At 46.5% G+C, this 57671-nt stretch carries 46 protein-coding genes (1 of these 46 running past the window's edge); 21 read left to right on the top strand and 25 right to left on the bottom strand.

The window, feature by feature from the left end; all coding sequences use genetic code 11:
• From IQ263_RS02455 to IQ263_RS02430, 6 genes are all read right to left on the bottom strand, one after another.
• Positions 1 to 1556, bottom strand: partial view of a peptidoglycan DD-metalloendopeptidase family protein gene (locus IQ263_RS02455; protein WP_194066015.1) — the 5' portion only. It extends 862 nt beyond the left edge of the window; the window shows 1556 of its 2418 coding nt (coding positions 1-1556); the start codon lies at positions 1554 to 1556; its stop codon lies beyond the left edge, outside the window.
• Between the two features lie 590 nt (positions 1557 to 2146).
• Positions 2147 to 2608, bottom strand: coding sequence for a tRNA (cytidine(34)-2'-O)-methyltransferase (locus IQ263_RS02450; protein WP_194010379.1), 462 nt, complete (start codon positions 2606 to 2608; stop codon positions 2147 to 2149).
• 246 nt (positions 2609 to 2854) lie between these two features.
• Positions 2855 to 4006 (bottom strand): glutamate--cysteine ligase, encoded by a 1152-nt coding sequence (gshA, locus tag IQ263_RS02445; protein WP_194066014.1) that lies wholly within the window; start codon positions 4004 to 4006, stop codon positions 2855 to 2857.
• Positions 4007 to 4015: 9 nt separating this feature from the next.
• Complete coding sequence (locus IQ263_RS02440) at positions 4016 to 4297, bottom strand: hypothetical protein (protein ID WP_194066013.1); 282 nt, start codon at positions 4295 to 4297, stop codon at positions 4016 to 4018.
• Positions 4298 to 4344: 47 nt separating this feature from the next.
• Positions 4345 to 4893, bottom strand: coding sequence for a DoxX family protein (locus IQ263_RS02435; RefSeq protein WP_194066012.1), 549 nt, complete (start codon positions 4891 to 4893; stop codon positions 4345 to 4347).
• Positions 4894 to 5041: 148 nt separating this feature from the next.
• A complete protein-coding gene (locus IQ263_RS02430) occupies positions 5042 to 5944 on the bottom strand; it encodes an SMP-30/gluconolactonase/LRE family protein (RefSeq protein ID WP_194066011.1) in 903 nt (300 codons plus the stop codon).
• Between the two features lie 510 nt (positions 5945 to 6454).
• On the opposite strand from IQ263_RS02430, the gene IQ263_RS02425 reads away from it, so the two are divergent.
• The 4 genes from IQ263_RS02425 (at position 6455) to IQ263_RS02410 (ending at position 10159) form a co-directional block, all read left to right on the top strand.
• The gene (locus tag IQ263_RS02425) at positions 6455 to 7603 is read left to right on the top strand and encodes an L-dopachrome tautomerase-related protein (protein ID WP_228049742.1); all 1149 of its coding nucleotides are present in this window, start codon (positions 6455 to 6457) and stop codon (positions 7601 to 7603) included.
• 75 nt (positions 7604 to 7678) lie between these two features.
• Positions 7679 to 8101 (top strand): fasciclin domain-containing protein, encoded by a 423-nt coding sequence (locus tag IQ263_RS02420; protein ID WP_228049741.1) that lies wholly within the window; start codon positions 7679 to 7681, stop codon positions 8099 to 8101.
• Between the two features lie 45 nt (positions 8102 to 8146).
• Entirely contained in the window at positions 8147 to 9721 is a 1575-nt protein-coding gene (locus IQ263_RS02415; RefSeq protein ID WP_194066010.1) for a GMC oxidoreductase, read from the top strand.
• 99 nt (positions 9722 to 9820) lie between these two features.
• Entirely contained in the window at positions 9821 to 10159 is a 339-nt protein-coding gene (locus tag IQ263_RS02410; RefSeq protein WP_194066009.1) for a hypothetical protein, read from the top strand.
• Between the two features lie 21 nt (positions 10160 to 10180).
• Here IQ263_RS02410 and IQ263_RS02405 read toward each other — a convergent pair whose 3' ends face one another.
• From IQ263_RS02405 to IQ263_RS28145, 9 genes are all read right to left on the bottom strand, one after another.
• Positions 10181 to 10777, bottom strand: coding sequence for a cytochrome c oxidase subunit 3 (locus IQ263_RS02405; RefSeq protein WP_194066008.1), 597 nt, complete (start codon positions 10775 to 10777; stop codon positions 10181 to 10183).
• A 292-nt stretch (positions 10778 to 11069) separates the two neighbouring features.
• Positions 11070 to 11213 (bottom strand): hypothetical protein, encoded by a 144-nt coding sequence (locus IQ263_RS02400; protein WP_194066007.1) that lies wholly within the window; start codon positions 11211 to 11213, stop codon positions 11070 to 11072.
• A gap of 486 nt (positions 11214 to 11699) precedes the next feature.
• Entirely contained in the window at positions 11700 to 13373 is a 1674-nt protein-coding gene (ctaD, locus tag IQ263_RS02395) for a cytochrome c oxidase subunit I (protein ID WP_194066006.1), read from the bottom strand.
• Between the two features lie 59 nt (positions 13374 to 13432).
• Positions 13433 to 14350 (bottom strand): cytochrome c oxidase subunit II, encoded by a 918-nt coding sequence (locus IQ263_RS02390; protein WP_194066005.1) that lies wholly within the window; start codon positions 14348 to 14350, stop codon positions 13433 to 13435.
• Between the two features lie 62 nt (positions 14351 to 14412).
• Positions 14413 to 15030, bottom strand: a complete 618-nt coding sequence (locus tag IQ263_RS02385; protein ID WP_194066004.1) for a DUF2231 domain-containing protein — start codon at positions 15028 to 15030, stop codon at positions 14413 to 14415.
• Positions 15027 to 15521 carry a DUF2231 domain-containing protein gene (locus IQ263_RS02380; RefSeq protein ID WP_194066003.1) on the bottom strand — a complete coding sequence of 165 codons (495 nt, stop codon included), beginning with the start codon at positions 15519 to 15521 and terminating at the stop codon, positions 15027 to 15029. The genes IQ263_RS02385 and IQ263_RS02380 overlap by 4 nt, the downstream gene beginning before the upstream one ends.
• Before the next feature lie 293 nt (positions 15522 to 15814).
• Positions 15815 to 18445 (bottom strand): MGH1-like glycoside hydrolase domain-containing protein, encoded by a 2631-nt coding sequence (locus tag IQ263_RS02375; protein ID WP_194066002.1) that lies wholly within the window; start codon positions 18443 to 18445, stop codon positions 15815 to 15817.
• A 39-nt stretch (positions 18446 to 18484) separates the two neighbouring features.
• Positions 18485 to 19297 (bottom strand): SDR family oxidoreductase, encoded by an 813-nt coding sequence (locus IQ263_RS02370; protein ID WP_194066001.1) that lies wholly within the window; start codon positions 19295 to 19297, stop codon positions 18485 to 18487.
• A gap of 258 nt (positions 19298 to 19555) precedes the next feature.
• Positions 19556 to 19696 (bottom strand): hypothetical protein, encoded by a 141-nt coding sequence (locus tag IQ263_RS28145; RefSeq protein ID WP_228049740.1) that lies wholly within the window; start codon positions 19694 to 19696, stop codon positions 19556 to 19558.
• A 59-nt stretch (positions 19697 to 19755) separates the two neighbouring features.
• Between IQ263_RS28145 and IQ263_RS02365 the strand changes: the two genes are divergently transcribed.
• Positions 19756 to 21120, top strand: a complete 1365-nt coding sequence (locus IQ263_RS02365) for an NAD(P)/FAD-dependent oxidoreductase (protein ID WP_228049739.1) — start codon at positions 19756 to 19758, stop codon at positions 21118 to 21120.
• Between the two features lie 128 nt (positions 21121 to 21248).
• Here IQ263_RS02365 and IQ263_RS02360 read toward each other — a convergent pair whose 3' ends face one another.
• Together IQ263_RS02360 and IQ263_RS02355 are read right to left on the bottom strand one after the other, a co-directional pair.
• On the bottom strand, positions 21249 to 22199 hold the full coding sequence (locus IQ263_RS02360; RefSeq protein ID WP_339384871.1) for a VOC family protein: 951 nt from the start codon (positions 22197 to 22199) through the stop codon (positions 21249 to 21251).
• A 69-nt stretch (positions 22200 to 22268) separates the two neighbouring features.
• Positions 22269 to 23084 carry a cobyrinic acid a,c-diamide synthase gene (locus tag IQ263_RS02355; protein WP_194010787.1) on the bottom strand — a complete coding sequence of 272 codons (816 nt, stop codon included), beginning with the start codon at positions 23082 to 23084 and terminating at the stop codon, positions 22269 to 22271.
• Positions 23085 to 23403: 319 nt separating this feature from the next.
• Between IQ263_RS02355 and IQ263_RS02350 the strand changes: the two genes are divergently transcribed.
• The 9 genes from IQ263_RS02350 (at position 23404) to IQ263_RS02310 (ending at position 38879) form a co-directional block, all read left to right on the top strand.
• The gene (locus tag IQ263_RS02350) at positions 23404 to 23718 is read left to right on the top strand and encodes a Mo-dependent nitrogenase C-terminal domain-containing protein (RefSeq protein ID WP_194010788.1); all 315 of its coding nucleotides are present in this window, start codon (positions 23404 to 23406) and stop codon (positions 23716 to 23718) included.
• 386 nt (positions 23719 to 24104) lie between these two features.
• Entirely contained in the window at positions 24105 to 24968 is an 864-nt protein-coding gene (locus IQ263_RS02345) for an Npun_R2479 family HD domain-containing metalloprotein (protein ID WP_194066000.1), read from the top strand.
• 607 nt (positions 24969 to 25575) lie between these two features.
• Entirely contained in the window at positions 25576 to 27504 is a 1929-nt protein-coding gene (locus IQ263_RS02340; RefSeq protein WP_194065999.1) for an alpha-amylase family glycosyl hydrolase, read from the top strand.
• 245 nt (positions 27505 to 27749) lie between these two features.
• Positions 27750 to 28100 (top strand): hypothetical protein, encoded by a 351-nt coding sequence (locus tag IQ263_RS02335; RefSeq protein WP_194065998.1) that lies wholly within the window; start codon positions 27750 to 27752, stop codon positions 28098 to 28100.
• A 304-nt stretch (positions 28101 to 28404) separates the two neighbouring features.
• Positions 28405 to 29253 carry a 3'(2'),5'-bisphosphate nucleotidase CysQ family protein gene (locus tag IQ263_RS02330; RefSeq protein WP_194065997.1) on the top strand — a complete coding sequence of 283 codons (849 nt, stop codon included), beginning with the start codon at positions 28405 to 28407 and terminating at the stop codon, positions 29251 to 29253.
• 232 nt (positions 29254 to 29485) lie between these two features.
• A complete protein-coding gene (locus IQ263_RS02325) occupies positions 29486 to 30166 on the top strand; it encodes a Crp/Fnr family transcriptional regulator (protein ID WP_194065996.1) in 681 nt (226 codons plus the stop codon).
• The gene (locus IQ263_RS02320) at positions 30163 to 32112 is read left to right on the top strand and encodes a M61 family metallopeptidase (protein WP_194065995.1); all 1950 of its coding nucleotides are present in this window, start codon (positions 30163 to 30165) and stop codon (positions 32110 to 32112) included. The genes IQ263_RS02325 and IQ263_RS02320 overlap by 4 nt, the downstream gene beginning before the upstream one ends.
• A 149-nt stretch (positions 32113 to 32261) precedes the next feature.
• Positions 32262 to 32735 (top strand): tellurite resistance TerB family protein, encoded by a 474-nt coding sequence (locus IQ263_RS02315; protein ID WP_194065994.1) that lies wholly within the window; start codon positions 32262 to 32264, stop codon positions 32733 to 32735.
• 252 nt (positions 32736 to 32987) lie between these two features.
• Positions 32988 to 38879: an ATP-binding sensor histidine kinase gene (locus IQ263_RS02310; RefSeq protein WP_194065993.1), complete on the top strand. Its 5892-nt coding sequence runs from the start codon at positions 32988 to 32990 to the stop codon at positions 38877 to 38879.
• Positions 38880 to 38974: 95 nt separating this feature from the next.
• Here the strand turns inward: IQ263_RS02310 and IQ263_RS02305 are convergent, their stop codons facing one another.
• Positions 38975 to 39505 (bottom strand): peptidoglycan-binding domain-containing protein, encoded by a 531-nt coding sequence (locus tag IQ263_RS02305; protein WP_194065992.1) that lies wholly within the window; start codon positions 39503 to 39505, stop codon positions 38975 to 38977.
• A 180-nt stretch (positions 39506 to 39685) separates the two neighbouring features.
• The gene (locus IQ263_RS02300; protein ID WP_194066054.1) at positions 39686 to 41380 is read right to left on the bottom strand and encodes an NAD(P)H-hydrate dehydratase; all 1695 of its coding nucleotides are present in this window, start codon (positions 41378 to 41380) and stop codon (positions 39686 to 39688) included.
• 360 nt (positions 41381 to 41740) lie between these two features.
• On the opposite strand from IQ263_RS02300, the gene mnmA reads away from it, so the two are divergent.
• On the top strand, positions 41741 to 42832 hold the full coding sequence (mnmA, locus tag IQ263_RS02295; protein WP_194065991.1) for a tRNA 2-thiouridine(34) synthase MnmA: 1092 nt from the start codon (positions 41741 to 41743) through the stop codon (positions 42830 to 42832).
• Positions 42833 to 43134: 302 nt separating this feature from the next.
• On the opposite strand, the gene IQ263_RS02290 is transcribed toward mnmA, so the two are convergent.
• The gene (locus IQ263_RS02290) at positions 43135 to 43698 is read right to left on the bottom strand and encodes a hypothetical protein (protein WP_194065990.1); all 564 of its coding nucleotides are present in this window, start codon (positions 43696 to 43698) and stop codon (positions 43135 to 43137) included.
• On the opposite strand from IQ263_RS02290, the gene IQ263_RS02285 reads away from it, so the two are divergent.
• From IQ263_RS02285 to IQ263_RS02265, 5 genes are all read left to right on the top strand, one after another.
• Positions 43697 to 43834 carry a hypothetical protein gene (locus tag IQ263_RS02285; RefSeq protein ID WP_194065989.1) on the top strand — a complete coding sequence of 46 codons (138 nt, stop codon included), beginning with the start codon at positions 43697 to 43699 and terminating at the stop codon, positions 43832 to 43834. The genes IQ263_RS02290 and IQ263_RS02285 overlap by 2 nt on opposite strands.
• A gap of 824 nt (positions 43835 to 44658) precedes the next feature.
• Positions 44659 to 45003, top strand: a complete 345-nt coding sequence (locus IQ263_RS02280) for a slr1659 superfamily regulator (RefSeq protein ID WP_194065988.1) — start codon at positions 44659 to 44661, stop codon at positions 45001 to 45003.
• Positions 45004 to 45073: 70 nt separating this feature from the next.
• Positions 45074 to 46549 (top strand): adenylate/guanylate cyclase domain-containing protein, encoded by a 1476-nt coding sequence (locus tag IQ263_RS02275; RefSeq protein ID WP_194066053.1) that lies wholly within the window; start codon positions 45074 to 45076, stop codon positions 46547 to 46549.
• A 483-nt stretch (positions 46550 to 47032) separates the two neighbouring features.
• Positions 47033 to 48673 carry an ABC transporter substrate-binding protein gene (locus IQ263_RS02270; RefSeq protein WP_194066052.1) on the top strand — a complete coding sequence of 547 codons (1641 nt, stop codon included), beginning with the start codon at positions 47033 to 47035 and terminating at the stop codon, positions 48671 to 48673.
• Positions 48674 to 48834: 161 nt separating this feature from the next.
• Positions 48835 to 49494: a pentapeptide repeat-containing protein gene (locus IQ263_RS02265; protein WP_194065987.1), complete on the top strand. Its 660-nt coding sequence runs from the start codon at positions 48835 to 48837 to the stop codon at positions 49492 to 49494.
• A 301-nt stretch (positions 49495 to 49795) separates the two neighbouring features.
• Here the strand turns inward: IQ263_RS02265 and IQ263_RS02260 are convergent, their stop codons facing one another.
• From IQ263_RS02260 to IQ263_RS29125, 5 genes are all read right to left on the bottom strand, one after another.
• Positions 49796 to 50176, bottom strand: coding sequence for a cupin domain-containing protein (locus IQ263_RS02260; protein ID WP_193972503.1), 381 nt, complete (start codon positions 50174 to 50176; stop codon positions 49796 to 49798).
• A gap of 93 nt (positions 50177 to 50269) precedes the next feature.
• Positions 50270 to 50725 carry a PIN domain-containing protein gene (locus IQ263_RS02255; protein ID WP_194065986.1) on the bottom strand — a complete coding sequence of 152 codons (456 nt, stop codon included), beginning with the start codon at positions 50723 to 50725 and terminating at the stop codon, positions 50270 to 50272.
• Entirely contained in the window at positions 50722 to 51105 is a 384-nt protein-coding gene (locus IQ263_RS02250; protein ID WP_194065985.1) for a hypothetical protein, read from the bottom strand. Before IQ263_RS02250 ends, IQ263_RS02255 begins: the two co-directional genes overlap by 4 nt.
• 247 nt (positions 51106 to 51352) lie before the next feature.
• Positions 51353 to 53968: a bifunctional aconitate hydratase 2/2-methylisocitrate dehydratase gene (acnB, locus tag IQ263_RS02245; RefSeq protein WP_194065984.1), complete on the bottom strand. Its 2616-nt coding sequence runs from the start codon at positions 53966 to 53968 to the stop codon at positions 51353 to 51355.
• Positions 53969 to 54104: 136 nt separating this feature from the next.
• A complete protein-coding gene (locus tag IQ263_RS29125; protein WP_255515790.1) occupies positions 54105 to 54239 on the bottom strand; it encodes a hypothetical protein in 135 nt (44 codons plus the stop codon).
• A gap of 58 nt (positions 54240 to 54297) precedes the next feature.
• Here IQ263_RS29125 and IQ263_RS02240 point away from each other — a divergent pair.
• Positions 54298 to 57671 (top strand): PAS domain S-box protein (locus tag IQ263_RS02240; RefSeq protein ID WP_194065983.1); only part of this gene is annotated, 3374 nt, incomplete at its 3' end.

Below are 57671 nucleotides of genomic sequence, written 5' to 3'. Positions count from 1 at the left end.
TAAGGGTTGAGAGCCTGACCTGCGGGACGGGCCTCGGAATTTGACTCAGGTAAAGCGCTAGCGGGAGCGGCATTTAAACCCTGGGTGCTAGCATTTGGCAGAAAGCTGACCGGCTGGGGGTATTCTCCCGTAGCGATGGCGGTAGCAGTTGCACTTGCTGGCTGAGGCAGGGAACTGGTGTCAACGGCACCTGTAAAAGTTGGTTCGCCTTGAAGCTCCAGTTTACCGGGGTCGCTAATAGTTTGAGAAACTTGAGTTAGCGAAATGCTGTTGATTTTGGGAACCATCGGCGCTGAAATATTGTTCAGGCCTTCCAAGTTCCCTAGGGGAGAGACAACAGGCGCTGTAGGAGCGGATGCTGCAACTATCGAGTCGGTTCTTTCCGGGGTAGAGGAACTCTGGTTCAAAGATGCGGGAACCGAAGCTGCTGACCACAGAGATCTAGAGTAGGAGGCAGAATCAGAGGCTGCCGCCTGCACCGCTGGATTATTTGACCCAACTTGGGGAATTTTTAGCTGTTGATTTACATTCAGCAAGTTGGGGTTGCCGAGCTTGTTGGCTGCGATCAGCTCTTTGGGCGATACGCCGTAACCTTTGGCGATCGCATCTAGGGTATCTCCCGGACGGACGCTGTACAGTACCGTTTCCGGCGCGGCGGTACTGCCTGCGGGGGGGACTACCACAGCCGAAGGCAAACCGGGTGTTACCAGAGACTGTTCAATGGACTCGAAGGCTCGATCGCCAGAGCCTGCTTGACCGACACCGCCATTGAGAAGTATTGGTGTAGTATTGAGGTCTGGAATTGCTGTCTGAGTAGGAGAGTCTGGGGATGCCAGAGTCGTTACAGCAGATGTAGATGAATTTGCTCTTACCGAGGAATCTGACAGGGGCCGACCTGATGCTGTGGTGCGGTTTTCCTGTTTTTTCAGACTGTCTATCGCCCAGTCTGCGTTAGGGTCTTCGATCGAGCTTTGTGCCGATATCGTCTCCTGGTCTGGCGCGGAGTTTGGCTGCCATGACGAAGTTGTACTATCCAACGACTCGGAGCCAGTCAGATTTAACTTTTGTTCGGGATCGACCGCGGCAGTATTGCCGGGGTTCTGTTGTAGAGCCGCTGCCATCGCAGTCGGGATTCTGAGTTCTTGGCCAACTTCGAGTACGGTATCGAGTTTGATGCCGTTGGCAGTTGCTAGTGCCTGCGGTGCAACTTCATAGTCCCGAGACAACTCCCAGAGGGTTTGTCCCTGTTGAACCTTAACCCCTGCCTGTTCGGCCCGGGAACCGTCAACTTGTGCCGAGGTAGCGGGTGCATTTGCCGAAACTGGCTGTACTTCTGCGGTAGATTTTGCTGCCGTTGCGAGTTCAGACGCGCGAGCGCTGTCTCCATTTCTCGGCAGCAGGATGCCTGAAGCACCTACAGATATTGCCAGCCCGATCGTGGCGAGAGAGCGAACTCTGCCAGTGCTGAGCGTTGTCTGCTTGGACGGTTCTGATGAACCGTCTCCGTCGATTTCACTAGCCTGAACAGGCTTAATTTGGGGATATGTTCGTTTCAAAAAAACGACCTCCTACTGAGAAGCGCTAACTGTCCTTGGAAACACTCAAGGGTATTCCATGACGCTGAATTTAAATCAACCACCAAAAATATTTTGATTGTTGACAGCTATCATGCTTAGGCAAGATTACCTTGCTTTTTAAATTTAGACAAGCTCGAACCGTAATTAATTTTCAAATTCTCGGTCAAACCTGCTGAATTTACACCCACAAGCCTTACGCGGCAATAGCTGGAACGAACAAATAAAATTTGCGTTCCGGCACGGCCTAAGATTCTCACCTATTATCCGACTTTATGCTAATTTCCGGACAACCTACAACCGTATATTTACTAGATATCAATAGCAGCAAGGCACAATACGGCGATCCCTGGTATCCTAAGTCCCTGAAATCCTCTGTTTTTCTGGCTTAATCATCTAGGGAGCAATTTTGTATTGCTGATAACAATATGTTTTGGGATGAATAAAATATATTAATCAAAGCTATCTAGAATTTCACCGCTTTGATACAAATTTCTTATATTTAAATCAAGGTTTAGCAGCCCCTAGCAGCGATTAAATATCTATATGTGTATGTAGGTGTCGATCGAGATTTATCCGAGTTCGCCCAACTGTCGTTTAGCCTCAAATAAACCCACAGCGGCGCTAACAGAGAGGTTCAAACTCCTAACTCCAGGCTGGCTCATGGGAATAAAAACTGTGGCATCGCAGGCATCTAAGACGAATTGGGGAATGCCGACAGTTTCCGAGCCAAACATCAGCCAATCGTCTGGCTGAAATTGGAATTCGGCATAATTGCATCGCCCGCCAGTGCTGAATCCGATCGATCGCCCCCCTCGCTGTTGGCGACAAGCCAGAAAAGCCGGCAAATCTTCGTGACATTGGAGGTTAACGTAGGGCCAGTAATCTAAGCCAGCGCGTTTCAGGTAGCGATCGGTAATTTCAAAGCCCAGCGGGCCGACTAAATGCAGTTCCGTGCCTGTAGCAGCACAAGTGCGGGCAATATTGCCAGTATTCGGGGGGATTTGCGGGTGAATCAAGACAAGTTGGGGCATGAAGCTAATTAAAAACGCAAAAGACAGCTCTGGGGAGAAGTATAAATATACCTAAAAAGTAGATAGCAGTTATAGCTTTTATTTATAACCTCTGTAAAGTGCGATTGATTAAATATTCTGATTTGTTTTTTGGGGCTGTGCTTGGCAAATTTTTCTGGGTCCAAAATTCGGGCTATGGGAATTGTGGGCTGAGTACGGACAGCCAGGGGCTAGTGAGAAGCCCCCGCGATGGGAATGGCAGATAGTTTAGGCAACTAACTGGGCGCACAAATTGTCTTCGAGCTCCCATTCTTGGTGAGCCATGCCATCAATCCCTTGGAGAATAATACTGCGGGTGTCCAAACCGTCCTCGTGCAGCTTCAACCACTGCTGGGCGGTGTTACCTTCCCGGAGAATCTTTTTGAGAGGCGAGAGAAAGCAACTAAAGCCGCGTTTCTTGGCAAGAGGGAACACCTCCTGGTAAATTTCCTCAATCCAATCTCGTGCCAAAATCTTTCTGCCATCTTGCCAGTGGATGAGTTCGGCATCCAAACTTTGCCTGGATGCAGAAATTTCGTTGGCATCTGTGAGAGCAACTAAGTCTTGGTTGCGGGTAGCCGCCGACAAGGTGCTCAGTTGTAAAGGATCTAAACTGGGGTCTTCCATCAATTGCCAAATGCGAGCTTCTAGCAAGGCAGTGATGGCCAATAAAGCCAGAGGATTGACTTCGAGGTCGCAAATTCTGAGTTCGAGGCGGTTGAGACAGTAGGGGCGCCGATCGCCATTTGGGCGCACAGCAGACCACAAATGGCGGACATTTTGCATGGTGCCGAGTTCTAACTGTTCTTCAGTCCACTGGATGTAATGCTTGTGACTTTCAAACAGGGGGACGACGGCGGGAGTTTTGGGAAACAAACCCCAGCGAGTGGAATGGTAGCCCGTGACTTCGCCGTCGAGAAACGGAGAAGAGGCGCTCAAGGCAAGGTAAAGCGGTGCTTCGACGCGGGCGAGGCGGATGGCGCGCATCAGCAGTTCTGGTTGGGAGATGCCGATGTTGATGTGAATGCTGGCGGTAACGACTTTGGTGCCGTAGGTTTGCTCAATGTAGGTATGGTAGGGGTTGTTGGGATCGGAGCGGTAAAATCGATCGCTCCCGCCGAGAGATAGGGTACTTCCAGGCAGCAAGGTATAGTCGCCCAATTGTTTGAGATACTCGCGCAGCCGGACTCTGGGCTTAACTAGGGCGCACAGCAGGCGATCGTAGCTGCACAGCGGGGCAGTCGTGTACTCCACATTGCGGCTATCAGGCTCCCGGACAAATCCCTCTAAATTGGCGACTATGCGATCGGAAAGACCGACAACCTCACCTTGGGGCGTGCCGGTATACATTTCTACTTCAAAGCCTTTTGATAGCAGCACGTTTGTTCCTCAGATAATAAGTTGAGTGCTAGTTTCTAGTATCCCAAAAATTGAGCTGTTCGTACTATCTGCCACGAGGTAGAGTTGTAATTTTTGGTTGCTGGTAGTGAAACCGGGTGTGCGGGCGCGAACTTGAGTTTGAGCGTTTGCAGATGCAAATGCGGGCACCGCCAACAGTTTCCGGGGCGGTTGTAGAGTCACAAAGGCTGTTTGTTTGATCGCGGGCGTGTTTGATTCGGCCTTGGTGGCGATCGTACTTGCGGTGAAGGGCACCCCTCCCAATTTTTGCAACAGACATCTCCGGTAATGCTTACCGATCGAGTTCGCTTGCAGGTTCTTTACCCTCCAAAAATCAGAGCATCCAGCGAATAGGCACCAGGCCCTAAAACTGCGATCGCCACCAGCATCAAACAGTACATAAAAGCTTTCTCCCAGCTTGGCGGTTCGCCCTTGCCATTTGGCCCTTCATACTGCCCTTGGGGAATTAAATAGGGATCGCTAGCAACAAAAGGCAACCCTTTGGATAAATCTAAATAAATTGCGAATAGCATAGAACCAAGAATCGGCAGACTTGCTAATAGTGTCAGAAATCCCAGAATCAGACAAACTCCGCCAGCCAACATGGAAGCTGCTGAGAGAAAGCACAGAAACAGCGGCATTTTCATAGCATCAGACCACTCTCGAAGATGTGTTATTTTTGGGTAGCCGTGCAGCATAAATAGCCCGCCGACACCAACTCTCAGCAATAAAAGTGCCCAGCCGAGAATGCCGGTCGGATAGACGGGATTGAGTGAACTGAGCAGTTTGAAACTTAGTTCGGGTAGATGAGTTGAAACTTGAGCGAACAGCAGCGCGATCGCCACACCCAGAGCAAATTTGTAAATCATTTGGTCATTTCCAATCGATTGAGATATTCTAAATTGGACATCATTAAACATCTATTAGACTTCTGTTCCAAAAGCTTGTAAAAAATAGGCAGGATGCCTGTTCCACAAGAATGACGGGAGAGGTCTATTGCAGGTGGCGAGAACAGCTTTATTGACACCCGCGAGTGTTGAGATCGATCGCATATAAAGATGTGCCAGCAGCGATCCAGAGGCGATCGCGTTTTTTTCCCCCAAAAGTCAGGTTAGCGCAAGTCTCCGGTACCGGAATTTTCCCCAAACGAGTACCGTCGGGGGCGTACACCTGCACGCTATCTTTGGAAGTTGTAAAAATATTGCCGTGTTCGTCGGTTCGCAACCCGTCGGGTTCACCGGGTTCGATGACTGCGAACACCCGGCCGTTGTCTGCAGCGCGATCGGCTACAACATCATAGGCGCGGAGGTGGTGATAGCCTTGGGGCATATTGAAAGCAGAACTATCCGACACGTAGAGGATGCTTTCGTCGGGGCTGAAGGCGAGGCCGTTGGGGCGTAACATATCCGTCACCACCGCATCGATCGCACCCGTCGCCGGATCGAAGCGGTACACAAAACATCCAGGCTGTTCCTGTTGTCCGCCGTATCCCTGGTCGGGCTGCGTCAGGCCGTAGGGGGGGTCAGTGAACCAGATCGTGCCGTCACTCTTGACTACCAAGTCATTGGGGCTGTTGAGGCGCGATCCTCGGTAGCGATCGACCAACACCCGCCATTCGCCGCTGTGTTCGCGCCGGACGATCGCGCGCAAACCCGACGAACACGAGACAAGGCGACCTTCGCGATCGCGGTAATTACCGCTTTGATAGTCGGAGGGGTCGCGCAAAACGCTCATTCCCTGGCGGGGACTCCAGCGCAGTAAGCGATTGCCGTGAGCATCGCTCCACACCACGCTATCATCTTCATGGAAATAAACCGGGCCTTCGCTCCAGACGGCACCGCTGACAACTTTCTGGAGTGAAGCATCAGGGCGCAAAAGCGATTTCAGGCGATCGTCATAAATATTGATGACTTCAGACATTGATATTTTATATTATTTTTAACGTTATTCTTATCCTTAAACAACGAGCGCTCAAATACTAATCAGTCTTTTGATATAAATTTAATCTCATCCATTCGATAGATATAAAAAAATCATCAACAATGTAAAGTTGAACCCATGAGAATCTCTAAAAGAACTGCTTTGTCAATTAACTAGAGGAATTGCGAACTGGTACTTCAAAATCCCGTTTTTCAACCAAAATACTTGCTGAAAACCTATAATTCGGTAAAAAAAATAGATTTTTTGGTGGGTCATGCAAATTTTTTCAACAGTTGACAGTAAACAATTGACAGTTGACAGTTACCTCGGACTCAAGCGCAAAGTGATTGTCAGCGAAGGAAATGGATTTTTCCTTGCACCCTACAGGGGGAGGCTTTACACCCATTTTTTATGGTAAATAGCAATAGCATGGCAGAGATTTTTTAGATACAATCAACGTCCAATTTTCTAGTTTTTAAAATTCTTCAAACTCTCAATAGGATTAGTGCAATGGCGAACTTAGCCGCAACCAAATCTATGGCCGCTGTGCCTTCACTGCCAGCCGACAAATCTGCTGGCAATTTAGAGCTAATAACGCTATTCGAGGATGCCATGCCGATCGGGGTTGCGGTATCCAAGCAAGGGCGAATTTTCATCAGCTATCCCCGACTGGTTGACGATGTAGAATTCACCGTTGCGGAACTCAAACAGCCACTAGAAAAAAACGGCAATCCTGTTCCCTACCCCAATGCAGAAATCCACAAGTTAGATTTAGCTTCGCCCTCAGAAAAGTTGCTGTGCGTTCAAGGGATGACCATCGACGCGCGCGATCGCCTTTGGCTGTTAGATCATGCAAAAATTAAGCAAAATTTAGTTCCCTCCGGCGGCCCGAAACTGGTGGGAATTGACCTGAATGGCGATCGTATTGTCAAGAAAATTCTGTTTCCCGAATCCGTCGCCTCTGCCAATTCTACCTTGAATGACGTGCGCGTCGATTTGCGCTGGGGAGAGGATGGGATTGCATTTATTACCGACTCCTCGGAAGAAGGGCCTAACGGCATTGTTGTCGTAGATTTAGCCACCGGAAATAGTTGGAGAAAACTCAATGACCATCCTTCAACTAAACCAATTCCCGGCTTTTTGCCCATAGTCGAAGGTCAACCGATGATGGTGCGGCATCCCAACAAACCGGCCAAGCACATTCACACCGGCAGCGATGGCATTGCCCTCAGCGGTGACGGTCAAAGACTGTTCTATTGTCCCCTAGCAAGCCGACACCTTTACAGCGTCAGTATTGAAGCATTAGTTAATCAAAATTTACCTGATGAAAATGTTGCCGCCACAGTCATCGATCACGGTGAAAAAGGCGCTTCTGGCGGCATGGTTTCCGACGACAAAAATCACCTTTACGTGACAAACTACGAAAACAATTCAATTTTGCGCCACCTCCCTGATGGTACGTGGGAAACACTCGCCCACGATGCGCGAATGCTGTGGCCGAATTGCCTATTTGTTGCCCAAGATGGCTATCTCTACTTTACTGTAGATCAGTGGAATAGGAACCCCAGCTATCATAACGGGCAAGACTTGCGCGAGAAACCTTACAGCCTGTTTCGCATCCAAATTAATGCGGGGCAAGTGTTGCTCGATCGCAGCTAAAATCTAGTTGGCAAATTCATTATTTTTTGCAAGATTACCTGAAATATTCAGGAGAAAGATCGAGATCTGATATTTATGGTAAATACTGCAATTAATGCGGTTTTTTGGAGTAATTTAATAACAGCTCTAAATGCTGCTAGCTTGGTAGAAGGTTTAAAAACAGAAGGCTTTTTTGCCGTGTTGGAACTAACTGATTTAGCGTTTTCTAAACTGCCGTCGGGAACTGTAAAAGCTTTGCTAAAATATATCCGGGATTTGATGAAAGTTTTAACCTATCATGTGATTCGCGAGCGGAAAATCGCGGCAGCAGAAATTGGCAAAACTAATTCAGCCACCACCTCCGAAGGTTCAACTCTCAAGATTGATACTGCTAATGGAGTTAAGGTAAACAATGCTAAGGTAGTCAAGCCAGATGTGGAAGCAGATAACGGTGTAATTCACATTATCGATACAGTTGTGATTCCTGAATTTCTGGGTAAGATTGAATCAGTGAGTTAAGGGAACATTATTCCCAAACCAGCACAATTAAGAAAAGATTAGGCAATGGTAAATTCGGCGAACCACTACGATATCATTATTATTGGCACGGGAGCGGGCGGAGGTACGCTTGCTCACCGTCTCGCACCGACTGGTAAAAGGATTTTGGTGCTAGAAAGAGGCGACTTTTTACCCAGGGAAAAAGCAAATTGGAGCGCGCTGGAAGTTTATCAAAAAGAGCGCTATCATACGGATGAGTGCTGGTACGACAGGGAAGAAAAGGAGTTTCGACCCCAGACGGGCTATTGGGTTGGCGGCAATACAAAAGTTTATGGTGCGGCTCTTTTACGGCTGCGGGAACGAGATTTCGATCGCGTAATTCACAAACAAGGATTTTCTCCAGAGTGGCCGCTCAAATACGCAGATTTTGAGCCGTATTACACGCAAGCTGAAGCACTCTATGACGTTCATGGAGAGCGGGGAACCGATCCGACTGAACCGCCCTGCAGCGAACCTTATGCTTATCCTCCTGTGAGCCACGAACCTGATATGCAGGTGCTCGCGGACGATATTCGATCGCTCGGTTACAATCCGTTTCATTTACCTTTAGGATTAAAGCTGAATGAAGCCGATCGCACAAACAGCCCTTGCATTCGCTGCGATACTTTTGACGGCTATCCTTGTTTAGTAGGTGCGAAAGCCGATGCGGAGGTGAATGCGATTCGTCCAACCCGCGAAAAATATGCTAATTTCACCCTAATAACTAATGCCAAAGTCTTGAGGCTGCATACCAGCAAATCCGGGCGAGAAGTGACGGGGGTAGAAACCGAAATTTTAGGGAAACGACAGCAATTTACAGGCGATATTGTGGTGGTTTCCTGCGGTGCGATTAATTCGGCTGTTTTGTTGTTGCAATCTGCTAACGAGCAGCACGCCAATGGATTAGCAAATAGTTCAGATCAGGTGGGCAGAAATTTAATGAAACACCTGGCGACTGCTTTAGTTGCTATGCACTTAGATGTGAATGCAGCTAACTTTCAAAAAACTATTGCTGTCAATGATTATTATTGGGGAGAGCCGGATTTTCCTTATCCAATGGGTATGGTACAAAATACGGGCAATGTGTTAGCTGATATGCTGCCGGCTGAGGCTCCGGCGCTGATGGCTCCGCTGGTAAAATTGATTCCTAAATACGAGCGGCATTTGATTGCTGAGCGATCGGTTGGTTGGTGGTTGCAAACAGAAGATTTGCCAGATTCAAACAATCGCGTTCGGGTGGAGGGCGATCGAATTTACTTGGATTATACGCCGAACAATACCGAAGCGGGCGATCGGCTAATTCACCGCTGGACATCTGTAGTCAAATCCCTCCACCGTTCGGCCAAGCACGTCATTCCTTTTAGCCTGTATCCTCGCGCCGAGATGCCGGTACAATCAGTTGGTCATCAATGCGGCACTTGTAGGTTTGGTACAGACTCCAAAACTTCAGTGCTTGACGTGAATTGCCGCACCCACGATGTTGAGAATCTCTATGTTGTGGATGGCAGTTTTTTCGCGTCAAATTCGGGGGTTAACCCGACGCTGACGATTATGGCAAATGCGCTGCGGGTTGGCGATCGCATCGCTGAGCGGTTAAAATAAACTCATTTTATCCCTTGAGAAAGAAAGGACTAAAGTCCTCACTACGAACCAATTAAGAAAAAATTGAAAACCCGCAAAATTTGTGAGGAAATAATGGCAATGAATGATGTTAAACAGCCGAATGAAAACGATAAAGAGCAATCAGAAACATCCGAGTCTCACCCGATCGCCACAGGATTGGGCGCAGTCGGCGGCGGTGTAGCTGGTGCGGCCATTGGTAATTCTGTTGGCGGAAAGGTTGGTGCGGCCATTGGTAGCATCGCAGGGGCGATCGCGGGCGGAATTGCCGGCAATGCAGTGGCTGATGTTGCTTCAGAGGCGATCGCCGAAATTGAGCCGGCGATCGGGTTGGGTTTAGGCGCTAATGCTAAGCCAGTTGAATTGCCCAAACATTACACTTGGGAAGAATTACAAGCACTATCAAAACCGCAAGGGTAGGGTTTTGGCAAAGAAATAGAACTACCACAGATAAACCAGCGAGAACAAAACAATCCAGATCGCATCAACAAAGTGCCAAAACAAAGAAGCCGCACTCACGCCGAAGTGGCCGCCGTTGTAGTTCCCCGGAAGGAAAGAACGGACAAGCATAATTAGCTGCAAGATAATCCCGACAAAAACGTGCAAACCGTGAAACCCTGTCAGCAGATAAAATGTCGCGCCGAACAACCCTGTAGTCAGCCCAAAAGATAGGTTGTTCCACTCGATCGCCTGATTAACTAAAAAGTAAGTTCCCATCAAGGATGCCGCCAGCCACAGCAAGCGAAATAAACCCAGTTTCCGGCGATCGAGGGCTTGTTCGGCAAAGTAAATGACAAAACTGCTCGAAACCAGTACCGCCGTGTTAATCGCAGGTTTAAGCACCTCTAATTTCGGGATACCAGGAGGGATCCAGTTGGGAGTTGTCTGCCGCAAGATGATGTAGGCGGCGAAAAAACTGAGGAAGACCATACTCTCGGAAAGCAAGAATGCGGTAAAGCCAAACATCCGCTTTTTGCGATCTTGAGAATTTTCGTTGGTTTCTTGGGGCGATCGCCCTGAATGCGTAGGATTTGCCATAAGTTATTGGTTATTGGTTATTGGTCATTAGTCATTAGTCATTAGTCATTGGTCATTAGTCATTAGTCATTAGTCATTAGTCATTAGTCATTAGTCATTGGTCATTAGTTATTAGTTATTAGTTATTAGTTATTAGTTATTAGTTATTGGTGATTGGTGATTGGTGATTGGTGATTGGTGATTGGTGATTGGTGATTGGTGATTGGTTATTGGTTATTGGTGATTGGTTATTGGTTATTGGTTATTGGTTATTGGTCATCAGGAAGAACATACCTCTAGCATTCGATCGATCTCAATTATTGAAAATATCTGCGTTATGGCGGTTCGATCGCGTGGTGAGGTATGCCCAATGCCCAATGCCCAATGCCCTATCCCCAATGCCCAATCCCTCCGCTTCGCTCCGCCCAATTCCCAATTCCCAATTCCCAATGCCCAATGCCCAATGCCCGACAGCAGCTCCTATGAGAGCTTGAAAGCCTATAATCTGTGTTGATCCGCCTGAAATCAGCGGTTGAAATTGCAGCTATAGCGCGTCGCGTGAGAACCCCGGTCAATAAGCCGGGGATGAAACGCAGTTGCAGCCTTTAGGCTGCGAGTAATCTGTGTTATAATTTTAACAATGCGGAACAAGTAGGCGTATCAACTACGTGTTAAACCATTCCTAGAACGGTGAGATTCCGGGCAGTAAGACACCCTCAACATTTTTGTTTGAGAAAGACTATGGTACAGCCAAGCAGCGCAGGATGGAGAGCGTACCGAACTGGCAAGAGTGTTGAAAAGTGCGAACGAAAGCATAAAGCAAAAAGTAAGCGTAATTGCAACACCAAAAGGTAGTTGTTTTGAACGTCTAGAGGTGTCTTGACAGCGCCTTTAAGAGTGTCAAAGCTTCTTAAGAATCTCCGTGCGTTCACGCCGGAGAGTGTCAATCTTGAGCAGAAGCCTGGGTAATCGGATCGGGAGAATCGACATAGTGGTAGGGCGGCAAAGTCACAATCGGAATCTGGGCAAAATTCTCAACAGGCGGCGGCGAAGAAACAGTCCACTCCAACCCCGTAGCGTGCCAAGGATTGTCCGTTGCTTTCGGGCCCTGCAGCGCGGAAACCACCATATTGACGATAAAAGGCAGCGTCGATACCCCCAGCAGAAATCCCCCCAAACTGGCAATGACGTTCAACCCTTGGTATTGCGGATCGTAGGAAGCAACCCGGCGCACCATCCCTTGCAAGCCCAACGGGTGCATCGGAAAGAAAGTCAGATTAGCCCCGATAAAAGTTAGCCAGAAGTGGATTTTGCCCCAGCCCTCGGCGTACATCCGCCCAGTCATCTTGGGAAACCAGTAGTAAATTGCTCCAAAAATCGCAATTGTGATGGTGTTGAACACAATGTAGTGGAAGTGGCCGACTATAAAATAAGTATTATTTACGTGCAGATTAAAAGGCACTGCCCCCAGCATAACGCCCGTGATGCCGCCGAACAGAAACATGACTACGCCACCCAAGGCAAACAGCATCGGCGTTTGTAGGTGCAGCTTTCCGCCCCAAACGGTAGCAGTCCAAGCGAATACCTTAACGCCAGTCGGCACGGCGACTAACATGGTGGAGAACATGAACAGCATCCGCATCCAGCCGGGAGTGCCGCTGGCGAACATATGGTGTACCCAAACGAAGATGCTGAGTAGAGAAATTGCAAAGGATGCAACCGCTACGGATTTATAGCCAAACAAAGGGTTGCGGGAAAAAGCAGGCAAAATCTCCGAGAAAATACCGAAGGCCGGCAGCGCCATTACGTAAACTGCAGGGTGCGAGTAAAACCAGAATAAGTGCTGGTAGAGAATCGGGCTACCTTCGTTAAAAGGATCGAAAAAGGTTGTCCCCAAGGCTAAATCGAACAACATCAGCACCGCAGCCGCTGTCAGGGCTGGCAGGCAAAACAGTTGCAGCAACTGGGCGCTCAAAACCGTCCACACAAAGATTGGCATTCGGAACCAAGTCATGCCCGGTGCTCGCATTCTGACGATCGTCGTTACGAAGTTAACTCCCCCCATAATCGACGAGATGCCCAGCAGCGCCACACTCACCAGCCAGATCAGTTGGCCGTTGATTAAATCGCCTGACGGGTTTTGGATGCTGACCGGCGGGTAAGACCACCAGCCAGCCTGGGCGGTGCCGCTGGGGAGCAAGAAGCTGGAAATCAGCAGGATGCCTGCGGGGGGAATTATCCAGAAGGAGATGGCATTGAGGAGGGGAAACGCCATGTCCCGCGCCCCGATCGCCAGCGGTACCAGGTAGTTGCCTAGACCCACCATGCAGGGGAAAACCCACAGGAAGATCATTATTGTCCCGTGCATGGTGAACAGGCCATTGTACAGCGGGCGATCGACTAGATTTAATGCTGGAGAGATCAGTTCGGCGCGCATAATCATCGAGAATAAACCCGCGATTAAAAAGAAGATAAAAGCAGTAATTAGGTACTGAATGCCGATAACTTTGTGATCTTTGCTGAAGCTGATGTAGCGCCGCCAAGGAATCGGATTTTCGCGGAGATCGCTTTCACGATCGCCACCGTTGGCTATGTTTTCCATCGAGTTATTTGTCATTTTTCAGTTACTTAGTTATTAATCGAGAGCAAATTCTGTTTTTTTGCCGAATAGTTCGATCAGTTGGGATGATTTACCACAGGAGGCGGAGCCGGTGTCACAGTGGGCCAGAAGCTGCTTCTGGTTTTCTGCACTTGCTTTTTGTATTCGGAAACCGCCTGATTCTTTGCAGGAGTTGGCGATTGTGTCGCAGCTTGGGTCAGCCAGCGATCGTAAGCTGCGGGGGATTCAACGTACACATCCGCATCCATCAGGGCAAAGTAAGTGCCGCTGAATTGAGAATCTCTCAACCGATATTTGCCTTCTCGGATCGGCGCAAACACAAAATTAATACTGCGGTTGGGAATGATATCTTGCTTGATGCGGAATTCAGGAACGTAGAAACCGTGAATAACATCCAGCGATTGCAATGTCAGCCGCACGTTTTGATTGACTGGTAGGTGCAATTCTGTACTGGTAACATTCTGGCGCGGATAGCGGAAAGACCAAGACCACTGTTTAGCAATTACCTCAATTTCTTCAGAAACTAATTTAGAATTGTTGTTGTTTTCCGTAGGTTTTTCGGCGGCATAAACAGGTTCTTCTAGAGGCAGGTGCAAGTGGGCGATCGGTGTCAAACCTTGGATGTTGATTTTTTGATAAATCATGTAGCTTTGAGCCGCAACCCACATCACTAACAACACCGGAACAACTACCCAAAGAACCTCGATTTTCCAATTTCCCCTCGCAGGATGACCGTGGCTGAAGTCTCCTTTCGGTGCGCGGGAAGTGAGGATAGAATAGAGGATAATGGCAGCAATTCCGATAAAAATAAACGTTCCGATAGACACCAAGAAGCTAAACAGATTGTCAACTTGTTGGGCTTCTGCGGTTCCCTGACTGGGCATCCAAGAATAGGCCTGCTGTCCTACCCAGTGGCTGGCTATCATATCTAAGGCGATCGCGATCGCCAATAGCAAGCTCATGAAAACTTTCATAAAATTCCTGCTGCTTGAAAAGATGCGTATTCTAAGTCGAAACTCTTAATTTATTTACCTATTTACTGGAGGGCAGAACTAGGATTTAATCCCTGTCGGAGCAAACCCGCAGCCGTATTGTGAATCCCAAACTGGTCTCCCATGTGTGCTCCGAGCGTCCCGTGAACGAATAGTAAACCCAGCATGACAACGCCTGCTAGCAAATAGCTCCACTGCACTTGTCTGCTGGCGTCTTTGCGCCAGCGGTAGCGCTGAAACCCCCTCCACACGGTCAGGGCAACGATCGCCCCCAAGAGCAAAACTCCGCCTAAACCGTGCAATACCATCGTCGGCGCTGCACCCAACCCCCACGCACTCTTGACATTCGCAGGGGGATCTGCGAGCATAATCTCGAAAAATCCGGCTGCGACAGTAAAAAATGTGACGATCGCACTTGCGACCAAATTGTACCAGCCCACATCATAAAAGCCCGATCGCAGCGCAGGGACAGCCAAAAATTTCAAAATCGGTCTTTCTAAGGGAAAAAGATTTCCTGCTATATCAAACAAGATGGCAATTATAAACAAACCCAGGGTAAAATGCACCAAATTCGGATGAATTGGCACTTCGTAGGGCAGTCTATTTGCACCTAGCTTGAACCCCAATTGATCGGTAAGTTGCTGCACGAGTTGCGAATTCATTGCAAAATCCCTCTTTTCGTCGCTTCAACGATCGGCTCTACGTGCAACCCGTAAACCCAAACCAGCCGAGTTCCCAGATATGTTTGAAATAAAACCAAACAACTCAAAAAAGTTGTCGCCCCCAGATAAGCCGGCGGTACTTTCAAGGGACTGCGCCTGCGAATTACAAAGCGCCAACCCATAATTCCCGCCAGAATTGCCGCCAGTGACCATCCCGTAATCGTGTGCAAATCTAGTACCGGTTTAACCACCTCGTAAGGTTGCGCCAAACCAGCTTCAAACTGACCGAACATCACAGCTAGGAATATGGAAACTGTCGCCACAAACAAGTTCCAGAAACTCACCTCAAACAAGCGGTGATTGCGAGTAAAATATCCAACAAGGTCGCAGAAAAATGAGAAAATTACCATCGCAATTACAAAGTGGACAAGAATCGGATGGAGCGGATCGGGATAAGGTAGATTTTCGCTATTGAGAGGTAGAGCAGGCATTGCTTTGTCCTTACGGCATCAATAAATTATATAGCCTTTCTCAGAAAGATGAGGTACTGTCGGGCATAGGGCATAGGGCATACCTCACTTTTTTAAGAAAGGCTATATCATATCCAATCAATTACCAAGTATCAACAATTCACAGGTTCGTAGTGAGGAATTTAGTTCTTATAATTGCGGGCTAAAGTCCTCACTACAAACCAATCTTGTCTTTATGGTTAGAGGGCAATGCGGTTTGCTGAAAATTGCCAATTTCATATCTAAACATCGATTTAAACAAAACATTGTCAGTTTCATGGTTTGTCGCTCACTTGCTGGATCAGTTTCGCCACCACAGCAGTCCATCCCGTCTGGTGAGACGCGCCCAATCCTGCACCGTTGTCACCGTGAAAGTATTCGTGAAACAAAATCAAATCGTGCCAGTGAGGATCGTTTTGAAACTTTTCTAAACCGCCATAGACTGGTCTTTTACCATCTTTACCTATGATAAAAATGCTATTTAGCCGCTGCTCTAATTGCAAGGCAACTTCCCATAAATTCATCATAACTTCAGAGCCAGTAGGAAATTCTACTTGGAAGTCATCGCCGAAATAATGGTAATATTTTTGCAACGATTCAATTAATAAGAAATTTAACGGAAACCAAATCGGGCCGCGCCAGTTTGAGTTCCCACCAAATTGATCAGTTGTAGACTCAGCAGGCTCATAGTCTACCTGATATTTAATGCCATCCCACTCAAAGATAAACGGATGTTCTAAATGATAGCGAGAGAGGGAGCGAATGCCGTAGGGCGAAAGAAATTCATTTTCATCGAGCAGCTTTTTGAGGACGCGCTGCAATTTTTCGGCGGTGGTAATTGAAAGCAGCCTGCGCTCACCGACTCCGGGAATTTCCATACTGGCAATATTCTTTGCTAGTTCTGGGCGGTTCTTGAGAAACCAATCCATTTGCTCTTGGAAACCCGGCACTGTTTCTAATAATTCAGTTTCCAAAGTATCGACGGCAAATAGTAGCGTCATCCCCACCATTGAGCGCACTTTGAGCAAGCAACATTCACCGTTAGCCTGAGACAGAGCATCGTAATAAAAGCCGTCTTCATCGTCCCACAAACCGATTTTTTGGGAACCGACATGGTTAACAGCATCGGCTATGTGAAGGAAGTGTTCAAAAAATTTAAGCGCCATGTCCGCGTACACTCGATCTTCGCGGGCAAGTTCTAAGGAAATTGCTAACATATTTAGCGCAAACATTCCCATCCATGCCGTGCCGTCTGCTTGTTCCAAATAGCCGCCAGTTGGTAATGGTTTGCTGCGGTCAAATACCCCAATATTATCTAACCCTAAAAAGCCGCCTTGAAACAAATTTGCACCTTGAGGATCTTTGCGGTTTACCCACCAAATAAAGTTGAGCAGCATTCTGTGAAACATCCGTTCTAGGAAGTCCCGATCGCCTTTACCTACTCGCTTTTCTTCAATTTTATAAACTCGCCAGGCCGCCCAAGCTTGCACGGGCGGGTTGACATCTCCAAACGCCCATTCATAGGCGGGAATTTGACCGTTTGGGTGCATATACCACTCGCGAGTTAGCTGTAGCAATTGCCGCTTGGCAAAGTCAGCATCGATTAAGGCGATCGGAATGCAGTGAAATGCCAAATCCCAAGCTGCAAACCAAGGATATTCCCATGTATCTGGCATGGAAATGACTTCTTCTGCATAGAAATTTCGCCAGTCAGCATTGCGACCATTTAAACGCTGCGCCGGTGGTATTGCTTCTGCGGGATCGCCTTGCAACCAAGTGCGAACATCGTAGGCGTAAAACTGTTTAGTCCACAATAAGCCAGCAAAGGCTTGACGCTGTACGTTGCGGACATCTTCCTCAAGATTTGGAGTTAGCGATTCGTAAAATTCATCGGCTTCTTTTTGCCTTTGAATGAAGGTGTCTGCAAACTCTTGGCTAAAAGCATTGTCGGTATAAACATCAGTAAATCTGAGTTTAATAACTGCTGTTTCTCCTGGCTCAATTTCCCGGTGATAGTGGGCGGCGGCTTTAGTACCGATTTGAGCGGGATTGACAGCTTCTTGGCGATTGTGAACGATTAATTCGTGGAAAGCATCTTTAACATAAGGTGAGGTATTAGCTGTCCCGTACAGGCGCTGTAGGTTGGTTTCATTTTCAGTAAATAGCAGGGGAGGATTGTCTTGACAAAATAGCCAGCGATCGCCATATTTTGGATGGTTAGTTTTGATAACTCCATCGCCCGATCGAGCCACATACGCTGATTTTTTGCTGTCCGTCCAAGACCAAGTATTGCGAAACCATAAAGTAGGCAATAAGTCAAGGGTTGCTGTTTCTGAACCTCGGTTAGTTGCGCTGATCCGAATACAAATATCTTCTGGGGATGCTTTGGCGTATTCAGCAACGATGTCGAAATAGCGATCGCCCTCAAAAATTCCCGTATCCATCAACTCATATTCTGGCTGACATTTGTCGCGCTTGGCATTTTCCTCAACCAACAAGGTATAGGGATATTCCTGCTGCGGATATTTGTACAGCCACCGCATATAAGAATGAGTTGGGGTATTGTCTAAATAAAAGTAGTATTCTTTGACATCTTCTCCGTGATTTCCTTGACGGTTGGTAAGTCCAAATAAACGCTCTTTCAAAATCGGATCTCGGCCGTTCCACATTGCTAGGGCGAAGCATAGTTGACCGTGGCGATCGCAAAATCCCCCTAATCCATCTTCACCCCAACGGTAGGCGCGCGATCGCGCAGCATCGTGAGGGAAATACTCCCAAGCCTCACCGTTTGGCGAATAATCTTCGCGGACTGTTCCCCACTGGCGATCGCTTAAATAAGAACCCCAGCGGTTCCAGTGCGCTTTCATTTCAGCATTTTCTTGAATTCGTTTCTGTTCAGCATCCATTGCAGTTATCCGAGAATATTTCTGATTGCATAATCTCGATTATCCGCCCGCAGCAAACCCTGGATACAACGTCATGCCACCATCCACAAACATCGTTGCACCGCAGACATAATCCGAGTCATCAGAAGCGAGCCAAACAGCCATTTTAGCAATATCTTCTACTTCTCCCACTCTATTGTAAGGAATAAGTTTTAACAATTTTGCTTCCGCTTCTGGTGTATTCCATGCTGATGTATTGATGGGGGTTTTGATTGCCCCTGGCGCAATACTATTAACTCGAATTCTATGGGGTGCAAGTTCTTGGGCAATACTCCGCATCATCATATTTATACCGCCTTTACTAGCAGCATAGTTGACGTGACCCGCCCAAGGAATTACCTCATGTACTGAACTCATGCAAATAATTTTGCCCGCAGCCGCAGAAATATGAGGCTGTACGCCCCGCCGCATAAATTCTTTGGCAGCTTCGCGAGCACACAAAAACTGTCCGGTTAGGTTGATTCCAATGACTAGGTTCCAGTGGTCGAGTGTCATGTCTACCAAGGGCGAATCTTTTTGCAGACCTGCGTTATTAACCAGGATGTCGATGGTACCAAATTCCTCGATCGCCTGACGGAACATAGCCTTAACTTCGTCTTCTTTGCTGACGTCGGCACCAATGGCGATCGCTTCTGCACCCCCGGCTTTGATATCCTCGACAATTTTCTGCGCGTCTTCAGCTTCCGAGTGGTAATTGACTGCAACAGATGCACCTGCTGCTGCTAAAGCACGGGCGATCGCTTCGCCGATACCAGAACTTCCGCCCGTTACCAGAGCTTTTTGGCCTTTAAGAAGCTCAGGGGAAAAGCTCATATTTTTTCTCCGTCATTTTGAAAATTTATTTGACATTTATTATATAGACTCTCTTTGTCAAATTGATAACAAACTTGTGTCAAATTTGTTATAAAAATAGTCTATACAAGAGATTGTTTTAATTGAATCTCATGCTAGTTATAGCGTCTAGCCATTACCACTTAAATTTATTTATGCCTTAGGAAATATATAATTTTAAATTATGTCTTTCCTAAGGCAGATACCTTTGAATAAGAATTACCCTAATATCATGTCCTGTCAATTAACCGCAGTCAGATTCGATCGCGCGTGCGGAGTTGGGTTGTCTACAGGGAGCGGACACTGACTGACGCACGCGCGAATCATTTTGGCGATCGCAATCGACCGAACCGGATCTAAGTTGAGGTTAGTTAGAATCAAGCTGCATTTTTGTATAATTAGTGCATCCAGAAAATTATCAAATTTAACAAACAGACAGTATGATGAACAACACAATCTATCAAACTGTAATTGTAGGTGGCGGCTTTGCTGGACTATTTACAGCGTTACACTTGAGCCACCAACACTATCCCCGTTCTGTAATTTTGATCGAAAAAGAGGATCGCTTTTGCTTTAAGCCGTTACTTTACGAATATTTGAGCGGCGAAATGGGTGCAGAAGAAGTTTGGCCGCGCTATGAGGAATTGCTAAAAGGTAGCGGTGTAATTTTTGTTAAAGATGCCGTTCAATCGATTGATTTACAACAGCGAGAAGTCAAAGTAACATCGGGAGATGCTTACAATTACAGCAATTTAGTTTTGGCTTTAGGTAGCGTTACAGGATATTTTGGAGTCGAGGGAGCTCAAGAGAATGCGTTCCCTCTGCGTACCGGAGAAGATGCGATCGCCATTGACAAACACCTGCGCGACTGCTTGCAACAAGCTCTTCAGATTCAAGATGCCCAAAAGCGCCGCAAATTCCTGACTGTCACCGTCATAGGTGCGGGAGCTTCCGGGGTGGAAATGGCAGGTACCTTAGGCGATTTACTGCCAAATTGGTATGCTGCAATGGGCGGCAATGCAGAGGAAGTGCGGGTCGTTTTACTGAATCACGGCGAGCAAATCCTGGAGAACGATATTAATAGTCACCTGCGCGAAATTGCGACAAATGCTCTGCAAAAACGCACAGTACCAGTAGAATTTATTATGGAGGCAAAAGCGACAGCTATTCGCCCCAACGAAGTAGAATATCAGCGCCACGGACAGGCGAAAACTTTATCAACAGGTACAGTGATTTGGACGACAGGAACTAACATTAATTCGCTAATTAAAGGTTTAGCAATTTCTGATGAATCGCGAGACAAACACGGTCGCCCTTTCGTGAACCCTACACTGCAACTGCTAGATTTTCCTGAAGTTTTTGCAGGGGGAGATTGTGCAGCAGTGCAAGGCAATTCTTTACCTCCCACCGCTCAAGTTGCTTATCAGCAGGGAGCTGCAATCGCTCACAATTTGAATGCTCTGGCTTTGGGAAATGAGCTAAAACCTGCGGAAGTTAACCTGCGGGGAACGCTGCTAAAACTTGGGATAGAAGAAAGTGTGGCTAACATTTACAATAGCTTTGAAGTAACCGGAGAACTCGGTCACTTAATCCGCCAAGGTAGTTACTTAGAGTTATTGCCGACTCCAGTTCATAATTTTAAAGTAACAGAGGAATGGCTGAAAGATGAAATTTTCGATCGCCACTTGCACCCGATTCATACTGCCGATGTGGTTAAATGGGTTGGCGGTGCGGTAGTGGGCGTTGTCGTCGCCCGAAAATTGATGCAAATGTTAGGAGATAGCCAAGACAATACAGCTAGTTAATGGCTAAAATTTAGCAATCTTTTGAAATAGCTTAGTTTCTGATATCAAATCCTCTCTTCATCGGAATAGTAAATTGACTGTTGAGTGTTGACTGTTAACTGTTAACTGTTGACTGTTGACTGTTAACATCATTCCGGTTCAACCGGAATTGATGTCAGTAAGATTGCGTGTCCATCAGGATCTTTGACGAGGCAACTTTGGCGGGAAAAACTGGAATTATCTCCAAATTGCACGAGCTGCGGCGAGCTCAACTCAACTTTATTTTGTCGCAACTTTTCCAATAGTCGATCGAGATCGTTAACAATTAGTTGGACTTGCATATGAGCAATATCGCAACTTTTCCAATCCCTCGGTATGGGGCGGCCTTTTGGAGTAACTAAATAGTCTAACAGTTCAATTCCTAAACCGCCTTGAATCGGCCGCAGTGCGGTGATTTTGACTTTAGCTTGTGGCAAATTATCGAGGCGAACTTGGGTTTCGCCTTGGTTGAGGCTGCCTCCCTTAATTTGCATTCCCAGTAAGTCGCGGTAAAAGTGGAGACTTTGCTCGGTGTTGCTAATCGCGATCGCGCTGTGATCGATTCCTAAAAAGCAGCGATCGCTCTTTTGATGCCATTTTTCTTGTCCTTTGTCCTCCGGGAACCAAATTAGCTCTAAATTGTGGCCGTCAATATCTTTAAATTTAAAAGCTCGCACGCCAGCAGCTTCTTGATTTTCCGGCGGTATTGTTTGGGGTGCAGTGGAGATGGGGACAATGGGAAAAGAGCGCAGGTGTGCAAAGGCGCGATCGATGTCACTGACTACAATTGCCAAATGTTGAAACCACAAGTCATTACTTTGGGAATCTTTGGGAATGGGTTTTCCCTCAACATTCAGATATTCCATCAACTCAATTTGTTCATCTCCAAGCTGCAAAGTAACAATGCGGATTTTTGCCCGATCAACACCTTCGATCTCGCTGTAATTTTGGCCTTCAACCGTAATATCCGAAACCAATTCAAAGGAGAGTGCTTTGGTATAAAACTCCTGGGAGCGATCGGCATTTTTGACCGTCAATCCAATGGATCTAATTTTCTGCACTTGACGAATCCTCAAAAGCCAGTAAGCGCGATCGGGTAAGATGCCCGATTCACAATTAATAGAACCAGTCTAATGAATAAATTGCAAGTCAGTAGGAAATCTTTCTTCTTCCGGTTCTGGATCGTAAATGTAGTCGCAGTCAAACTGGAAAGCTTGAGAGTGGCGGCTGATGGAAAATCCGCATTGAGTCACCATTTCTGTAGTAAAACTGGCCATGACTAACTCAATGAGTTTTCTGTAAGAAATGTTGGGCTGTTGAACGTAATATGTGCGTCTGGCAAAAAATATTCTCTCATCTTTCGGTACAATTATGCCATTAATTCTGTGGGCGTGTTGAATCGGCTTGATGTAACTTTCAATAAACTGCGACTGACTTTTTTGCAGTCTGGCTAATCTTTCATGTTGCAACCAACTCATTTGAAACACAATTTTAATAAACTCAAAACCCAAAATGTAGTTAAAAACATTATTGCGTTCTTCTGTGCTCAAGACAAAGCGGAGCGCGGATTCTAAATATTGATCGGTTTCTCGGCGCGCTTGTTGAGCTGAGTGGATGTAAAATTGTTTGATGTAGCTTCTCAAATCAGATTCGTTCAATTCTTTTTTGACTTGGAATCTGATTAAATACTCTTTGACTCGGTGGAGAGTATCGACATCTTCAAACATTTTTGAGACTAAGCCGTCGGCTGTATAGTCATCTAAAAATTCTGCTTGCAAGTCTGGAGTAGTGGCGCACAATATGTAAGAAAGGGACAAGACGTAGCGCCGCTGGTTCCAAGGTAAACTTTCGGCCCAAGCTTTAACTTCTACAGGGAGTTTTTCCAGCACGGTATTTGTGTGGGGGCGTTGAAAAAGGTCGGCATTTTTATCATTTTGTTGAATCATTGCCTGAAACCTTCTGTTAGTAAATTGAGCAGGTAATGTTTCGCAGGCAAATAGTAGGATAAGGCAGATGCAGGGAGTTAGACAATATCATAATTTTTTTGCTCTATGTGATGCTACACGGCCTAAGGAGTGCACCCAGTGATCTGTCTCACATTTTTGCGGACTTAGAATCACGACTATGAACTTAATATATCACATTTTAGGGCGTTTGGTATCACAGGAAAAACTTATTCACGTCACTGTCGTAACGGCGGGTTTGATTGATGATTGAGAAGAGTGATTCAGAGCTTTTTGTTGGTAATAACTACTGAGGTCAATCATGAATTCGACTACAAGTATTTTTCCTAAAAATCGGTGTCAATACTTAAGTTTTGGCAAGTTTCTCGTCCAACCAGCGCGACGGTGGCTGGATGGCATTGCAGTGGGCGATCGGCAAGTAGCTCGGTGGTTGTGCCAACTTATACCCGCACAGTGTCCTTTTGAGAGAGATATCCAGCTATGGGGACACCATCTTTTCCACATACCCCCGATGTGCAAACTCAATCCGGTATATGAAGAATTAGTGGGGTTGCGTTTTCGCTCTCTCTCGTTTTTGGCTGACGTATGCGGGGAAGATGTAACGCGGTACTGCTGATTGAGGGGTGTTATACCTCGATCGCCCGTCGAGATCGATTGTTTACCGGGTGCATTGCTCTGCTAGTTGCGAGATTCCAAATTTAAGCCATTATATTTGATAATATTAGTGAATGCCTCTAGATAGGAGCGGGCATTCATCGTGGCAGATAAGTAAAAAATAATCTTAATTATGCAATAGTAGTTCTAGGGTGCGTCACACGCTCAAAAAATCTTGAAATGCGATCGGCTGTTTCGAGCGTGCCGCGCACCTAACACACAGGGTGGAAAATAAAAATTATTGTGTAGCATTAATTTTGACAAATACTAAAACATCAAACGGTAGCATTAAAAAAACAACAAGTATATAAATAATTTAACAAGCTACTTTTGCTCGAGCAAGTGAATATGTTTAACGCAACTGAACTGCTGATTAATACTTTTGTAAATCGGCTAATTGAAGGCTACCGCCACACCTACGGCGGGTTCAAATCTGACTATGGCGAGATTATTGGTTGGGTAGCCGATATGGCTTTACAAAATATTGCTAATAGCGATGCTCTTTACCACAATGTAGAACACACTATTTTAGTGACATTGGTAGGACAAGAAATTCTGCGAGGCAAGCACATCCGCGAGGGTGGTGTTTGCTGCGAACATTGGCTGCATTTCCACATTGCTTTGCTGTGCCACGATATCGGGTACGTCAAGGGGGTTTGTCAGCAAGATAGAACAGATTTGCGACTGTATGCGACGGGCATAGGCGACTTGAAATTAACACTGCCTCGGGGGGCGACGGATGCGAGTTTGACCCCTTATCATGTCGATCGCGCAAAAATGTTTATTGAAGAGCGTTTTGGAGGTCACAGACTGATTGATGCCGAGGAAGTTAAGCGGAATATTGAGTTAACTCGTTTCCCGGTTCCAGCAGGGGAAGATCATCAAAATACTGCGAATTATCCGGGTTTGCTGCGGGCGGCGGATTTAATCGGTCAGTTGAGCGATCCGCGATATTTGCAAAAGGTGGCTGCGCTGTTTTACGAGTTTGAGGAGACTGGTCAAAATCAGGTGTTGGGATATCGCAATCCGGGGGATTTGCGGGACGGGTATCCTAAGTTTTATTGGAATGTGGTGTATAGCTATGTCAAAGATGCGATCGGCTATTTGGAACTGACGCAGCAGGGGAAACAAATTGTCGCTAATCTGAATGCAAATGTGTTTCGGGTGGAGCATTCTGAAGTGGAAGTTGAGGAAGTGGCTGTAGTTCGTTGATTCTCGATAGTTGCGAGAAAGCAATCTCAATAAAATGTGTAATTCGCGATCGAATTCAGCAATCCTGTTGATATTGCAGCGCCAAATTTTCAATGAGTTCGACCATGGCGCGAACCCTCGGCATTTCCGCGAGAATTTCGCTCCAGTACCACTGTCCGTTAGGATTGAGTTCGATAAAATAGAGCGTGTCGTCCTCGTCGCGAATGATGTCGAACGCACCAAAATTTCAACCAAATTCGTCAAGCATTTGATGGAGTTTCTTGAAAAAGTCGATCGGCATTTAAATCGAATATAGAGGCGGGATCTTCTGCCCACCCCACAAAAAACTCAAAAAAGAAGATATCCAAAATTTGCGGAAGGGATAAAAAAAGGGGGAAAAGTCCGTGAAGCGTAGCTATCAACCAGGGAATTGCACAACTACCATCAAACTTTGAGGACTGAAGTCCTCAATACAAACCTATAGACGACTCCACCATCTGTCTTTAGACAGATTTTATTCAACCAGTAAATTCCGTATGATGCAGTAAAAGTTAGTCAGATGAGAAGGCTATCTCCGACTCTAGCTCCGAATAACTGACCAATCTTACTAAATCAAAAAATATTTCTCATGACACCAGTCACTCCCACTCAAACTTCCTCTCAATACGAAACTACCAAACCCGAAGAAAAAATTGAGTCTCTGGTAGCAGAAGTTCAACCAGAAAGCGAACTCGATTTAGAATTCCTCTACACCAGAGACATTGAATTTCGCCAAGAAACAATTTATTTCATTGTAGTTGATCGCTTTCATGACGGCGATCCAGAAAATAACGAAGGCCCAAATCCCGAACTGTACGATCCCGAAGGCAAAGACTGGGGAAAATATTGGGGCGGCGATTTGCAGGGAATTATAGACAAACTCGATTACTTAAAAGACATGGGTGTTACCGCACTGTGGTTGACTCCTTTATTCGAGCAAGTAGAAGCATTATTTGTCGAACAAGCTGCGATTCACGGCTACTGGATCAAAGATTTTAAGCGACTAAATCCCCGATTTATTGCCAAAGGCGATAATCCTTCAATCAACCAAACACAAGAAACTAAAGATACCGTATTTGACAAATTAGTACACGAGTTGCACCAGCGAAACATGAAACTCGTCCTCGATATTGTCTGCAATCACAGCAACCCAGATTTTAGTGGCAAGAAAGGGGAACTCTACGACGACGGCGTAAAAATAGCTGACTTTAACGACGATAAAGATAACTGGTATCACCACTACGGCGAAGTTAAAAACTGGGAAGATGAATGGCAAGTCCAAAACTGCGAACTGTCGGGCTTAGCAACTTTCAATGAAAATAATATTGCCTATCGCAGTTACATTAAGTCAGCAATTAAACAGTGGCTGGACAGAGGTGTTGATGCTTTGCGGGTTGATACGGTCAAGCATATGCCGATTTGGTTTTGGCAGGAATTCAATGCTGACATTACCACTCACAGACCTGATGTTTTCATTTTTGGCGAGTGGATTTACAGCGATCCGAGAAACGATCGTTCTGTGGAGTTTGTCAACGAGTCGGGGATGACTATTTTAGATTTTGGTTTGTGCGTGGCAATTCGAGAAGCTTTGGGACAGGGGGCAGAAGGTGGATTTCATTTAATCCAAGATGTCTTGGATTTGGATCACCGCTACTACGGGGCGACGGAGTTGATCACGTTTATCGACAATCACGATATGCCGAGGTTTCAGTCGTTGAATGGCGATCCGCAAATACTGCAATTGGCGATATGTTTAATTATGACGACTCGCGGCATTCCCTGCATTTATTACGGCACCGAACAGTATCTGCACGATGATACAGAAGGGGGAAATGACCCTTACAACCGCCCGATGATGGAAAAGTGGGATAGTGACTCCCAGATTTACCGAGATGTGCGGCTGCTGTCTGGATTGCGGCGGCTGAATCCTGCTATTTCGATGGGCAGTCAGTGGCAAAAATATTTAACTCCTGATATTTATTGTTACGTGCGGCGCTATCGGGATTCTGTGGTGTTTGTGGCGATGAATCGCGGCGATTCGGTTACGACGCTTGAAGCGGTTGATACTGAGCTCCCTGATGGAGAGCATACGGAGGTTTTATCGCGCCGCAAGTTTGAAGTGAAAGATGGGAATCTGTACAATTTAGAGCTTGGTGCGCGGGAAGTAATGATTTTTAGCCGCGTCGGAGAGCGAGTTAAAGCGAAAACTATTGTGCGGGCGCAGCTTAACAGCGTTGAAACTCAGCCTGGGGAAAGAATTGTGGTGGTTGGAGATTGTCCTGAATTGGGGAATTGGGATATTAGCAAGGCTTACCCGCTGGAATACATTAATACTAATACTTGGTTTGGGGAAATTCCTTTTGATGAAAGTGCGGGGAAGTTGATTGCTTACAAGTATGCGCTGTTACGGGAAGGACAGTCGCCGCTGCGAGAAAATCTGGTTTGTCGCCGCTGGGTTTTGGCTAGCGAGGGCACTGTGAAATGGCGGGATAAGTGGGCTAGCGGACGGGAATCTTAATAGTTTGGTGCGGTTTTTTTAAAGAATTGTAAGGTGTGCAGCGCGCACCTTACTGATGATAGGCGTGTCAGATTTATGATGGGGATTGCGCGCCCGGTGACGTGATTTTTGTTGCGCTACAAGGAAGCTAGGGTTTGATATCATGTCCGATCGATTTACCGATATAAAATTGGTTCGTAGTGCAGTTGAGTCCGCAATCCCAGGGCGTATGCAAGTCCCCGTTTGTTTGAGGGCTGGCGCAGGCGGTGAACAAATCAATTTTGTCGGCTAAACCGAATAGTTTCAGGGCGACTCGGCCGCGCAGCCGATCGATAATTGGGGAAATATACAACAATTTTGGGGCGATCTGGTTTAGCGCTGCACACCGCCGCCACTGGAATGCCAATGTCCTCGCCCGTACAAAATATCACGTCGCCGCTGCTGACTTGCTCGGACAATTTGCGCGCGGCGGCCCAATGTTCGGGTTTGGAAGAAATTTTCGATCGCAGTTTGTCGAGGGAGGATATCGCCTCGCCGTCGGGAGCGTAAACGGTGGCATTTTAGCGGTCTCTCAGAGCCTGCAGGACGTGTCTGGGGCATTTTCCGAGTTGGGATAGGGTTCAATGCCATCGAGGTCTATTTTGCGACCTAACGCTAAATGGTATTTCAAAATATTCTCCTTATAATACTGGTGCTGGCACGAATTAACTTAACCTCAGAAGATTCTCTCCTAGGAGATTGCGAGGCGAATCCTGTCTGGGGCTGGTACAGCAACTGCCCGATCGACCTCGTGCAAACGGGGGTTTCAAGGACACCCGCGATCAAATCCTGTACGAATAAAAAACAGTGACAGAGGTCGATCGATTCAAATGAACTAAGATTTTATCCTGAAAGTTAGCTAAAACATTTATTTTAAACCTCATGTATATTTCTCCAGAGCAAGACCTAAAAATTCGCTACATTATGCGCGAGTGCGGTCAGGAAGCTTACAAGCTGGCGGCGCAACCTTTTGAAGTTTGCCAGAAAGGCCCGGACGACTACGTGACGAGTATAGATCGCTACTTAGACGGACAATTATCGGCAGCATTTAACGCTTTGTTTCCTGAAGACGGCACGATCGCAGAGGAAAACATCGCCTCCAGAGCAGCTTACTCGGCCAATTACCAGCGGCTGTGGTGCATCGATCCGATCGACGGGACGGAGGGATTTATTCAGGGAAAACAGCACTACGCCGTGATGGTGGGACTGCTGGTTGAGGCCGAACCAGTCGCCGGTTGGATCTATGCCCCGGCTTTTGACAAAATGTATTTTGGGGGCAAAGATTGGGGATTGTTCCAAAGTGTCGGAGTCGAAGCGGCACAGCCGATCGCCCCGTGCCAGCCGGAGGCTCCGACACCAGAAAACTGTAAAATTATTCTCGGAGACAAAGACCAAAAAAACTACGGCGGGGCGATCGCCCAAAGCATCCCCGGTGCCGAATTTTACTCCCTCGGCAGTTTTGGCTTAAAAGTGATGGAAGTCATACAAGGTCGAGCCGGTTTGTACCTGTATTTCAACGGCAGAGTTAAAGTGTGGGATACCGCCGGCCCCCTGGCTCTAGCAAAAGCCGCCGGATTGGTTTGTTGCGACTTGCAAGGTCAACCGCTGAGGTGGACTAAAGACGCGATCGATCCTGAGTCCCTGGCTCACACACAGTCGATCGCGATCGGCTGGCCGGACTACATAGAATCTCTGTTGGGCAAAGTTCAAAAGGCACTGACACTTTTGTAAACCCGTTTAAAATTAAAGAATCTGCCAATTTTAAGTGAAGCGCGCCTCTGTACCCTTATCATCAATTAGATAAGCTGCCAGAAGCAAGTTTCACTGTGTCTGAGATGTCGGTCTCGTTCACTTTGTGTCAATCTTATCGTAGCAGCAACAAATTGTTGGTTTTCTCTAACAGCGATCGTTCCCTAGCTGTTCGCTGTGGCTCAATCATATTTCCCACCTCCCGCGAGTTTGCATGAAGACAGAAGCTTTCAGTGAGCTGTTCCCCCTATTTAAGGGTGCTAACCCAGAAACCTTGGGAGGGCTGCTATCCAATGCCGTCAAACATGAGTATCCCCCAGGCCGAGCTGTAGTCATGGAGGATTCTTGGGGCAACGCTATTTACTTTGTCGTGTCCGGCTGGGTAAAAGTCCGGCGACTCTCAAACGATCGAGCTGTATCGATGGCTATTTTAGGACGGGGTGCTTTCTTCGGCGAAATGGCGATTCTTGACGAATCTCCGCGATCGAATGACGTACTTGCTCTATCGCCCGTGCGGCTGATCAGCGTCACGGCCCAGCGATTTATCCAAACCCTGTTTAAAGATCCGCAACTGCACCACCGGATGCTGCAATTGATGGTGCGGCGGCTCCGCCAAACCAATCTGCGCTCTCAACTCCGCAACCGCCAACCAGCGGTTAAACTAGCAAATACTATAGTCGAGCTGGCAGAAAACTACGGTCAAAAAACTGCTGAAGGCAAAGATATCTTTAACATCCCCTATCAAGACTTAGCTGATGTGACAGATATCACCTTAGATGAAACCAGCAAAATTATGGAAAAACTCGATAGTAAAGGCTGGCTCAAAGTCGATCCAGAGCGCCAAACTATCCATTTGATCAACCTCAAGCACTTGATTAATTTGGCAAGTCAATGACTGATGTTACTTCTTTGGATATCTCCTCCGCTGCCGGCAAGTCGATCGCGCAGCGAACAGCACCGACAATTCAATATTGGGTGGCGATGCCCAATCCCGAATCCCACCTGTTTGAAGTGACTTTGCGCGTGCAAGGTTGGTCGCAGCCGGTGCTGGATTTGAAAATGCCTGTCTGGACTCCCGGTTCTTACTTGATTCGAGAGTACGCCCGCCACCTGCAAGATTTTCGAGCGCGATCCTCTTCGGAGTCTTCACTAACGGGCGATTCCCTGCGGGATAGCTCTGCTTCACGAACTTTACCTTGGCGCAAGCAAAGCAAAAATCATTGGCAAATCGAGACAAATTCAGTGTCAGATGTCACCGTTTGCTACCGGATTTTTGCCAACGAACTGACAGTGCGAACCAATCATTTAGACTCGACTCACGGTTATTTCAATCCAGCAGCTTTGTGCTTTTTCTTGCCCGGTTTTGAGCGCAACTCCTACATCGTGACCGCTGTACCGCCGCAGCCCCAATGGCGCACAGTGACTACTTTGCCTCCGGTTTCCGGGCAGGATATGACTTTTGCTGCTGCCGATTTTGATACCCTGGCCGACAGTCCTTTTGAGATTGGCTGTCACGAAGTGTACGATTTTGAAGTAATGGGAAAACCCCACCAGCTAGTGGTTTGGGGGAAAGGCAATTTAGCACCGGATCGGGCGATTAAAGATATCAAGAAAGTCATTGAAGTTGAGGCCGAAATGTTTGGCGGTTTGCCTTACGAACGGTATGTGTTTTTGCTGCATTTGTCCGGCTCCGGTTTTGGCGGCTTGGAACACAAGGAAAGCTGCACTCTCAACTATCCGCGTTTTGGTTTTCGGGCTAAGGAAAAGTACGAACGCTTTATTCAATTGGTGGCTCACGAGTTTTTTCACCTCTGGAATGTCAAGCGAATTAGACCGAAAGCTCTCGAAGTATTTGACTATGAACAAGAAAATTATACTCCTTCTTTATGGTTTTCTGAAGGCACGACCAGTTATTACGATTTGGTGATTCCTTTTCGTTCTGGTCTCTACAATGTGAAAGGTTTTTTCCAAAATTTATCGAAGGAAATTACTCGCTTGGAGACGACTCCGGGGCGGAAGGTGCAGCCGGCAAGCGAATCGAGCTGGGATGCTTGGATTAAACTTTATCGCAGAGATGCTAACAGCGACAATTCGCAGATTTCCTATTATTTGAAAGGGGAACTTGTTTCGTTTTTGCTCGATTTGTTGATTCGAGCCAAGCACGGTAACGCCCGATCGCTCGATGATGTGATGCGTTTGATGTGGCAGCAGTTTGGTAAGGGTGGTTCTGCTGAAAATGAAGATTTTGACCTGAAGCCGCCAACAGAGGCAAAGCCGGGGCAGATAACATCAAACGGACGGTTAAATTCTGATGCGCGACCGACAGAAATCGGCTTTACTCCCGAACAGTTGCAAAGGGCGATCGAGTCCGTCGCCGATCGGGATTTGAGCGACTTTTTTGCGCGGTATGTAGACGGCACAGAAGAGCTGCCTTACAACGAATATCTCGAACCGTTCGGGCTGCAAATTTCGGTAGGTGAAACTAACCAAATGCCTCGCATCGGTTGGATTTTGGGAACCGAAAACGGGCGGGAAATGATTAAATTTGTCGAAGCAGAATCTCCGGCGCAGTTGGCCGGAATTGATGCTGGAGACGAGTTGCTGGCGATCGCGGGTTTTCGGGTAGCCAACGCAGAACAAGCGGGCGAAAGGCTGAAAGATTACCAGCCTGGTGACACGTTAGAGGTGACAGTGTTTCACCAAGACGAATTGCGGACTTGTTCTGTTACTCTCGCCGAGGGGTGTCCGAGTCGTTATTCGATCGTACCGGTCGATCGACCCAGCGCGATTCAGCAACAAAACTTTACTGGATGGCTGGGAGTTCCTCTATCAAAATTGTGACATCATGGTTAGTAGTCAGTTGTTATTTGGCAGTTGGCAGTTAGCAGTTGGCAGTTGGCAGTTGTTGCCATTAGCTAATAACAAATAACAAATAAAAAATAACAACTAACAACTAACAACTAACTAATAACAAATTACCAATTTAAATTATGCAAACCCCACAACCTCCATCAATTACGCCCCGCCAAATGAACCTGCTGAGAATAGTTGCTTCAATGGCCTGGGCTGACGGCGAACTCGCCACAGCAGAAGTTAATTTAATGCTCGATCGCTTTTGCAGTTTGTTTGCTACGGATGCCGATCGAGAATCAATGCAACAGGAACTCCGGGATTATATCATGCAAAATATTCCCCTTGACGAGTTGATTTGCCAATTAGAAACTCAAGCAGAAAAGGAATTAGTTTTGCAACTAGGCTATCAAGTCATTGCTTCTAGTTCTCGCACTCCCGACGAACCAAAAATTAACGCCGAAGAAGCTGCCGCTTATCAAAAATTAGTGCAGTTGCTGAATCTTCCAGAGGATGCGGTGAAGCGTATTGAAGCCGAAGCATCAGCGGCAGATAATTCCGAGGGAATTGTAGAGAAGATGGCTCAGAAATTAGAAGATTTCATCAAAGGCTAGATCGAAACCATCGGCGGTTGAAACCGCGCCAGTAGTCAAAATTGCGTGCACTTGCCTGCAGGTTCGCAAAAATAATGGAATTTCAACCGTCCACTCTTTTTCAACCCGCTATCGCAGGATTTTGTTTGTATAAACCTGGTTTAAATAGGTAGTCTTTTAATCTTTTTATCTCGGTAATTTCTCTCTATTTTTTGTATTCAGCATGGTGCACTCTAGAATTAGAAATCAATATACTGACAGGAATCAAAAATTATGCTGCCAGCTTTAAGGATTTCTGACTATGACTTGCAAGAACTCATCCATCAAGGAACTAACACGGTTATTTACCGGGCGGTGTCGCTGACAAACGGACAGCCTGCCATCCTCAAAGTTTTAAATACAGAATATCCTACCCTAGAACAAATAACTCGCTTAAAACACGAATATCAGATCGCCGCATATCTCGATTGCGAACACGCTGTCAAAGTCGATCGCCTAGAAACTCACCCGAATTGCTTGGTATTAGTCTTAGAAGATTTTGGAGGTATCTCCCTCGAACAGTGGATAGCAAGGGCCCAGAATGCAGCCAGCAGCACAAATGTTACCGCAGCAGCAACGGCACCTTACCAATTGCCGATCGCCCAATTCTTAAACATCACCATCCAATTAGCAAAAGCTTTAGTATTCCTGCATCAAAATCAAATTATTCATAAAGACATCAAGCCAGCTAATATTATAATTAACCCCGAAACAATGCAAGTAAAACTTGCAGATTTCAGCATTGCTTCGCGGTTAAATAAAGAAACCCCGCACTTAAAAAATCCCGATCGCCTAGAAGGAACCCTCGCCTATATGTCGCCGGAACAAACCGGGCGGATGAATCGCGCTGTAGACTACCGCAGCGACTTCTACTCTCTAGGTGTCACCTTTTACGAATTGCTGACAGGAAAATTGCCATTTGACAGCAAAGATCCGCTGGAATTAGTCCACTGTCACATTGCCAAACAACCAATTCCCCTTCAACAATTAAATCCGCAAATTCCCCCAGTTTTGACCCAAATTGCGGAAAAACTGATGGCAAAAAATGCCGAAGACAGGTATCAAACAGCAACCGGATTGTTAGCAGATTTAGAACGCTGCCAAAATCAAGTCGAGGAGTCAGGGAAAATTTCTAATTTTATTCCCGGACAACTAGATGCCATGAGTCAGTTGTTAATTCCGCAAAAACTTTACGGGCGAGAAAAACAAATAGCACAATTATTGCAAGCCTTCGATCGCGCCAGCAAAGGCAGCGGTGAAATTGTCTTGGTAGGTGGCTATTCCGGGATTGGCAAATCAGCATTAGTTCACGAAATTCTGCGTAATTTAACCAGGCAGCGCGGATACTTGGTTTCGGGCAAATTTGACCAATTCAAGCGCAATGTTCCCTATGCTTGTTTCAATCAAGCCCTGCGGAATTTGGTGCAGCAGATTTTGACTGAAAGCCAAGCAAAGATTAAATTGTGGCGAGAAAAACTGCTGCAAGTTTTGGATGCGAATGCTCGAATTGCGATCGAAGCCATCCCCGAATTAAAGTTAATTTTAGGCCCGCAACCAGACGTACCACAACTCGGGGCGATCGAATCTCAAAACCGCTTCAACCGAGTGATGCAGCAGTTACTTCAAGCAATTGCTACCGCCGAACATCCCTTAGTAATGTTTCTCGACGACGGCCAGTGGATAGATGCTGCAACAGTCAATTTATATCAACAAAATGGCCTCGAAAAAATCCCTTACTTGCTAGTAATTGTGGCTTATCGGGATAACGAAGTCAGCCCGACGCATCCATTTATGCTAGCAAATGAGGCAATTCGAGCCGCTGGCATTCCGATAACAGCTATTACTTTAGAACCGCTAACAATTGACAGCGCCATTCAACTAATTGCTGAAACTTTGAGATGTGCTGCTGAAACAGCGAGTCCGCTGGCGAATTTCCTCGTGCAAAAAACTGACGGAAATCCATTTTTCTTCAAACAATTGGTGAAATATTTGTATCAAAAAGGCTGGTTGAGATTTGACCCGCAGGCTGCCCAGTGGCAGTGGGACATTAAATATATTGAAGGGCAGGATATTTCGGAAAACATTGTTGATTTGATGGTAAACAAAATTCAAACTTTGTCAACTGCAACCCAGCGAATTTTGCAATTGGCTGCTTGTATAGATAATCAGTTTACTTTGGATGTGCTGTCGGTTGCTAGCGGACAAATTTGGACTCAAACAGCGCAGGATTTGTGGGAAGCGTTGCAGATGGGCTTGATTTTACCTGTAGGTAATAGCTATCGAATTCCGCAAGTATTTGAGCCGGAAGAGTTGAATAAGTTGGGGGAAACGGCCGGAGATGTGTGCTACAAATTTATGCACGATCGCGTTCAACAAGCTGCTTATGCTATGATTCCTGACGTACAGAAAGAACCTGTTCATTTGGCGATCGGGCGTTTGTTACTGCACAGAAGTACCGCAGCCCAACGGGAAGAACGAATTTTTGATATTGTCAATCATTTGAATTTTGCTGGCGGGTTGATTTGCGAGTTAAACGAAAAGTATGAATTAGCTGAGTTAAATTTGCAGGCTGGCAAAACTGCGAAAGCTGCTTCTGCGTTTGAAACGGCGCTGAGTTTTTTCCAGTCGGGCTGCAACTGTTTGCCGGCCCAAAGCTGGGAAGATAATTATGTGTTAACTTTGGCGCTGTATTTTGAATTGGGCGAAGCTGAATATTTGAATGGGAAAAATGACGAAGCTTTGGCAATTCTAGACTTTATTTTGCCTCATACTCAGACATTGTTAGAACGGTGTCGGATTAATGAGTTGAAAATGACTTGTCTGCGGATGAAAAATGATTTGCCTGCGGCTTATCAGTTAGGTATCGAAACGCTACAATTGTTGGGAATTGAGTTTGAAGCTGACCCGGATGATGGGTATTTGCTGCGGGAGTTGGCAAAGACAAAGGAGATGATTGGGGGTTCGATCGCCAATTTAGCCGATTTACCAACACTCACCGATCCCCTGCAACTCGCCGCCCACCGGATTTTGAAAGAACTTTACCCCATTGCTTACTTTACCAGTCCCAACGCTCAATTTTTGTGCGCGATCGAGTTGGTGCAGGCGACAATCGAACACGGAAATTGCCGGATTTCCGCCTTTGGCTACATTGTGTATGCCTTTACTTTGATTGTTAAATATGGCGAAATTGAGGCTGGTTTGGCAGCAGGAGAACTGGGTTTAACTCTCTACGAACGCTGGGATACTAAAGAGTTAAGTGCTTATATTTTCTTGCTGTGGGGGGCTTGTTTGCACTACATCAAACATATTGATGAGTCCAAGGTTTTTGTCCTCAAAGCTTTTAATAGCGGTTTAGAGACAGGTGCTTATCAGTGGTCGGGATATGCTGCGATTAATTGTCTTTGGTTCAGCTTTTACGGCAATGAATCGCTGCAAAAAACCACCGCAGTTATTGAGGAATTTTTACCGATTTTGCAAAAAATTGACCGCAATATGCTAGCATTTTTTATGCTCAATAAATCGGCAATTGCTCGGCTTACTCGTGCTGCCGAGAGTGTAGAAAATCCCCCAACTTTCATCGACGAACAGTCGCTATTAGAATTTGCTGAAGCCTCTGCAGATTTGATGACTTCTTTTATGGTTTATCTCTACAGACTAACCGTGGCGAATTGGTTTGGCGAGGTCGATCGAGCATTAGAATATGCCAATATGGGTGTTAAATTTTTGGCAGGTGCTGCGGGCGTTTTTCTGAGTCCGGTTTTTTGCTTCCACCGGGCTATAGCCCTTGCTGCTGCTTGTACAAATGCCAGCGAGGGCGATCGCCAACTATACCTAGAACAGCTTAACATTTGCCTGGAAGAACTTCGAGAGTTTGCGAAAAACTGCCCTGCAAATTACCAGCACAAATATTTAGCCATCCGGGCGGAAGCGGGGCGGTTGTCCGGACAAAAGTATGAGGCGGCAGAATGCTACGATAGTGCGATCGCCCTCGCAATAGAAAACGGCTTCATTCAAGATGCAGCGCTGATTAATGAATTAGCTGCCCGATTTTATTTATCCCAAAATCGGCTGATTTTCGTCAAAAATTATCTCAGCAATGCCAGAGTTTGCTACATCCAGTGGGGCGCAACAGCGAAAGTCCGCCAACTCGAACAATACTATGGGAATTTATTTCCTGAAACTGTCGAGTCGCGGATCGGTGCAACTGTAACTACGAGTACATCTAGTCATGCTAATCTCTTGGATTTAGCAACGGTAATCAAATCCTCTGGGGCAATTTATAGTGAAATTGTTTTAGAAAAGTTGTTAAAAAAACTGCTGCAAATCATCTTAGAAAATGCTGGCGCACAGAAAGGCTGTATTATTTTAGAAAGAGACGGGCAACTGTTTGTTGAAGTCTCGGATACTAACCTGCATGACTCAGCAACCTTTCAGGAGTCAATGCTGCTTGAAAACAGTTTAGATGTTCCTATTTCTCTAGTCAAGTATGTTGGGATCACTCAGCAACCACTGGTATTGAGCGATGCAAGTCAAGAAACAATTTACCCAGCGGATAGTTACATTCAAAATTGCCAACCAAAATCGATTTTATGCGCGCCGATTTTGTATCAAAGTAAGTTGATTGGCATTGTGTATTTAGAGAATAATCTGGCAACAGGAGCATTTACGCGCGATCGGCTGGAACTGTTGCAGTTATTAACGGCACAAGCGGCGATCGCCATTGAAAACGCCCGTATCTACGCCCAGGAACAACACAAATCCCGCCAGTTGGCTGAATCTCTCGAAAGCCTGCAACAGTCCCAAGTCGAACTTATCCAAAAAGAACAGGAGTACCGCAGCATATTTGAGGCAGTAGTAGACGGACTTTCGCTGATAGATTTGGAGACTGGTAAAGTCATTGCAGTTAACCCCGCATTCTGTCAAATATTTGGCTATTCTGAGCAAGAGTTTTTGCAGTTAAATCCGCCAGATTATATTCTTCCAGAGTATGTGAATTCATTCGTCGAATTCCAACAAACTGTCAGCCGAGGCGAAGAATTTACCTGTCAAGCTATCATACGGAGAAAAGACGGTACGCTGTGCGATATTGAGCTAAAAGGAAACTTTTTGGAGTATGGCGGCAAACCCCACGGCTTGGTAATTAATCGGGATATTAGCGATCGCAAGCGCGCCGAAAAAGCTCTGCAAACATCGGAAGATCAATTGAGACAAAAAGCTGAAGATTTAGAAGCAACACTCGTTAAATTGCAACAAGCTCAAGCACAATTAATTCAAACAGAAAAAATCTCGCAACTCGGACAACTCGTGGCTGGAGTGGCCCACGAAGTGAACAATCCCGTCAGCTTTATTTCTGGCAATTTGCATCATGCTAAAGAATATGTTAGCGATTTAATAAATTTACTCCAAATTTATCAAGACAACTTTCCCGAGCCAGGCCCACAAGTTTTAGATGAAATAGAAGCGATTGAATTAGAATATTTAGTAGAAGATTTGCCCAAGATGATTGACTCGATGAGATTGGGAACGGATCGTATTGGCGACATCATGCAATCTTTGCGAAATTATTCGCGTAGCGATGGGATTGAGAAAAAACCGGCCAATCTTCATGAAGGAATTGATACCACATTAATGATTTTAGCACATCGGTTGAAAGCATCTGGCGATCGCCCTGCCATTAAAATCATCAAAAATTACGAGGAATTGCCTCAAATAGAATGCTATCCGGGACAACTAAATCAGGTATTTATGAATTTGCTAGCCAACGCGATCGATGCTCTGGAAGAATCTAATGTTGGTAAAACCTACAAAGAAATTGAGAGGAACCCCAATACGATTACAATTTCGACCTCTATTGCCAACTTTGGCGAAAAACTTATCGATCCTACCGTAAAGATTCGGATAGCTGACAATGGAATTGGGATGCCAGAAAACATCAAAGAAAAATTGTTTACGCCATTTTTTACAACCAAAGTAGAAGGTAAAGGGACCGGATTTGGACTGCCAATTTGCCAGGATATAGTCAGAAAAAAACACGGGGGAACATTAGAATGTTGTTCGTGGCCGGGAAGGGGAACAGAATTTGCGATCGCCCTTCCGGTGCACAGCATTCCTATCAAGGATAATTAGGGACTTAGGAAAAGATAAGACGGCGGTTGAAACCGCGCCTACAAAAACGAAGTCCGCCTGCGCGGACTAAGAAATAAAGTGAATCCAACCAGTCATTAGTGCGGTAACTTGCTGAGGGCGTGCCAAGTTCTGTAGCCGACAATTCCATCTTGCGGTAAAGCCTTGCTAATTTGCAATTGTCGCACTGCTACATCTGTCATTGTCCCGAAGAATCCGTCAATGGAACCGAAATAGTATCCATTGATTTTGAGGACATTCTGAACAATTTTTACAGTATTACCAGAACTGCCTTTCATCAGGATGGGCATATTCACAGGTGCACCAGAGTATAGTGCTTCCCAAGTCAGGGAAGCGACAACCCCATCTTCCTTTAAGAAGACGCGGTGTTGATAGGCTTTGACTGCTTGTTGAACTTGCACGCCGAAGATACCGTCAATCGGGCCGAAATAATATGCCCAATGATATAGAAGCTGTTGTAGTTCCTTGACAGCTTGACCTGTTGAACCCATTTGTAAAGTGGGTTTGTTGACTCTAGTGGTTTCAGCAAATGCAATATGTGATTGAGCTGTAGTATCGGCCGCGAGAGCCATAGTTTCATTGTTCGTGCTTCTTTCTTCGGTATACATAATGTGATTCCTTTCCAGATTTAAGTTTTGGTCTTTGATATTTCAGGTATAACTGTTAGGTTTTATGATTGCACAGTCACTTTTTCAAGCGACACTCGTTTGAGTGTCGCTCGTTTGAGTGTCACTCGTTTGAGTTAGCAAAGTGTGAATTGTTAACGGCTTCGGTGCGCGGTGCAAGGGCTACAAAATACTGTTGATTGTTTCCCGATCGCATTCTCGCAACGCCGGAATTAAATACTGTGTCAAAGTAAAGGCATCTACTCCTAATTCTGTCCGTTCTTTGGCTGCCATGATTGCGGCTTGAGCGTGCCACCAAACTGCTGTTGCTGCCACTGCTTGAGCTGGGGATTTGCGGGCGATCCTCTTCGAGGGCTTCGCTAACGCACCTGCTAACAGTCCCCCTAACAAGCCCGTGAGAACGTCGCCGCTGCCCCCTCTGGCGAGGGCTGGGGTGCTTTCGGGATTGAGATAGGTGACGGTACGCGCGGCGTAGCTATCCTGTAGGGAATCGCCGTCATCCTTCCAGCTTATGCAAACTTTCGCTCCTTTGAACAACACAACTGCACCGCAAAGCTCAGCCGCGGCTTGAGTTGCGGCAATTCGACTATCGCCTGTTTTACCGGCTAATTCGGGAAACAAACGCTTAAATTCGCCCTGGTGAGGCGTGATAATTGTCAGTGCTCGGCGTTCCGACAAAATCGGGATTGTGCCGAGTTGAGCGAGGATATTTAAACCGTCGGCATCTAAAACCAGAGGTCGATCGCTATCCAGTAGAGATTCTACAGCGATCGCGGCTTCCAATGTCAGACCGGGCCCGGCGGCGATCGCATCGTAACTGCTCAAATCTATTGCTACCGGCAACTCGCTAATTGCACCGCTTGAAGTTTCAGGACATCCGATAACTAAAGCCTCTGGCAAATGACTGCTCAACATCGGTTTAATCGACTCAGGAACAGCAATTGACAGCATTCCGACACCGCTTGCTCTTGCTCCCAACGCCGACAAAATTGCGGCTCCGGTGTAGCGGCGGGAACCTGCAATAATTAGTAAATGACCGTTGGTGTATTTGTACGAAATTGGCGATCGGGGCAAGGGCAAATGCTGGATTGCCAATGCTTTGGTAATGCGTTGGATTGCTGGCGAATCACCCAATATTGCTGCAATATCTGCGACGGGAATATCAAAATCAATTAATTCACAACTGCCGATATATTCTAACGCTTGGTCTTGCAGAAAAGCCATTTTCCACAATCCCAAACACAATGTATGTTTTGCCCTGATTGCAGTCCCCAAAACTGCTCCGGTATCTGTATGAATTCCCGATGGAATATCTATACTAAAAATGGGTATGTTTAAATTATTTATTTCCTCAATAACTGCGGCTGTGGGATTAGTAATTTCTCGTTCCAATCCAAACCCAAATAAACCATCAATTAGTAAATCGCAGTTGTTCAGCGATTCAACTTTGTCAACGAAGGGAATCTTTAAATAACGGGCATAATCAGCATGACTTTTTGTGAGTTCTTTAAGCTTAGAAAACGGGCAGTAAATAACTACGGGAAATCCTTGAAAGTGCAATTCGCGAGCCACAACCAAAGCATCGCCGCCGTTATGTCCGGGCCCAACCAATACGCCTATCGCTGGCAACGCCGAATTAACAATCTTTTTCCCTTCTTCCCTTTTCCTGCTATCCGTTAAATCCCGTACATTGCTTGTTACCGAACTTTCCTCTTCCTTCAAGAGCGCCTGAATGCGTTTAGCAATCAATCCGGCGACTTTTTCCATTAAAGCTGCTACTGGCATTCCAGCAGCAAATATTCTCGCTTCTATTTGCCGCATTTGGTCGGCGGTGACAACAAATTTTTGAATAGTCATACGTAGAGGGAAGAAGTCATTAGTCATTAGTTATTAGTCATTAGTCATTAGTCATCAGTCATTAGTCATCAGTCATTAGTCATCAGTCATCAGTCATTAGTCATCAGTGCTGTCGCCTCCGAGCTTTCGGTACAACGTCATCAGTCCGATGGAAGTCGGAAGAGGGAAGAAGGAAGAAGAAGGAAGAGATACGCAGTAAGCCTTTGAGCGATCGGTATTTTACGTTTAATTAGCTGGCTTTACTTATTAGTGCTAAAATTTCAGCTAACAGCAGCAGTACCATTTTGTAGTATACTTGTGGTATAATCAATTAGCTCGATCGCACAAAGTAACAGTAAAATAGCAAATTCTCTCCGAATCATGAACAAGATTGTTGTAGGCCTCTCCGGCGGGGTCGATAGTTCCGCAGCAGCCGCAATTTTACACCATCAGGGCTATGAAGTGGTGGGTTTAACGCTGTGGCTGATGAAAGGCAAAGGTCAGTGCTGCTCTGAGGGAATGGTCGATGCCGCTAAACTTTGCGAAGATTTGGGCGTTCCTCACCACATTGTGGACAGCCGCGAGGTCTTTCAAGCAAGTATTGTCGATTATTTGGTGGACGGTTACAGTGCAGGAGTTACGCCTTTGCCTTGTTCGCAGTGCAATAAAACTGTGAAGTTTGGGCCGATGCTCAAGTATGCTCGCGAAGAATTAGGAATTGAAAAGATTGCGACGGGACACTACGCTCGCATTACCTATGATACAAATACGGGTCGCTATCAGTTGCTGCGGGCGATCGACCCAGCCAAAGATCAGTCTTATTTTTTGTATGATTTAACACAAGATTTGCTCGCAGGTACGGAGTTTCCTTTGGGGGAAATTACCAAGACAGAAACTCGCAGAATTGCGGCGGAATTTGGCTTGACAACCGCTGATAAGCCGGAAAGTCAGGATTTGTGCTTGGTGGAAAGCAACGGTTCGATGCGGGCTTTTCTGGATAAGTACATTGCGCCGCAAAAGGGTGACATTGTAGATAAGGCCGGGCGGGTGCTCGGACAGCACGACGGTGTGCACCACTACACCATTGGCCAGCGGAAAGGACTCGGCATCGCTGCACCGGAACCGCTATATGTGATTGAACTTGATGCTGGTGCTAATCGGGTGATTGTGGGCGATCGCCAGTTGGCGGTAGAATCTGAGTGTAATGTCCAGAAAGTAAATTGGGTTTCTGTAGCCGCACCCACTGCTCCGATTCGGGCTTCTGTACAGATTCGCTATCGATCGCAACCCGTCCCCGCTACAATTATTCCTGTAGAAACCTCCCAAGCCGACGAAAAAGCCTGCGGTACAAGAGTCAAGATAATTTTTGACGAACCGCAGTTGAGTATTACTCCCGGACAAGCCGCAGTTTGGTATGACGGAGACGTGCTGTTGGGCGGTGGCATCATAGAAAGAAATCAACTTCCCAAATAAGACAGCGGTTGAAACCGCCTCTGTACTTGGCTTTGCTCCTTACCAGGAAGAGCCTGGTAATGCAGGTGCGGAGGCTCTGCCTCCTTCGAGAGGGCAACTTACAGGAGAGAAGACTGTAGGAGGTGTTTAAGTTATTAAGTTTTCGATTCTTAGTTAGAAGTCGGACATCTCCCATAATTATTGTGGAACAGGCATCCTGCCTGTTCAAAATCTGCTTTTTAGGAGATGTCTATTAGTTTTTAGTAACGACACAGCAGTTACGATACCGCAGCAGCTAAAAACTAATGACCGATGACTAATGACTAATGACTAACTTTCTTTTCCAAGCGCAACACATTTCCCCTAGCATTGGTGCGGTAAACCCAAGTTTGGCGGCCGTCAGAAACTACAACCCGCCAACCTTCCACAATCATTTGACCGCAAATTTCATCAGCCTTCGCCAGCCCCAAACAAGTATTCGGCCAACTTTGCAGTTTCGATTCAGTTACTTTCAACTTGTCAGCAGCAATTCCAGTTTGGCGCGACAAATCTTGGCGAACTTCTGCTGCTACAGTTGCCGGCAATTGTTTGGGGGGATTTGGGCGCGCGTTTTCTGCCAAATTGTCGGGAGAGGAAATTAAACTATTTAGTGCTAATCGGGAAGAGCTAATTTTTTGAGAAAGCGCCGTTGACTGCTCTGGGCTTTCCCACCGGGGGAGGGAATCTTTGAGAGCTACCGCGTTAGCCTCGGCGCTATGTACGAGCGGCGGATAAATTTCCCAAACCACAATTCCTGTCAGGACGACAGCCAATATCAAAGGATTCGGTTGCTTTTGGGTTCGGTTTTGATTTTTTTGAGAGTTATTTTCGGAGCTTCGTTCGATCATGGGTCTTCTGCCTCACTTTACACTCTGGCGCGATCGAGAGCGATCGCTCAAAAGCAAATACAGTCCCGGACGCACCGGTAGTCAGAAATCGGGTTTTTGGGGTCTAGATGCGTCCATAACTGAAATGTTTATTTAGATACTGCTGTTGCTGCCATTTATTGCTTTGTGCAGAACCGACTTGAGGGCCGGTGCGGCACAAGTATTTTATCTTCGCTGCGGGTGCTGATGTTTCAAGAAAATTGCACTACCGAGTTATTAATTAATTTTTACTTTTAATCTGCGGGTATCTAGAAAAATGTAGCCCTAAGTAAATATTCTGAAAAGAATCTGATGGTGGTCGAGAATCTCAGTACAAATAACTATCGATTGTCCCAAAACTACTAAAGGTGTTTTAGACTGTGGGAGACGAGCTGAGCGAGCGCTCTCAAACCGATGCAGCACAATCTGTTTCCGCAGAACGGGCAGGCATTACAACTTCAGCCAATTATTTTCATTGTAGCATTTTATTCTTAAAGTGCGATCGAAGCGTCATTTTTAGATTGTAGATTGTAGATTTTATATTATTGTATATTTTAAATTTTAGATAGTAGATGGTAAATTTTAGATGAATTACCGGAGGTTTAAGCAAACAGTGTTGGACGCATCAATGCCACATAAACCGGGATTTGATCGGGATTAAAGGTCTGGATGCAGTATTTTTGCCCGTCAAACGCGGTTGATCACCAAAGAGTGCGAAAGTGTTACAAAAGTCTAAGATTTTGAACTTTCCACAGTCCTGCGGCAGCCTGTATCCGTTGTTGGGCGGAGTCAAAAATACTTTAGTAGCGATCGCTACTTTTTTAGTAAGATATTGTTGAAATAAATCGATTATGAACAAAAAATCCCTCGCAATCCCTTTAATGAATCGGCTGAGCTATCCTCAAAAATTTACCTTAATATCTAAGGGACTTTTTCGCGACAATGGAAATTCAGACACAAGATTACCATACCTGCTACGATCCAGCAACGGCAACCGTGAGTTTTGTTGGCTCTCTCAGGCTGAGCGGGCTTGGGGTGTACCCGCCGATAGCACAGTTGCTCGGCGAGGTGGCCGACTCCGAACCGGCGAAAATTACCCTCAATTTGCAGCAGTTAGAATTTTTGAACAGTTCGGGCATAAATATGCTGTCGAAGTTTATAATCGAGCAGCGCAAAAAAGCTCGGGTGCAAATGGCAGCACAAAGCTCTCAACCCATAGCTTGGGAGGGTAAATCGTTGAAGAATTTGCAACGCCTGATGCCTGGTTTGCAGTTGGAATTAGTATAGACACGCGGTTACTTTTATGATGCAGGCTGTTGAGCAATTTTCTGTTAGTAGAGGTGCAAATTCTCGGGTTATGCTGGAAGAACAACCATCTAGAGAACAGCTACTTTTAGAGATAGAAAGATTGCGCCAGCAAGTGGCAGACTTGAAGGAGGAAAAAGCAGATCTGGAAATCTTGCTGGAAACTACGGCTCAACATTCTGATACGGTTGAAACCCAGTTGCGCGATCGGGCACTGGAGGCGGTGCGGGAAGGCGAAATTAAGCTGGCTCAATTTCTGGAAGCGATTCCAATAGGCGTAGCCGTGCTCGATTCTCAAGGCAAACCTTACTACGTCAATCACGCCGGACAGCAGTTACTCGGTAAAGGAGTTTTGCACTTAAATGCAGTTGAGAATTTGTCAGATATTTATCAAATTTATATCGCGGGAACTGATACTATTTACCCTTTCGATAATTTGCCGATCGTTCGAGCTTTTAGGGGTGAAAGTTCGACTGCTGACGATATGGAAGTTCATCAACCAGACAAGAAAATTCCCATTGAAGGTTGGGGAACGCCAATTTTTGACGAGGCTGGTAAAGTTGCTTTTGCGATCGCAATTTTTCAAGATATCACGAAACGCAAACAAGCTGAAACCGACCGTCACGAATTGATTAAAAAACTATTTGACCTCAATCAAAATTTAGAGACATCCCTGGATGTTGAATCAGACTTAACGGATGCCTACGGGCGATTTGTGCCGCATCAATTTTTAAATTTATTGGGATATGAAAGTATTCTTGATGTTAATTTAGGCGACCAAGTGCAGGAGGAAATGTCGGTGTTATTTGGCGACATCCGCGACTTCACGACGCTTTCGGAAACTATGACACCGCAAGAAAATTTCAATTTTATCAATGCTTACCTCTCGCGGATGGAGCCGGCTATTACTAGCAATAATGGCTTTATAGATAAATACATCGGCGATGCAATTATGGCTTTATTTAGTGACTGTGCTGATGATGCTGTGAAAGCTGGTATTGCGATGCTACATACCCTGACTGATTACAACCAACACCGTCAAAGTGTCGGCTACATCCCGATTCAAATTGGCATTGGTATCAATTCGGGTTCTTTGATGCTGGGGACAGTCGGCGGCGCAAGCCGAATGGACACCACTGTGATTAGTGATGCTGTTAATTTGGCATCTCGGATTGAAGGGTTGACTAAAGATTACGGCGTACCTCTGTTAATTTCTCAGCAGACTTTGGAACGGTTGCGAAATCCTGCTGATTATGCTATTCGGATTGTGGATAAAGTACAGGTTAAAGGAAAATCTCAATATGTCATAGTCTATGAGGTGTTTGATGCAGATCCTGCGGAAATTCTTGGGGCGAAGCTAGCAAATTTGCCCGTATATACTGAAGCGATGTTATTGTGCGATCGCAAGGAGTTCCGAGAAGCGGGAAAATTGTTTGAAGAGTGTTTGCGGACAAATCCGAGCGATCGGGTAGCTCGCATTTACCTCAAACGCTGTCGGGATTGGCGATCGCTCCTCAAGGGACTTTAGTTATTGGTTAGTTGTTATTGGTTAGTTGTTATTGGTTAGTTGTTATTGGTTAGTTGTTATTGGTTAGTTGTTATTGGTTAGTTGTTATTGGTTAGTTGTTATTGGTTAGTTGTTATTGGTTAGTTGTTATTGGTTATTTTAGCTGCTCGCGAAGTCGAAGGCTGGTCATCTTGGCCGATCGCGATTTGTGAGCCAGCGTAGCCTAAGCAAATCGAAGGGTGGTTATTTTAGCTGCTCGCGAAGTCGAAGGTTAGTCATTAGTCTTTGATTAACTTGTTCTCCGGCTCTGCGAAATGAACCCATATACAGAGGTTCTGCTTCGTTTGGAAAAAATTCCACACTGCGAACGAACCAATCTTAACTTGTTTCCAGGCTATTTCTGGGAACGAGTAGCAAAGCATCTACCAAGAAACCGGATTTCTAGTCTAAAAGTGCGTAAGTCCTGATAATATATTGAGTAATTTGGAGTATCAAGAAAATACGATGGCAATTAACAAGCGACAGCCGAGAATATCTATAAAACCTTCAGTGATTAAAGTTATAGCTCTGTTCTGTCTGTGCTGCTTGTTAACTGCAAGCTGTTCCCAGAGGGCCTCTCGATCGCCCAATTCGCCCCAAAACGATCGCGTTACGATCGGCACAACCTTGAAATTGCGGACGATCGACCCTGCAGACGCTTACGAAATTATATCAGGACAACTGCTACGCAACTTGGGCGACACTCTCTACACCTACAAGTCGGGAACTACTGAGTTAATCCCCAGCTTGGCCACCGCAATGCCAAAAATTAGCAACGACGGATTGACATATACAATTCCCCTGCGTCAAGGCGTGATTTTTCACGACGAAACACCGTTTAACGCCGCAGCAATGGAATTTTCGTTGCAGCGGTTTATCAAAAATGGGGGCCGTCCATCTTTCTTGCTGGGCGATGCAGTAGAATCGGTGAAAGCGACGGGCGAATACGAATTAACTTTTCAACTCAAAAAGCCTTTTGCTGCTTTTCCTTCCCTGCTGACATTTGCCGGCCTTTGTCCCATTTCTCCGACAGCTTACGAGATTGGAGACGGTAAATTTAAACCCGATACGTTTGTGGGAACTGGACGCTATAAACTGGCGAAGTACGGCAGCGATTCTCTCAAGTTTGACGCATTCGATAAGTATTGGGGGGAAAAACCTGTTAATTCAGGAATTGATTTGTTGCTGCTTTCTAGTTCGTCAAATTTGTTCAATACTTTTCGGATAGGTGCGATCGATGTGGCTTATTTGTCTCTGGATGCAGACCAAGTTCGCAGCTTAGACGAGGGGTCGAAAAAAGGGAAATGGCAGGAAATCGCTGGGGAAAGCAGTACAGTTAGTTATATGACGCTGAATATCAAGTCTCAACCCCTGGATAAGTTAGAAGTGAGACAGGCGATCGCCTCCGTGATGGATCGCCCCCTGATTAACGATCGCGTACTCCGGGGACAAGCCCAGCCACTGTACAGTCTGATTCCCACAACCTTCGACGTTAACAAGCCCGTGTTTAAAGAACTTTACGGCGACGCGAACACAGCCAAAGCCAAGGAATTGTTAACAAAAGCGGGATATTCGGCCGCCAATCCTTTTATTCTGCAAATTTGGTATCCTTCTGCTTCCACAAAGCGATCGTTAGTTGCGAGTACGATCGAGGCGCTAGCCAAGCTAAAAATGGACGGGATAATGCAGGTAGAAGTTAACAGCGTTGAATCTCCGACTTTGTTTCAAAATATAGAGAAGGGGATTTATCCTGCGGTTTTGGTGGATTGGTACGCCGATTTTTTTGACGCTGACAATTACATTCAGCCGTTTTTGGATTGTGACACGGGTTCGGCGGCCACCGGGTGCGAAAAGGGTGCGAGTCAGGGTCAGGGTTCGTTTTATTATAGCGATCGAGTAAATCAACTTATCGACAAGCAACGCAAAGAATTAAACCCCGAAACCCGGAAAGCTTTGTTTGGCGAAATTCAGGACATACTAGGTAGAGATGTACCTTTCATCCCTCTTTGGCAGGATAAGGACTATACTTTTGCTCAGAACAACATCAGCGGTGTCCGTTTAGAACCGACGCAATCCTTTCCCTTTTGGTTCCTGAAAAAGCAATAATTGTTTACAATGATTTTGAGGAATTGAAACGTCAATAATTTTATCATGTTGTGTGCATAATAGGGTGATGATTGTCACAGTTTATCGAAGAGACCGATCACCCAACTCTCTAGAAATATGTGGGATATTATTAAAAGAGAGATATCGCCGAGGGTGAGTATATGAAATTTGGAATTTTAACAACAACAGCGCTACTGATTGCAATGGGTTTTGCTTCTGGAGTCAAAGCAGAAAACGTATCGCAAGTCAAGCAACTATTAGAAACTAAAGAATGTACCAAGTGTGACTTGACAGGAGCGCAGCTTGCTGGTGCCGATCTCAGCGGAGCCGACTTGAGCGGAGCTAATTTGAGCGGAGCGAATTTGAACGGTGCTAATCTCAATGAAGCAAAACTGAACGAAGCCAATCTGCAACAAGCTAAATTGCAAGGTGCGAGTTTAATTGCGGCTAGAATGCACGGAGTAAATTTGCAGGGCGCTGATTTAACCAAGGCTAACCTGAGTCTAGCGGGTTTAGTAATTGCCAGCTTGAAAAATACCAACCTCACCAACGCTAATTTAGTGGGCGCTAACTTAGAAAGTGCAAATTTGGCTGGCGCAAATATGAAAAATGCTCGCCAGTCCATAGCGAATTTAGCTAATGTCAGCCTCAGAGGTGGCAGTTTGTCGGGAATCGACGTACTGGGAGTTAACTTGCGGGATGCAAATTTGACCGGTGCTAATTTGACTGGTGCTAATTTGAACGGTTCGGACTTGACCGGTGCTAATTTAATGAATGCAAATATGGCAAATGTAGATTTGAAAAATGCTGCTTTACCGTAGGAGGAGCGCCAATTGCTAAATCAGATGCTCGTTTTTAACAAGCTTAATATCATCCTGTAGGGGCCATTTCCGAAATGGCCCCTACAGTTATAGTTGTAGGATTTATCTCGTTTCCTGTCGCCCCGCGGGTAATTATCCGGTGCGCGGCGCTTTTCCCTGACATCGTTTCCGGTTGCATAGGAATAATAAAATCAAGTCAACAGTCAACAGTCAACAGTCAACAGTCAACAATCAACAATCACCTGACGGTGTAACCGAAATTGATATGATATCTGCGATTGCTTCATATTTTGATGTCGGATCAATCTTCTTCGTCAGCATCTTGGGCGAAACGGATAATGTCATCATCGCCGAGGTACTCGCCATTTTGGATTTCAATCATCACCAGAGGAATCACGCCTGGGTTTTCCACGCGGTGAGCAGTATTCATGGGAACGTAGGTTGACTGTTTCTGCATGAGAATCGTCTCTTTGTCATCGCAGATCACTTTAGCGGTACCGGAGACGACAACCCAGTGCTCGCTGCGGTGATAGTGCATTTGCGTGCTGATGTGGTGTCCCGGCTTGACTTCGATGCGATTGATCTTGTAACGATCGCCCGCGTCTATGACTGTAACTTTACCCCAAAACCGGGTTTGCGTGCGATCGTCCGTTTTTTCGATTGTGTCCGCTGTTTCCACCATGCTGTCGATCTCGCTAACGGTGTATGTAAAAATATCTATAGTTGAAAGTATATCAGGGAGCGGGCAAGTCTGTAAGCGCGATCGGTTTAAACATTACTGAATTAGCCGCCATTCACGAGCATCCACAAATCGATCCAAATGCCCCACATTTGTTGTAGCAATTACCACCTGATTTCCTGGATTTGCCTCCAATATTGCTTGAGCCGCCAAAATCACATCCCCGTCAAGTGCATAGGGGTGTGCCGTTGGCTTTCCTCTCTTTCGTGCATCCGCCCACAACTGAGCCGCGAAAAGCATTACTTCTGTAGTCAAAGGACGGTATGTCAGTTGTAATTTCAGTTCATCAAGTCGTTGAATACCTGCTGACTTACCTGCACGGATCAATTCGCGTCGTAGTTCGTAGTCAGCAATCTCAGGCAAAATTATTATTTCGCCTCTGAGCATTAAAGAGTTTAGCCAAACTTTGCACTCTTGAACTTCAGTAGAGGATGCTTTAGGGTTTGTTACCATCCCCAAAGGCCCAGAATCTAAAAGTATTACTCTACTCATGGGAATAATGGCCGATTAGAAAGGCGGTCTTCATCTAAAACTTTACGGAGATATTCAGCGGTTTCTGTTTGTTCCTGTTCATCTCCCTCCTCTACCCACGATCGCAATAATTCAATTGCACCTTGATTTCTTTGTATCCGCTCCTCCAGCGACAGTTTAGTAATGTCAATTTTCTCCGATGTCTGGGGAGGCTCGGACAAGACTGGCTTTACTGTCACCGTTTCCATAAATAAGCGCATCATCTGAAGTAAATTAGGCCAATATTCTCTCGGAGTTTGCTGAATTACACTGAGAAACTCTACCATTTCATTGCCAATGCGAGTTTCTGGCGCTGAAGTTGGTATCTCAGGGTTTTCAGTGATTAAAGCTCGTTCAGACATACTTTTTTTCTCCTCAATCGGATTTATAGGAATTGGCAGGTCGATATCCTGGATGAGAATTAGAGATTGGCGATCGAACTCGCCTCTACTTATATTTTAAACAAAAGACGGGGGAGCATCTCAGTTGTGCAAAAATTCACAACTGAGATGCTCCCAAAGGCGAGGATAATTCATCCAGATTCTGGGATTTTTTTGAACCGCTGACATCTGCGGTTGAAAACAACCATTTCACTGAATTTCGAGGAAACTACTTGCTCAACACACCTTCAGGAATCCCCAAAATATCCTCAATGCGCGGCATATCTTCCACAGCAATCACTCGCCCTTCATCCTCAAAACCAGCAATTTGATCGAAATTCAAATATCGATACAAATCGCCAGCAAAAGGATTGATTTTCTTGGCCACAATTTCCTGGTATTCTTCGACGGTAGGAATGCGACCCAACAGCGAACAAACAGCAGCTAATTCCGCCGAACCGAGATAAACTTGTGCATCTTTGCCCATCCGGTTGTTGAAGTTGCGAGTCGAAGTTGAAAACACCGTTGTCGCATCTTTTACCCGCGCTTGATTTCCCATACAAAGACTGCATCCCGGCATTTCCGTCCGCGCTCCAGCCGCTCCAAAAATGCTGTAATAACCTTCTTCTTTTAGTTGTTGTTCGTCCATCCGAGTTGGCGGACAAATCCACAGGCGAGTTTTAACTTCCCCTGCACCTTCTAATACCTTTGCAGTGGCGCGGTAGTGGCCGATATTTGTCATGCAAGAACCGACAAATACTTCGTCAACCCGATCGCCCGCAACCTCACTCAACAACTTAACATTATCCGGGTCGTTGGGTGCAGCCACAATGGGTTCAGTAATCTCGTTGAGATCGATTTCAATGATTTCAACATACTCCGCATCAGAATCAGCTTCTAGCAGCACCGGATTAGCCAGCCATTCCTCCATCTTCGCCACCCGGCGCATCATCGTCCGCGCATCTTCATAGCCCCGCGCCACCATGTTTTTTAGCAGCGCGACGTTGGAGCGAATGTACTCAGAAACAGTCTCCACACTCAATTTAATCGTGCATCCAGCGCAGGAACGCTCGGCCGAGGCATCAGTCAATTCAAACGCCTGCTCGACCTTTAAATCGGGCAAACCTTCAATTTCCATAATCCGCCCCGAAAAGACGTTTTTCTTATTCTGTTTCGAGACTGTCAGCAAACCTGTTTGAATTGCTACGTAGGGAATTGCATTTACCACATCCCGCAGGGTTACTCCCGGCTGCAATTCTCCTTTGAAGCGCACTAAAACAGATTCCGGCATATCCAAAGGCATCACGCCCAAGGCGGCAGCAAATGCTACCAATCCCGAACCCGCAGGAAAGGAAATTCCTAAAGGAAAACGTGTGTGAGAATCGCCGCCGGTTCCTACTGTATCTGGTAATAACATCCGGTTCAGCCAGGAGTGAATAATGCCGTCTCCGGGACGCAAAGCTATGCCCGCCCGCTGTGCCATGAAATCGGGCAATTCGTGGTGAGTTTTGACATCAACAGGTTTTGGATAGGCGGCGGTGTGGCAGAAACTTTGAATTACCAAGTCGGCGCTAAATCCCAAACAAGCAAGTTCTTTTAATTCGTCGCGAGTCATCGGGCCAGTGGTGTCTTGGGAACCGACTGTGGTCATTAATGGTTCGCAAGATGTACCGGGACGCACGCCTGTTAAACCGCAGGCTTTCCCTACCATTTTTTGGGCTAAGGTGAAGCCTTTACCTGTGTCGGCGGGAATTGTTGGACGGGTGAAAATAGGGCTAATTCCTAGTCCTAAAGCTTCGCGGGTTTTGTCGGTTAATGTGCGTCCAATTAATAGCGGAATGCGGCCGCCGGCGCGAACTTCGTCTATGATTGTGTCGGGTTTGAGGGTGAAGGTGGAGATGATTTCTCCGGCTTCGTTGGTGATTTCTCCTTTGTAGGGATGGATGGTAATTACCATTCCGGTTTCCATTTTGCTGACATCGCATTCGATCGGCAATGCGCCGGAATCTTCAGCGGTATTGAAGAAAATCGGGGCGATCGCACTTCCCAAAATATATCCGCCACTGCGCTTGTTTGGCACAAACGGAATATCATTGCCAATGTGCCACAGCACTGAGTTAATCGCTGATTTGCGCGAGGAACCGGTGCCGACAACATCGCCGACGTAGGCTACGGGATGGCCTTTTTGCTTCAATTGGGCAATGGTTTCCAGAGCTTGGGGCATCTTACTTTCCAGCATCGCTAAAGCGTGCAAGGGAATGTCCGGCCGCGTGGTAGCTTGAGGTGCCGGAGACAAGTCGTCGGTATTGGTTTCTCCGGGTACTTTGAAGACTGTAACGGTAATGGCTTCGGCTAGTTGGGGCCGGCCGGTAAACCACTCGGCATCCGCCCAAGAATCTATGACTTGTTTGGCGTAGGGATTGGTATCCGACAGGGCGAGAATGTCGTGGAAGGCGTCAAATACTAACAGCGTTTTGCTCAAGGCGCGGGCTGCGGTGGCGGGGATGGCTGTTTCGGCAGTAGGATGGAGTAAATCGATTAAAGATTGGACGTTGTAACCTCCCATCATTGTCCCCAGCAGGTAAACTGCCCATTTGGGAGCAATTAGGGGGCTGTGGATTTCGCCTTTGGCAATGCCGGTCAGAAAACCTGCTTTGACGTAGGCGGCGCTGTCTACGCCTGGGGGTACGCGATCGCGCAATAATTCTACTAAGGCTTCTTCTTCCCCCGGCGGCGGATTTTTGAGTAATTCGCAGAGTTCGGAGGTTTGCTGGGCGTCTAGCGGCAGCGGTGGAATTCCCAGTGCAGCCCGTTCAGCAGCGTTACGGCGGTAAGATTCAAGCATTTGTGTTCTCTCTCAAAATTGTGTTGGGTAGTTGTTTGCAGGTGACATTACTTTTTAGATTAGGCGCTGGCGCTACATATTTGGCAAAGCACCCGCTCTTATAAAAACTTAACGCAACTTTAAAAACAGTAGACTTTCATACTAATAAAGAGATATCTTCTCTGCGGCTGGGGTGCTGCTTAAACTCCAGCCGAGAAGTTTTCGGGCGTTGAGTTGCATTGTTCTGGTTAAAATTAATGTGGCGGGGGGTAATGTCGATCGTCCTCTGCATCTGAAATCCTTAGTTACCGCAAGTTTAAATTTGTCCGCAGAAATGGATCAATTAAAAAATGGAAAGTTTTATCCCTGAAAATGGTGAACACTGTCAGGGTTCGGCCGCCAAACCAGAGTTGTACCCAGAACTGCAAGCCACTAAAGAATTACTGCTGACGATCGCCAATTCGATGCCGATGCCTACGATCGTCAGCAGTCTGGCTGACGGCACAATTCTGTATAGCAACGATTTATGCCATCAGGTTTTCGGGTTCAAAGCATTTGACATCGACGGCAAAAAAGCCTCCACACTATACAATAACCCCGCAGATCGCCACGAACTGCTGGATGCGCTCGCCCGCAACGGACAAGTCCGCGAGATAGAAGTCCGCCTCAAAAAAGCTGACGGCACGCTGTTTTGGGCAAGTGTATCGATGCGGTATTTGACATTGCTGTCGGAAAAATCCGTGCTGTCGGTGTTCTGTGATATTAGCGATCGCAAGCGAGCAGCCGCCAAGGAGCAGGATTTGCTCGCCTCAATCCACTTGCGCGCCCGCCAGCAAGCAGCCGTCGCTTACTTGGGGCAGCAGGCCCTGGCGGAAACAGATTTGTCTGCACTGATGGACAAAGCTGCGGTGTTAATTGCTCAAACCCTGGATGTTGATTATTGTCAGTTGTTAGAACTGTTGCCGTCGGGCCATGCTTTTCTGTTGCGAGCGGGGGTTGGCTGGCAGCCGGGCCTTGTCGGCAAAGCCACTGTTGCGGCTTCTGCCCGATCGCAAGCTGGTTACACGTTGCTAGTTGGCAAAGCCACGATCGTCGAAGATTTGCGGGTGGAAACCCGCTTTAGCGAGTTGCCGCTGCTGCACAACCACCGGGCTGTGAGCGGCGTCACTGTCATCGTTCCCGGCAATCGGGAACTGGAGAGGAACTGGGGAGAAGCAGAACCAGCAGATACTTCCTCCTGCCAGCCTTGGGGCATTTTGGGGGTTCACACCAGCCAAAGGCGGGTTTTCAGCCAAGATGACGTTTATTTTGTAGAAGCGATCGCCAACGTGTTAGCTGCGGCGATCGAGCGGATTCGATCGCAAGAGCGCTTGCAAATGATGGAACGGGCGATCGAAAGTTGCAGCAACGGCATCGCCATCACCGACGCGACGGTTGCAGATAATCCGATTATTTATGTCAATCCCAGTTTTGAGCGGATTACCGGTTATAGCAGAGACGAATTAATGGGGAAAAATTGCCGATTTTTGCAGGGCAACGACACGGACACCGCCTCTGCTAAACAATTGCGAACGGCAATTGAAGAAGGCAGAGAATGCCAAGTTATATTACGCAACTTTCGGAAAGACGGCACGCCTTTTTGGCACGAACTGTCGATCGCTCCGGTGCACAACTCGCGGCGACACTTAACCCACTTTATTGGAGTGCAAACAGACATTACCGACCGCCAGCGAGCGGAAGCAGAATTATTTTTAAATTCTCAAGCTTTAGCAGCTTTCACCGCTAATCTCAAACACCTGCACCGGATTACAACTTATCATTATCAAAATTTTCAAGAACTGGTTGAAGATTATTTAACAGCCGGCTGTTTAATCTTTGGACTTTCTATTGGCATCATGGCTGAAGTTCAGGATGAAAATTTTATTGTGCGAGCAGCGAAATCCGATGTAGGATACTTCGTGCGAGGTCTAGAATTGAACCTCAGCGACACTTACTGTGCTGCCGTAATTAAATTAAATAAAACTGTTTTCTATTCTCATATAGGAGCAGAAATAGAGATGCGCGAACATCCAGCTTATAAGAAATGCCAGTCAGAATCTTACATTGGAACGCCGATATTTGTTAACAATAAAACTTACGGTATATTGAGTTTTAGTTCGCGAGAAATCAAAAAGAAAAAATTTGAGTACCAGGAAATAGAAATCATAGAATTGATGGCTCAAAGCATCGGTAAAATTCTGGCAGTTCACCAAATGGAAGTCGAACGCCAGCAAGCTGAAAAAGAGCGCTGCGAGTTAATATTATCTCTGCAAGAAAGTGAAGAACGCTATCGCCGTTTAGTAGAACTATCTCCCGAAGCGATCGTCGTTCACAGTCAAGAGAAAATCGCCTACATCAATGCTGCCGGTGCTAAACTCCTCGGTGCGAGTTCTCCGGCAGAGTTAATCGGCTTTCCGATATTGCATTTTGTCCATTCAAACTATGTGGAAACAGCCCAAAAGCGCATGAGGCAAGTCGAGCAAGAAAATAAGCCCATCGAGCTTGCCGAGCAAAAACTGATGCGGCTCGACGGAGAAATCATCGACGTTGAAGTTGCCGGCATCCCCGCCCTTTATCAAGGCGCAGCCGCCGCCCAGATTATTATCAGAGATGTCACCGAGCGCAAGCGAGTAGAACGGCAACTGCTGCACGGTGCTTTTCACGACGCGCTGACGGGTTTGCCAAACCGGGTTTTGTTCATCGACAGGCTAGGACAAGCCATCCGCCGATCGAATCAATCCTCCGATTACAAATTTGGTTTACTTTTCCTAGATTTAGACCGCTTTAAAGTAGTCAATGATTCTTTAGGACACGTTTTAGGAGACAAATTGCTAGTCGCCCTCGCAGACAGGCTACTAACCTGCGTGCGGGCTTCTGATACCGTCGCCCGGTTGGGGGGAGACGAATTCACCATCCTGCTAGACCACATTCAGAGCCTCACCGATGCCACCCAAGCAGCTAACAGAATACAAACAGAACTGACTTTACCGTTTCATATCGAAGGGCACGAAGTATTTACTACCGCTAGCATTGGCATTGTTTTCAGTCAAGGCGAAGTCGCAGCAGCCGACACAAGAGGCAAATCGAATCTGTACGCTCACCCGGAAGAATTCCTGCGCGATGCTGACATTGCTATGTACCGCGCTAAAGCTTTGGGCAAGGCCCGCCACGAAGTGTTTAATTTGGCGATGCACGACCAAACTATGTCGCTGTTGCAGTTAGAAAATGACCTGCGTATGGCTATTTTGGGCAAGCAAGAATTAGGTGCGAGTAAAAATGAATGTTCCCACTTTATTTTGCACTACCAACCGATTGTTTCGATCGCCAGCGGTGCGATCGAGGGTTTTGAGGCTTTGGTGCGCTGGCAGCACCCGGTTCGGGGTTTAGTGCCGCCGTCTAGCTTTATTCCTGTAGCTGAGGAAACCGGTTTGATCGTGCCTCTGGGAGCCTGGGTGCTGCGGGAAGCTTGCCGACAATTGCGCGTTTGGCAAGAAATGTTAATGAAGGAAGAAGTCCGAGGGAAGTCGGAAGAAGTCCGAGGGAAGTCGGAAGAAGGAAGTTCGGCAACAAGCAATGTACGGGATTTAACGGATACAGGGAAGCAGGAAGTTCGGCAATGCCCGATGCCCGATGCCCGATGCCCCATGCCCGATGCCCCATGCCCCATGCCCCATGGCCAATGGCC

Source organism: Tychonema sp. LEGE 06208 (assembly GCF_015207505.1).
In the GTDB taxonomy this organism is placed as follows: domain Bacteria; phylum Cyanobacteriota; class Cyanobacteriia; order Cyanobacteriales; family Microcoleaceae; genus Microcoleus.
Note: the sequence above shows the minus strand (reverse complement) of the source record. Positions and strands in the feature narration are given on the sequence as shown.

Bases quoted from the DNA above. Each gene is read 5' to 3' on its own strand.
- IQ263_RS02450 (WP_194010379.1), bottom strand. From the start codon at position 2,608: ATGCCCCAACTTGTCTTGATTCACCCGCAAATCCCCCCGAATACTGGC.
- IQ263_RS02435 (WP_194066012.1), bottom strand. From the start codon at position 4,893: ATGATTTACAAATTTGCTCTGGGTGTGGCGATCGCGCTGCTGTTCGCT.
- IQ263_RS02430 (WP_194066011.1), bottom strand. From the start codon at position 5,944: ATGTCTGAAGTCATCAATATTTATGACGATCGCCTGAAATCGCTTTTG.
- IQ263_RS02425 (WP_228049742.1), top strand. From the start codon at position 6,455: ATGGCGAACTTAGCCGCAACCAAATCTATGGCCGCTGTGCCTTCACTG.
- IQ263_RS02420 (WP_228049741.1), top strand. From the start codon at position 7,679: ATGGTAAATACTGCAATTAATGCGGTTTTTTGGAGTAATTTAATAACA.
- IQ263_RS02415 (WP_194066010.1), top strand. From the start codon at position 8,147: ATGGTAAATTCGGCGAACCACTACGATATCATTATTATTGGCACGGGA.
- IQ263_RS02410 (WP_194066009.1), top strand. From the start codon at position 9,821: ATGAATGATGTTAAACAGCCGAATGAAAACGATAAAGAGCAATCAGAA.
- IQ263_RS02405 (WP_194066008.1), bottom strand. From the start codon at position 10,777: ATGGCAAATCCTACGCATTCAGGGCGATCGCCCCAAGAAACCAACGAA.
- ctaD (WP_194066006.1), bottom strand. From the start codon at position 13,373: ATGACAAATAACTCGATGGAAAACATAGCCAACGGTGGCGATCGTGAA.
- IQ263_RS02390 (WP_194066005.1), bottom strand. From the start codon at position 14,350: ATGAAAGTTTTCATGAGCTTGCTATTGGCGATCGCGATCGCCTTAGAT.
- IQ263_RS02385 (WP_194066004.1), bottom strand. From the start codon at position 15,030: ATGAATTCGCAACTCGTGCAGCAACTTACCGATCAATTGGGGTTCAAG.
- IQ263_RS02380 (WP_194066003.1), bottom strand. From the start codon at position 15,521: ATGCCTGCTCTACCTCTCAATAGCGAAAATCTACCTTATCCCGATCCG.
- IQ263_RS02375 (WP_194066002.1), bottom strand. From the start codon at position 18,445: ATGGATGCTGAACAGAAACGAATTCAAGAAAATGCTGAAATGAAAGCG.
- IQ263_RS02370 (WP_194066001.1), bottom strand. From the start codon at position 19,297: ATGAGCTTTTCCCCTGAGCTTCTTAAAGGCCAAAAAGCTCTGGTAACG.
- IQ263_RS02365 (WP_228049739.1), top strand. From the start codon at position 19,756: ATGATGAACAACACAATCTATCAAACTGTAATTGTAGGTGGCGGCTTT.
- IQ263_RS02355 (WP_194010787.1), bottom strand. From the start codon at position 23,084: ATGATTCAACAAAATGATAAAAATGCCGACCTTTTTCAACGCCCCCAC.
- IQ263_RS02350 (WP_194010788.1), top strand. From the start codon at position 23,404: ATGAATTCGACTACAAGTATTTTTCCTAAAAATCGGTGTCAATACTTA.
- IQ263_RS02345 (WP_194066000.1), top strand. From the start codon at position 24,105: ATGTTTAACGCAACTGAACTGCTGATTAATACTTTTGTAAATCGGCTA.
- IQ263_RS02340 (WP_194065999.1), top strand. From the start codon at position 25,576: ATGACACCAGTCACTCCCACTCAAACTTCCTCTCAATACGAAACTACC.
- IQ263_RS02330 (WP_194065997.1), top strand. From the start codon at position 28,405: ATGTATATTTCTCCAGAGCAAGACCTAAAAATTCGCTACATTATGCGC.
- IQ263_RS02325 (WP_194065996.1), top strand. From the start codon at position 29,486: ATGAAGACAGAAGCTTTCAGTGAGCTGTTCCCCCTATTTAAGGGTGCT.
- IQ263_RS02320 (WP_194065995.1), top strand. From the start codon at position 30,163: ATGACTGATGTTACTTCTTTGGATATCTCCTCCGCTGCCGGCAAGTCG.
- IQ263_RS02315 (WP_194065994.1), top strand. From the start codon at position 32,262: ATGCAAACCCCACAACCTCCATCAATTACGCCCCGCCAAATGAACCTG.
- IQ263_RS02310 (WP_194065993.1), top strand. From the start codon at position 32,988: ATGCTGCCAGCTTTAAGGATTTCTGACTATGACTTGCAAGAACTCATC.
- IQ263_RS02305 (WP_194065992.1), bottom strand. From the start codon at position 39,505: ATGTATACCGAAGAAAGAAGCACGAACAATGAAACTATGGCTCTCGCG.
- IQ263_RS02300 (WP_194066054.1), bottom strand. From the start codon at position 41,380: ATGACTATTCAAAAATTTGTTGTCACCGCCGACCAAATGCGGCAAATA.
- mnmA (WP_194065991.1), top strand. From the start codon at position 41,741: ATGAACAAGATTGTTGTAGGCCTCTCCGGCGGGGTCGATAGTTCCGCA.
- IQ263_RS02285 (WP_194065989.1), top strand. From the start codon at position 43,697: ATGGGTCTTCTGCCTCACTTTACACTCTGGCGCGATCGAGAGCGATCG.
- IQ263_RS02290 (WP_194065990.1), bottom strand. From the start codon at position 43,698: ATGATCGAACGAAGCTCCGAAAATAACTCTCAAAAAAATCAAAACCGA.
- IQ263_RS02280 (WP_194065988.1), top strand. From the start codon at position 44,659: ATGGAAATTCAGACACAAGATTACCATACCTGCTACGATCCAGCAACG.
- IQ263_RS02275 (WP_194066053.1), top strand. From the start codon at position 45,074: ATGCTGGAAGAACAACCATCTAGAGAACAGCTACTTTTAGAGATAGAA.
- IQ263_RS02270 (WP_194066052.1), top strand. From the start codon at position 47,033: ATGGCAATTAACAAGCGACAGCCGAGAATATCTATAAAACCTTCAGTG.
- IQ263_RS02265 (WP_194065987.1), top strand. From the start codon at position 48,835: ATGAAATTTGGAATTTTAACAACAACAGCGCTACTGATTGCAATGGGT.
- IQ263_RS02260 (WP_193972503.1), bottom strand. From the start codon at position 50,176: ATGGTGGAAACAGCGGACACAATCGAAAAAACGGACGATCGCACGCAA.
- IQ263_RS02255 (WP_194065986.1), bottom strand. From the start codon at position 50,725: ATGAGTAGAGTAATACTTTTAGATTCTGGGCCTTTGGGGATGGTAACA.
- IQ263_RS02250 (WP_194065985.1), bottom strand. From the start codon at position 51,105: ATGTCTGAACGAGCTTTAATCACTGAAAACCCTGAGATACCAACTTCA.
- acnB (WP_194065984.1), bottom strand. From the start codon at position 53,968: ATGCTTGAATCTTACCGCCGTAACGCTGCTGAACGGGCTGCACTGGGA.
- IQ263_RS29125 (WP_255515790.1), bottom strand. From the start codon at position 54,239: ATGCAGAGGACGATCGACATTACCCCCCGCCACATTAATTTTAACCAG.